At 43.3% G+C, this 57,671-nt stretch carries 43 protein-coding genes and 1 tRNA gene (2 of these 44 running past the window's edge); 40 read left to right on the plus strand and 4 right to left on the minus strand.

Features of this window, described 5'->3' with window-relative positions; translation table 11 throughout:
* The 18 genes from WC676_01880 to WC676_01965 form a co-directional block, all read left to right on the plus strand.
* Positions 1 to 1,566: the 3' portion of an ATP-binding protein gene (locus WC676_01880; GenBank protein ID MFA5059359.1), read on the plus strand. 207 nt of this gene lie to the left of the window's left edge; only the last 1,566 of its 1,773 coding nucleotides appear in the window; the start codon falls outside the window, past its left edge; the stop codon is at positions 1,564 to 1,566.
* Between the two features lie 148 nt (positions 1,567 to 1,714).
* Positions 1,715 to 1,909 carry a hypothetical protein gene (locus tag WC676_01885; protein MFA5059360.1) on the plus strand — a complete coding sequence of 65 codons (195 nt, stop codon included), beginning with the start codon at positions 1,715 to 1,717 and terminating at the stop codon, positions 1,907 to 1,909.
* A 44-nt stretch (positions 1,910 to 1,953) separates the two neighbouring features.
* On the plus strand, positions 1,954 to 3,279 hold the full coding sequence (locus WC676_01890) for a putative porin (GenBank protein MFA5059361.1): 1,326 nt from the start codon (positions 1,954 to 1,956) through the stop codon (positions 3,277 to 3,279).
* A gap of 38 nt (positions 3,280 to 3,317) precedes the next feature.
* Positions 3,318 to 4,229 carry a PstS family phosphate ABC transporter substrate-binding protein gene (locus WC676_01895; GenBank protein ID MFA5059362.1) on the plus strand — a complete coding sequence of 304 codons (912 nt, stop codon included), beginning with the start codon at positions 3,318 to 3,320 and terminating at the stop codon, positions 4,227 to 4,229.
* 38 nt (positions 4,230 to 4,267) lie between these two features.
* Positions 4,268 to 5,164: a phosphate ABC transporter permease subunit PstC gene (pstC, locus tag WC676_01900; protein MFA5059363.1), complete on the plus strand. Its 897-nt coding sequence runs from the start codon at positions 4,268 to 4,270 to the stop codon at positions 5,162 to 5,164.
* Positions 5,157 to 6,059 carry a phosphate ABC transporter permease PstA gene (gene pstA / locus WC676_01905; GenBank protein MFA5059364.1) on the plus strand — a complete coding sequence of 301 codons (903 nt, stop codon included), beginning with the start codon at positions 5,157 to 5,159 and terminating at the stop codon, positions 6,057 to 6,059. The genes pstC and pstA overlap by 8 nt, the downstream gene beginning before the upstream one ends.
* A 3-nt stretch (positions 6,060 to 6,062) precedes the next feature.
* Positions 6,063 to 6,821, plus strand: coding sequence for a phosphate ABC transporter ATP-binding protein PstB (pstB, locus tag WC676_01910; protein MFA5059365.1), 759 nt, complete (start codon positions 6,063 to 6,065; stop codon positions 6,819 to 6,821).
* Positions 6,822 to 6,861: 40 nt separating this feature from the next.
* A complete protein-coding gene (gene phoU / locus WC676_01915; GenBank protein MFA5059366.1) occupies positions 6,862 to 7,536 on the plus strand; it encodes a phosphate signaling complex protein PhoU in 675 nt (224 codons plus the stop codon).
* A gap of 242 nt (positions 7,537 to 7,778) precedes the next feature.
* The gene (locus WC676_01920; GenBank protein MFA5059367.1) at positions 7,779 to 7,979 is read left to right on the plus strand and encodes a cold-shock protein; all 201 of its coding nucleotides are present in this window, start codon (positions 7,779 to 7,781) and stop codon (positions 7,977 to 7,979) included.
* 217 nt (positions 7,980 to 8,196) lie between these two features.
* Positions 8,197 to 9,675 (plus strand): toxin-antitoxin system YwqK family antitoxin, encoded by a 1,479-nt coding sequence (locus WC676_01925; protein ID MFA5059368.1) that lies wholly within the window; start codon positions 8,197 to 8,199, stop codon positions 9,673 to 9,675.
* A gap of 123 nt (positions 9,676 to 9,798) precedes the next feature.
* A complete protein-coding gene (locus tag WC676_01930) occupies positions 9,799 to 10,263 on the plus strand; it encodes a hypothetical protein (protein MFA5059369.1) in 465 nt (154 codons plus the stop codon).
* A 294-nt stretch (positions 10,264 to 10,557) separates the two neighbouring features.
* Positions 10,558 to 19,410: a 3-phosphoserine/phosphohydroxythreonine transaminase gene (gene serC / locus WC676_01935; protein ID MFA5059370.1), complete on the plus strand. Its 8,853-nt coding sequence runs from the start codon at positions 10,558 to 10,560 to the stop codon at positions 19,408 to 19,410.
* A gap of 122 nt (positions 19,411 to 19,532) precedes the next feature.
* Positions 19,533 to 20,069, plus strand: a complete 537-nt coding sequence (locus WC676_01940) for a peptidoglycan-binding protein (protein ID MFA5059371.1) — start codon at positions 19,533 to 19,535, stop codon at positions 20,067 to 20,069.
* 132 nt (positions 20,070 to 20,201) lie between these two features.
* The gene (gene sucC, locus WC676_01945) at positions 20,202 to 21,335 is read left to right on the plus strand and encodes an ADP-forming succinate--CoA ligase subunit beta (GenBank protein ID MFA5059372.1); all 1,134 of its coding nucleotides are present in this window, start codon (positions 20,202 to 20,204) and stop codon (positions 21,333 to 21,335) included.
* On the plus strand, positions 21,332 to 22,201 hold the full coding sequence (gene sucD / locus WC676_01950) for a succinate--CoA ligase subunit alpha (protein ID MFA5059373.1): 870 nt from the start codon (positions 21,332 to 21,334) through the stop codon (positions 22,199 to 22,201). Before sucC ends, sucD begins: the two co-directional genes overlap by 4 nt.
* Before the next feature lie 140 nt (positions 22,202 to 22,341).
* Positions 22,342 to 22,830 carry a hypothetical protein gene (locus tag WC676_01955; protein MFA5059374.1) on the plus strand — a complete coding sequence of 163 codons (489 nt, stop codon included), beginning with the start codon at positions 22,342 to 22,344 and terminating at the stop codon, positions 22,828 to 22,830.
* A gap of 107 nt (positions 22,831 to 22,937) precedes the next feature.
* Positions 22,938 to 24,035 carry an AAA family ATPase gene (locus tag WC676_01960; protein MFA5059375.1) on the plus strand — a complete coding sequence of 366 codons (1,098 nt, stop codon included), beginning with the start codon at positions 22,938 to 22,940 and terminating at the stop codon, positions 24,033 to 24,035.
* A gap of 2 nt (positions 24,036 to 24,037) precedes the next feature.
* Positions 24,038 to 25,237, plus strand: coding sequence for a thiolase family protein (locus tag WC676_01965; GenBank protein ID MFA5059376.1), 1,200 nt, complete (start codon positions 24,038 to 24,040; stop codon positions 25,235 to 25,237).
* A 4-nt stretch (positions 25,238 to 25,241) separates the two neighbouring features.
* Here WC676_01965 and WC676_01970 read toward each other — a convergent pair whose 3' ends face one another.
* On the minus strand, positions 25,242 to 26,921 hold the full coding sequence (locus WC676_01970; GenBank protein MFA5059377.1) for a carbon starvation CstA family protein: 1,680 nt from the start codon (positions 26,919 to 26,921) through the stop codon (positions 25,242 to 25,244).
* A gap of 175 nt (positions 26,922 to 27,096) precedes the next feature.
* On the opposite strand from WC676_01970, the gene WC676_01975 reads away from it, so the two are divergent.
* The 22 genes from WC676_01975 to WC676_02080 all read left to right on the plus strand — a co-directional run bounded on the left by WC676_01975 (position 27,097) and on the right by WC676_02080 (position 55,142).
* Complete coding sequence (locus tag WC676_01975) at positions 27,097 to 28,326, plus strand: GAF domain-containing protein (protein ID MFA5059378.1); 1,230 nt, start codon at positions 27,097 to 27,099, stop codon at positions 28,324 to 28,326.
* A 302-nt stretch (positions 28,327 to 28,628) separates the two neighbouring features.
* Positions 28,629 to 29,864 carry an ammonium transporter gene (locus WC676_01980; protein MFA5059379.1) on the plus strand — a complete coding sequence of 412 codons (1,236 nt, stop codon included), beginning with the start codon at positions 28,629 to 28,631 and terminating at the stop codon, positions 29,862 to 29,864.
* A gap of 82 nt (positions 29,865 to 29,946) precedes the next feature.
* Complete coding sequence (locus WC676_01985) at positions 29,947 to 30,288, plus strand: P-II family nitrogen regulator (protein ID MFA5059380.1); 342 nt, start codon at positions 29,947 to 29,949, stop codon at positions 30,286 to 30,288.
* Between the two features lie 244 nt (positions 30,289 to 30,532).
* Positions 30,533 to 32,641 (plus strand): glutamine synthetase III, encoded by a 2,109-nt coding sequence (locus WC676_01990; GenBank protein ID MFA5059381.1) that lies wholly within the window; start codon positions 30,533 to 30,535, stop codon positions 32,639 to 32,641.
* Positions 32,642 to 32,737: 96 nt separating this feature from the next.
* Positions 32,738 to 33,427: a type 1 glutamine amidotransferase gene (locus tag WC676_01995; protein ID MFA5059382.1), complete on the plus strand. Its 690-nt coding sequence runs from the start codon at positions 32,738 to 32,740 to the stop codon at positions 33,425 to 33,427.
* A 139-nt stretch (positions 33,428 to 33,566) separates the two neighbouring features.
* A complete protein-coding gene (locus WC676_02000) occupies positions 33,567 to 35,183 on the plus strand; it encodes an NAD+ synthase (GenBank protein MFA5059383.1) in 1,617 nt (538 codons plus the stop codon).
* Positions 35,184 to 35,300: 117 nt separating this feature from the next.
* Positions 35,301 to 35,519, plus strand: coding sequence for a helix-turn-helix domain-containing protein (locus tag WC676_02005; GenBank protein ID MFA5059384.1), 219 nt, complete (start codon positions 35,301 to 35,303; stop codon positions 35,517 to 35,519).
* Positions 35,516 to 40,054, plus strand: a complete 4,539-nt coding sequence (gene gltB, locus WC676_02010; protein ID MFA5059385.1) for a glutamate synthase large subunit — start codon at positions 35,516 to 35,518, stop codon at positions 40,052 to 40,054. The genes WC676_02005 and gltB overlap by 4 nt, the downstream gene beginning before the upstream one ends.
* A 92-nt stretch (positions 40,055 to 40,146) precedes the next feature.
* The gene (locus tag WC676_02015; protein MFA5059386.1) at positions 40,147 to 41,586 is read left to right on the plus strand and encodes a glutamate synthase subunit beta; all 1,440 of its coding nucleotides are present in this window, start codon (positions 40,147 to 40,149) and stop codon (positions 41,584 to 41,586) included.
* Positions 41,587 to 41,824: 238 nt separating this feature from the next.
* A complete protein-coding gene (locus WC676_02020; protein MFA5059387.1) occupies positions 41,825 to 43,465 on the plus strand; it encodes a glutamate synthase-related protein in 1,641 nt (546 codons plus the stop codon).
* A gap of 164 nt (positions 43,466 to 43,629) precedes the next feature.
* The gene (locus WC676_02025) at positions 43,630 to 43,824 is read left to right on the plus strand and encodes a hypothetical protein (GenBank protein ID MFA5059388.1); all 195 of its coding nucleotides are present in this window, start codon (positions 43,630 to 43,632) and stop codon (positions 43,822 to 43,824) included.
* Between the two features lie 7 nt (positions 43,825 to 43,831).
* Complete coding sequence (locus WC676_02030; protein MFA5059389.1) at positions 43,832 to 44,293, plus strand: phage holin family protein; 462 nt, start codon at positions 43,832 to 43,834, stop codon at positions 44,291 to 44,293.
* Complete coding sequence (locus WC676_02035) at positions 44,259 to 44,717, plus strand: ureidoglycolate lyase (protein ID MFA5059390.1); 459 nt, start codon at positions 44,259 to 44,261, stop codon at positions 44,715 to 44,717. The genes WC676_02030 and WC676_02035 overlap by 35 nt, the downstream gene beginning before the upstream one ends.
* 142 nt (positions 44,718 to 44,859) lie before the next feature.
* Complete coding sequence (locus tag WC676_02040; GenBank protein MFA5059391.1) at positions 44,860 to 45,165, plus strand: hypothetical protein; 306 nt, start codon at positions 44,860 to 44,862, stop codon at positions 45,163 to 45,165.
* A 215-nt stretch (positions 45,166 to 45,380) separates the two neighbouring features.
* Complete coding sequence (gene carA / locus WC676_02045; GenBank protein MFA5059392.1) at positions 45,381 to 46,487, plus strand: glutamine-hydrolyzing carbamoyl-phosphate synthase small subunit; 1,107 nt, start codon at positions 45,381 to 45,383, stop codon at positions 46,485 to 46,487.
* Positions 46,488 to 46,490: 3 nt separating this feature from the next.
* On the plus strand, positions 46,491 to 49,763 hold the full coding sequence (gene carB, locus WC676_02050; protein MFA5059393.1) for a carbamoyl-phosphate synthase large subunit: 3,273 nt from the start codon (positions 46,491 to 46,493) through the stop codon (positions 49,761 to 49,763).
* Positions 49,748 to 51,130 carry an amidophosphoribosyltransferase gene (purF, locus tag WC676_02055; protein MFA5059394.1) on the plus strand — a complete coding sequence of 461 codons (1,383 nt, stop codon included), beginning with the start codon at positions 49,748 to 49,750 and terminating at the stop codon, positions 51,128 to 51,130. The genes carB and purF overlap by 16 nt, the downstream gene beginning before the upstream one ends.
* Before the next feature lie 3 nt (positions 51,131 to 51,133).
* Positions 51,134 to 52,792 (plus strand): CTP synthase, encoded by a 1,659-nt coding sequence (locus WC676_02060; GenBank protein ID MFA5059395.1) that lies wholly within the window; start codon positions 51,134 to 51,136, stop codon positions 52,790 to 52,792.
* Positions 52,793 to 52,928: 136 nt separating this feature from the next.
* A tRNA-Leu gene (locus tag WC676_02065) sits at positions 52,929 to 53,010 on the plus strand.
* Between the two features lie 215 nt (positions 53,011 to 53,225).
* Positions 53,226 to 54,149, plus strand: coding sequence for a hypothetical protein (locus WC676_02070; GenBank protein MFA5059396.1), 924 nt, complete (start codon positions 53,226 to 53,228; stop codon positions 54,147 to 54,149).
* 17 nt (positions 54,150 to 54,166) lie between these two features.
* The gene (locus WC676_02075) at positions 54,167 to 54,874 is read left to right on the plus strand and encodes a ribulose-phosphate 3-epimerase (protein MFA5059397.1); all 708 of its coding nucleotides are present in this window, start codon (positions 54,167 to 54,169) and stop codon (positions 54,872 to 54,874) included.
* An 85-nt stretch (positions 54,875 to 54,959) separates the two neighbouring features.
* Positions 54,960 to 55,142: a hypothetical protein gene (locus tag WC676_02080; protein MFA5059398.1), complete on the plus strand. Its 183-nt coding sequence runs from the start codon at positions 54,960 to 54,962 to the stop codon at positions 55,140 to 55,142.
* Here the strand turns inward: WC676_02080 and WC676_02085 are convergent.
* The 3 genes in view from WC676_02085 to WC676_02095 are tightly spaced (at most 10 nt apart) and all read right to left on the minus strand, a layout consistent with a single transcriptional unit that may run on beyond the window.
* Positions 55,139 to 56,068, minus strand: coding sequence for a response regulator (locus tag WC676_02085; protein ID MFA5059399.1), 930 nt, complete (start codon positions 56,066 to 56,068; stop codon positions 55,139 to 55,141). The genes WC676_02080 and WC676_02085 overlap by 4 nt on opposite strands.
* A 10-nt stretch (positions 56,069 to 56,078) precedes the next feature.
* Positions 56,079 to 57,605: an ATP-binding protein gene (locus WC676_02090; GenBank protein ID MFA5059400.1), complete on the minus strand. Its 1,527-nt coding sequence runs from the start codon at positions 57,603 to 57,605 to the stop codon at positions 56,079 to 56,081.
* Positions 57,592 to 57,671: the 3' portion of an FIST N-terminal domain-containing protein gene (locus WC676_02095; protein ID MFA5059401.1), read on the minus strand. It continues 1,141 nt past the right edge of the window; the window shows 80 of its 1,221 coding nt (coding positions 1,142-1,221); the start codon falls outside the window, past its right edge — the gene reads right to left on this strand; the stop codon is at positions 57,592 to 57,594. Before WC676_02095 ends, WC676_02090 begins: the two co-directional genes overlap by 14 nt.

Genomic DNA, 57,671 nt, shown 5'->3' on the forward strand with positions numbered 1-57,671 from the left:
GTTTTAGCCGATCGAATAGGCAAGGAACTTAATTTAAGAGTCACCATTACTCTTAGAGACGGCACTGTGGTCGGTGATTCCAACCTAAGCGGCGATGAGTTTCAAACGGTTGAAAATCATATCAACCGTCCGGAAATCCAAGAGGCATTGACAAAAGGCCTTGGTATGGACCGGCGCTACAGCATGACGGTAAAGAAATATCTTTTGTACATAGCTATGCCGTTTGAGAAAGAAAAAATATCCGGTGTTCTTAGGCTTGCTATGCCTTTGTCGCATGTTGAATTTCTGGAATCCAGCGTGAAAAAGATCATTGTTATCTCTCTTGTCTTGGTATTTGTTTTTAGCCTCGGATTTACTTTTCTGACATCCTTCTTTATTTCTAAACCTTTGGTTGAAATGGCCGGTATTGCCCGGGCTATGGCCCGAGGAGATTTCTCTCGGAAACCATCCGTCTATTCTCAAGATGAGATCGGAGAGCTGTCAAAGGCTTTAACGCACATGTCGGGTGAAATTAAAGAAAAAATAGAGATCATTGAACAGGAAAAGATAAAGCTCGATGCGGTTTTATCCAGCATGTTCGAAGGGATCATGGTGGTTGATGAAAAGGGCAAGATCCTTATGATCAATCCTTCGCTTCAAAAACTTTTTTTTATTGATGCCAGCCCTGAGCATAAAAAACCTCTGGAAGTCATTCGCCATCGCGGAGTTCAAGAAACGGTGGATCAGATCCTTTCTTCGCAAAGCCCAATGATCAGCAAAGAGATCATCATTGAGCAACCGGAAGAGATCGTCTTTAAGATCAACGCGGCGGCCATCATCAGAAATCATCAACTGCAAGGGGCGGTTTTAGTTTTTCACGACCTGACCGAGCTGCGCCGCTTAGAGAAGATCAGGCAGGATTTTGTCGCCAATGTTTCTCACGAACTACGCACGCCCGTTGCCAGCATCAAAGGTTATGCCGAAACGCTTTTATCGGGCGCTTTAGATGATCAAGAAAACCGCAAAGAGTTCGTCCACATCATTCATCAAGACAGTATTCGCTTGGCCAATCTTATTAACGACCTTCTGGACCTTTCCGGTATAGAATCAGGAAAAATGAATATGGTCTTTCTTTCCGTTGATATCCATCCGACCGTTAAGCTTTGCCTTAATGTATTAGAGAAGGCTATCAAGGCAAAGAATATTTCCGTACAAATCAATATCGCGAGTAGTTTACCCAAAGCCAAGGCGGATGAACAAAGACTTTCTCAAGTTTTCTTGAATCTTTTAGACAATGCCGTTAAATATACGCCCCAAGACGGATCCATCCAGGTTAATGCTCAAGCTCAAGCAGGGCATATTCGCGTGGATATTATTGATAATGGCATTGGCATTGCCGAAAACGATCTTCCCCGTATCTTCGAACGGTTTTATCGCACCGACAAGGCGCGTTCCAGGGAACTTGGCGGTACCGGCTTAGGCTTGTCCATTGTTAAACATATCGTTTTGGCTCACGGCGGAGAAGTTTTTGTCCAATCTATGCCGGGGCAAGGTTCCACATTTAGCTTCACCATTCCGCAAGCGTAATCTCCCACCAAAACCCTTCCAAATCTTCTTTTTGAAGTTCACACAAAGTTCACATCCCCTTCATTTTCTTGGCACATCTCTTTTCTATACTTGAGGCAGTAAAAGGCGTGGAAGTTAATAAAAGATGTTGGGCCTAAGAAAGATAGATATGTTTTTTACACGAGAATTATCGACGATACACAAAGAAATGATCGCCAACCAGTTACGTTTTCAATTGAGCAAGATCAACAAGGTCTTATACGTTCTTGAGGAAGATGAAGCGATGGATGTGGAATGCGTCAACGGAGAAATTAAAGAGATCGAGATCAATTTGCGGCGTATCAGAAAAACATTTCTTGATTAAGAACAAAAGTAAAAAGAAACAGTTAACGAAAGGAGAAGGGTAGGATGAGACGAGTGATCAGTATTTTTATTTTAGGTGTTTTCTTGTTAGGGAACGCATCGCCAAGTTTTGCGGGGGCAACATCGGTTGATGCTTTGATCCGTAAATTAGTGGACAAAAAAATCTTAAGCAAAGAGGAAGCATTAGAGCTAAAAAGCGAGATTGCGGCCGACGAAAAAATGGTACGCGCGGAAGGTTTGAAAACCGATCTGCCGTCTTGGGTTAAAGATATGAAGCTCAAAGGGGATTTGCGCGTGCGTTATCAAAATGAACGGCGCGATTCGACTCAAAGCCGCAATAGAGGAAGAATCCGTATGCGCTTAGGGCTAGAAACAAAAGCCAATGATAAAGTTCAGCTTGGTGTTGGGATCGCGACAGGTTCCGGTGATCCTCGCTCCACTAATGAGACGAGTGAAAATTCTTTTGAGAAAATGGATCTTCGCCTCGATTATGCTTACGCTAAATATATGCCGACCACATGGGCGTCTATCACCGGTGGTAAAATGTTGAGCCCGTTCTGGACTCCAAAAGATTTGCTGGTCGACAGCGATATTTCTTATGACGGCGGTTCTGTAAATCTGACATCAAAAAAGTTTCTCAACGATCAGGTAGATTTCTTTCTTAATACAGGCTTTTTTATTATGGATGAAGGTAATGGGGCGAGTACTTTAACAACAGAAAACTTCGATCCCTATTTATATGTTATCCAACCCGGCCTTAATATCAAGCCAACGGCAAATACAAAGCTTAAATTAGCTGCGACCTATTTTGGAATAGATAATATTAGAGGACAACGGCGTTTACAATATTCCGCCAGTACAAATACGACCAGGGCCTGTACGGACGCTTCCGGCGCGGCACAAAGCTGTTATGCTCATGACTTTGAACCGGTCAGCGGAGGTATGGAGTTTACGATTGATAGCCCATTTGGGAATAATGGATTTTTTAATGATATAGGATTTGACCAGATCGCTTTTCTGGGCGAATACGTAAAAAATGTGGCTGATATGGTTGATGAGCATAATGATGGTTATTTATTGGGAGCTAGAATTGGCGCTAAAAAAGTTTCTGGCCCTAGGCAATGGCAATTAGGTTATAATTTCCGTCGCTTAGAAAGAAACGCGTTTTTGGACAATTTACCGGATTCTGACTTTTACGGTGGTGGAACGCATGTCCAAGGCCATGAAGTAGAATTTGCTTATGGTTTATCAAAGAATGTCAGCCTTAATCTTGATTATTACCGCGCGGCGCCTATTGGCGGAGAAGAAATCGATACGCGCCAAGCAAAAGTTGAGAATATCATTCAGGCCGATCTTAACTTTAAATTCTAAAATAGAAAATTTATTTATAAAAACATAAGGGAGGAAATATGAAAAACGTTTTAAAGATATTCTTATTATCTGTTGTGAGCTTCTTAAGTTGCCAAGCATTTGTTTTGGCCGCGGAGCCTATTAAAGCGGACGGTTCTAGCACAGTTTTCCCTATTACCGAAGCAGTCGCCGAAGAATTTGGTAAAAAAGGCGGTGCTAAAGCCATGGTGGGAATTTCGGGAACCGGAGGCGGATTTAAACGATTTTGCCGCGGTGAAACTGATATCAGCAATGCCTCGCGTCCTATCAAATCAAAAGAAGTGGATGCTTGTAAAGAAGGCGGAGTTTCCTATATTGAATTGGAAGTCGCCTATGACGGGTTAGCCGTTGTTGTTAATCCTCAAAATAATTGGGTTGATTACTTAACAGTGGCTGAACTTAAAACGATTTGGGAAACCTCAGCTCAGGGTATTGTTACGCGTTGGAGCCAAGTGCGTTCTAGTTTTCCGGACGAAGAAATACAGCTTTTTGGCCCCGGGACTGATTCAGGGACCTTTGATTATTTCACAGAAGTGATTAACGGAAAATCCGGCGCCAGCCGCGGCGATTATACGGCCAGCGAAGACGATAATGTCTTAGTGGAAGGCGTTGCCAACAGCAAAGGCGGTTTAGGGTATTTTGGTGTTGCCTATTATGAAGCCAATAAAGATAAGATCAAGGTTGTTCCGGTCAAAGGGCCGAGTAATTCCAGCGGAGTTGTTCCCACAAAAGAAACTGTTTTAGACGGAACGTATGCGCCGCTATCGAGGCCGATATTTATTTATGTGAACAAAGATTCTTTAGCGAAAAAACCAGCGGTCAAAGCATTTGTTGAATTTTATCTGCAAAATGCTTCCGTTTTGTCCGAGGAGGTCGGGTATATTCCTTTGGCACAGAGTAAATATGACGCGGATCTTATGAAAATAAAATAATCCTTTTCTTTTTTAGGTTTATTTTTTAAACTGGATGCATGTTGTTTAAGAAAAAAGTTAGTAAATTCAAGGAAGCTCTGGTCGAGAGGCTGCTATTTTGTTGCAGCCTCTTGTCCGTGTTAACGACCGCCGGGATTATTTATGTCCTTCTTTCGGAATCCATCGGGTTTTTTAAAGAAGTTTCTCTTTTTAAATTTCTTACCGACACCCAATGGACACCGCTTTTTGTTGATAAGCACTTTGGAATTCTCTCATTATTATGCGGAACGATCGTGACAACCGTCATCGCGATCGCTGTTGCCGTTCCTTTAGGGCTGATAAGTGCGGTTTACTTAAGCGAATATGCCTCACAAAAATCCAGAGTCATCATTAAGCCTATCTTGGAGATATTGGCGGCTGTTCCAACGGTTGTTTATGGATATTTCGCGCTTTTATTTGTAACACCGCTTTTACGAAAATTAATTCCCGGATTACCGGGATTTAATGCTCTTTCTGCCGGGCTTGTTATGGGGATCATGATCATTCCGCTGGTTTCTTCGCTCAGTGAAGACGCCATGCATGCGGTTCCTACGGGACTGCGCGAAGGCGCGTATGCGCTAGGATCGCATAAGATCCAAGTAGCATTTAAGATCGTTTTTCCTGCGGCGCTTTCGGGGATCAGCGCGGCGGTTATTTTAGCGATGTCGCGCGCTATTGGGGAAACCATGATCGTGGCGATTGCCGCCGGTCAGCAGCCCAGGCTAACACTTAATCCGTTGGTCCCTATTGAAACGATCACGGCGTATATCGTTCAGGTGAGTTTGGGTGATACGCCGCACGGGACTTTGGAATACAGGACGATCTTTGTTTGCGGGATGACACTTTTTCTTCTGACATTTTTCTTAAATGTGATCAGTTTTAAATTACGACGACGTTTTCAGGAAGTTTATGAATAAAAAACAGTTTGATAAAAAAGTTGATGCCAGCTTTAGCACGGTCGGGTTGATGGCGACTTTTTTTGGCTTGATCGTTTTAGCGGTTCTTGTTATCGATGTTTTTATGGACGGCTACAAGCGTTTGAGCTGGGATTTTTTTATGAATTATCCGTCGCGCAAACCTGAACAAGCCGGAATTCTTTCAGCTTGGGTAGGGACTCTTTGGATCATGGTCACTACCGCTCTTTTGGCGATTCCCTTAGGGGTTGGGTCTGGGATTTATTTGGAAGAATATGCCCGGCGTAACCGCTGGACAGATTTTATTGAGATCAATATTGCGAATTTAGCAGGCGTTCCCTCGGTTATTTACGGCATTTTAGGCCTAGGCCTTTTTGTGCGCATGATGCATTTAGACCGTAGTGTTTTAGCCGGGGGGCTTATTTTGGCCTTGCTTGTTTTACCGGTTATTATTTTATCAACACGTGAGGCCTTACGCAGTGTTCCTCATTCTATCAGAGAAGCTTCTTATGCCTTAGGAGCTACCAAATGGCAAACGGTGCGTTTTCAAGTTCTTCCGGCCGGATTTGGCAGTATTTTAACCGGAATTATTTTAGCGATGTCGCGCGCCATCGGAGAAACAGCGCCTCTGATCACCATAGGCGCCCTGACGTATATTCCATTTTTACCGTCGCCTCCGGTTTCTTTTTCAAAAGATCTTCCGTTTGTCAATGTGACGCTCAAAGGGTTCTTTGAGCCTTTTACGGTTTTACCGATCCAGATCTTTAATTGGGTTTCTCGTCCGCAAAAAGGATTTCTTATTAATGCCGCGGCGGGAATTATTGTTTTGCTGGCGATCACGCTGGCTATGAACGGATTCGCTATTTACCTTCGTTATAAAAATCAGAAAAGGTGGTAAGTTATGTCGTCGATCGTTTTGCAAGTTAAAAATTTGGATTCTTATTACGGAAAGAAACAAGTTTTAAAAGATATTACGTTAGATATCCAGGAAAGATCCGTAACGGCCCTTATGGGGCCTTCGGGCTGCGGGAAAAGCACACTCATTCGCTGTTTTAACCGCATGAATGACCTGGTTTCTAAGTTCCATCTGAAAGGAAAGATCCTTTATAAAGGAGATGATCTTTATTCAAAAGATATTGATGTAACCGACCTAAGGCGAGAGATCGGCATGGTTTTTCAAAAACCTAATCCATTTCCGAAAAGTATTTTTGAGAATATTGTTTATGGGATGAAGATCCAGGGAGTTAGCGATCAAGAGTACATTCATTCTACCGTCGAAGAAGTTTTAAAGAAAGCCGCTTTGTGGGACGAGGTGAGCGACCGGCTGCATGAATCGGCGCTGTCACTTTCCGGCGGACAACAACAAAGGCTCTGCATCGCTCGGGCTTTAGCCGTTAAGCCGAAGGTCATTTTATTTGATGAGCCATGTTCGGCGCTTGACCCTATTGCCACGGCAAAGATTGAAGAACTGATCGCGGAATTAAAAAAGAGCTACACCATCGTTGTGGTCACGCATAATACCGCTCAGGCGGCGCGTATTTCTGATTTTACGGCCTTTTTATACTTAGGGGAATTGATCGAATACGGTATTACCGATAAAATGTTTACCGCGCCCGATAATAAACGCACCGAAGAATATTTAACCGGGAAATTTGGTTAAGTTGATAAAATAGCAGTTGTCATTTACGAAAGGGAAACCGATGCAAAGACATTTCGATGAAGAATTAGCCGATCTCAAGCAAGATATTTTAAAGATGGGAACGATGGTCGAAGAGGCTATTTTCCAATCTGTGGAATCGCTCAAACAATTAAGCGTCGAGAATGCCAAGCGTGTTATCGCGGATGATCAATTGGTGGATGAATTAGAATTAAAAATAGAACAAAGATGCCTTGATCTCTTGGCTTTGCGCCAGCCAATGGCCTCCGACTTAAGATTTATTACCATGGCCATGAAGATCACCAATGAGCTTGAGCGCATGGCGGATCTGGCGGTTGATATTGCTCAAAGAGTTTTAGGATTAACGGATAAACCTCTTTTGAAGCCGTTAGTGGATATCCCTAAGTTAACAAAGATCGCCCAAAATATGACCCGGGATGTTATTAACGCATTCATTAATAAAGATATTGAGCTGGCCAAGCAAGTTATTTTTACCGATCCCGAAGCCGACAAGCTGCGTAATTTTGTTCAGGAAGAATTGATCAATGATTTTATGGCCAAAGACCCGGAAACGGCAACTAGGGCTGTTCCGCTTTTATTGATCGCGCGCCACTTGGAGCGTATTTGTGATCACGCGACGAATATCGCCGAGGATGTCATCTATATCACATCAGCGAAAGTCGTAAAACATCATCCCGAAGAATTGCAAGGGCATTGATTTTTTGAAGCGGGCTAATTCAAGCGGAAAAAACCGAATACGACGAGGCGAAGCGCAATAAATAAAATAATTATTTGACAAAAAGGGCTAATTTAGTCATACTTTCGTTAGGTGAGCAATAGTAGCAATAAGTCAAGACCGAAGAACATTTATCCGCAAGATAGAAAATAATTCGTCTTGCGGTTTTTGTTTTGCAGACACCGGCTTATTGAAATCAACAAACAAGAAGGAGGAACAGACCAATGGCTAAAGGTACAGTCAAATGGTTCAATAACCAAAAGGGTTATGGGTTTATCACGCCTGAATCAGGCAACGATGTCTTCGTGCATCACAGTGCTATTCAGGGAGAGGGTTACAAATCTCTCAATGAAGGTCAAAAAGTTGAATTCGAAATTCAAAACGGACCTAAAGGCGAACAAGCCGTTAATGTGGTGAAGCTGTAATATATTGAAAAGTTAAAGGCTCCTTTGCTCCGCCTTTAGGCGGAGCAAAGGAGCCTTTTTCTTTTTCCCGCCAAAGTTCTCTCTCAATATTCTTAAGAAATACGAAAATTCTCTTGTTTCGCCTCTGAGACGACACTAAAATGATTTTATAGAATAGAAAAGCAGCGTTTTTATCTGAAAAATATTTTAGGATATTAAAACATAATTGCCCGCGGCTATGACAAGAACCTTAAAGATCTTTCTTCTTTTTATTTTTGCATCATCCGGTTTCTGTCCCTTACTGTATGCTCAAGGGCAAGACAGCCTTTATCTTCGCGCGCCTAAGATCAGCCAAGAAACAAAAACCGTAAAACAAAATTCCATCCAGAAAACTGATTCCGCCAATCCGCTTCAACCCGTTGAAACAAAAGAATATTATGATTCCGGAGAATTAAAAGCGAGTTATCTGTATCAAAACGGCAAGAAAAACGGCCCGGCCAAAACGTATTTTAAAAACGGCACTGTTAATGATGAAGTCATTTATAAAAATGATAAACTCAACGGCAGTGCCCGCAAGTATTATGAAAACGGTATTCTTCATCAAGAGGCGTTTTTTAAAAATGGGGTCCTGGAAGGAAAAGGAAAGATTTATGACAGCAAAGGCCAATTAGCGGAAGAATATGTTTATAAAAAAGGAAAGCCAATTATTCCTCGAGGGAAACAAGAAGTTAAAAAAAGTGAGCCGCCAAAAGTAGTCGAAAAGAAAGAGCAGGAAAGATCCGATATGGATTCGGGCCTTTCCCCTGAAGAAGAAACAGCGCTTGTCTTACGCGCTCCTCGGTCCGGAACGCAAAGTGAGCCGGAATTCTTTTATTTGCGTTCACCGGGATGGGCGGGAGCCCCGGGGTCAGAAAGCAAAAAAGAAGAAGAAACGGTGAAGAAAGAAGAAGCTTCGCCGTGGGAATTTGAAGCCGGATATGAAACCTCGCAAATCGTTTATAAAGAACCAACCGTTATGCGCCAATCCGGCTATATGCAGGGAGTATTTTTTTCTGTGACGCATCGCCCCAAATATCTTCAGATCAAAAGCTTGACGTATGAACCGTGGCTTAATATGTTCCGCTATGATTTTCGTTACGCGTTCGGCGAAATGTATTACAAGGGCCGGCTTTCCAACGGAACGCCTTATAATGTCGACGATATTCCGGATTATATGATAGAAACACGTCTGGTGGCTGGACATGAATTTGAGGAATTTGACCCAGCTAAATTAGCTTTATACTTTGGCTTGGGATATCGCTATCTTAATGATGATATGTCGATCGATCCTGCCGGCTATGAGCGTGAGTCGAATTATGTTTATATCCCGGTTGGTGTAGAGTATATGAAGCCTACAAAAGACGATTGGTGGTACGGAGGAATGTTGGAATTTGACGGCCTTGTCGGCGGATGGCAGATCAGCCATGTCAGCAATGTGAACCCCGGTTACGGTGACTTAACAAATAATCAAACAAAGGGGTTTGGGGGAAAATTTTCTCTTCGTCTGCAAAAAAAGGCTCAAGACCTGGATTTTCTTCTAGAACCTTATTATCGATATTGGTATATGGCTGATTCTGAATTAACACCCTGGCTTTTAAACGGCGTTTCGATCGGTTCCGGCCTGGAGCCTCGCAATCATTCCAATGAATACGGCGTAAGGTTCATTGCCCGCTTTTAATTTCCACCCTATTTCTTAAAATAAACTCCCGTTGTTGACAAAGGCACCATTTCTTATAGAATACCTTTAATTTACCCTAGGTCTCAACAGGGTAAAAATGATACGAACAAAGGAGGTGAAAATATGAAAAAGACGATTTATATGATCCTAGCATTATGTCTCGTTGCCTCATTTGCTTTTGCGCAAGAAGAAGCGGTTATGGACGCTGATGTGAATGCGGTTGTGGCCGATCAACCTGTTGTTGACGAGGCGATGGCGGTAGACGAAGCAGTTGAAGAGGCGATGCCGACAGATGAGGGAGTTGTTGTCCTTCAGGGTTATGTTTTGGACAATATGTGCGCCCAGGCTCATCAGAACGACTTAGCCGAATTTGCACCGACACATCCGAAAACCTGTGCTTTAGAACCTGATTGCGCGGCTTCCGGATTTTCTATCTATGCGGATGGTAAGCTTTCTAAGTTTGACAAAGAAAGTTCAGCCAAAATAGAAGAATTCTTGAAAGCGGAAGGCAATGAATCCAAGGTGGAAGTGACAGCCAAAGACGTCAACGGTGAATTAAGCCTCATATCCATTACCAACCAGTTATAATTCATCTTTTTTGATCAGAAATTAGAATAAGGGGCGGTTTTTCCTATAGGAAAAACCGCCCCTCCGTTTTTCCGCTCATTTTTTCTTAAGAAAACTTTTTAAAAGACTTTAAGATCTTTAAATTCTAGCCCCCGCTTTGCGTTTTCTCCCATCGGCAAAAAAAACTTGACATTCTAATAAGGTGTGGTATTTTTGTAAAGCTTTAGTCTAGAAAACCGCTTTCTTTATAATGTCAAATTACCTAACCCATTCTAAATCTAGTACTTTTAACCCTCAAAAAAACATGGAGGATGCATGCTTAGTTATATAGAACGCAGAAAAGACAATATGTCTTTTAGGCTTATTTCTTTCTTTGTCTTGATCACTTTTGTCGCCAGCCTTGTTACTCCGCCCATGGGCTACGCACAAAGTTTTAATATCAACTTACCCGTTCCGGGAACCATGCTTCTTCCCAGTCCTGTCTTTACGCCGCCTTTACTTCGTGGCATTGAAATTGACCCTGAAAATCCGCTTCATTTTGGTTTTATTATGCACGGCGGCGACCAAAAGGTTAAAGGCGAAGAGCTGAAAAAAGAAGCTATGCAATCCATCAAGTACTTTTTAGCCGCCCTCACCATTCCAGAAAAAGACCTCTGGGTCAACCTTTCTCCATACGAAAAAGGGCGCATTGTTCCCGAAAAATTAGGTTTAACCGACTTAGGCCGCGACCTTTTAGGCCAAGATTATCTTTTAAAACAACTGGCCGCGTCTCTTATATATCCCGAAAACGATCTAGGCAAGAAATTCTGGGATAAAGTCTACAAAAAAGCTTTCGATCTGTATGGCACAACAGAAATCCCCATCAATACTTTCAACAAAGTCTGGATCGTTCCTGAGAAGGCAACTGTTCTTGAAACCAACGGCATGGCCATTGTCGCCGACAGCCATTTAAAGGTTTTGTTGGAAGAAGATTATCTGGCGGTTAAAAACAATCTTTCCAACACCGAAAAAGGTACGGATATTTTAGAAGCCGCCAAAGTGAAAGAATTAAGCCGCGTAACCTCACCGGTTGTGCGCGAAGTCATCATTCCGGCTATTGAAGAAGAAGTCAATGAAGGAAAAAACTTTGCTTTGTTGCGCCAAATCACCAATGCCGTTATTTTGGCCACTTGGTACAAAAAAGCTTTAAAAGAAAGTTTATTAGGCAAAATCTATGTGGATAAAAGCAAGGTTTTAGGAATTAACCTTGAAGATACATCCGCTAAAGAAAAGATTTACGAGCAATATTTAGCCGCCTTCAAGCAAGGCGTCTACAACTATATTAAAGAAGACTATGACCCCAATACTCAAGAAACCATTGAACGCAAATATATTTCCGGTGGGTACGGGACGGAATTAAATGGTATTCCTCTCTCTCAAAGGGTTGAGATTGCCGAAACAGTCTCCCAACTGCCCGCTGATGCCAGAAACGATGTGGCAAAACTTGTTTCCGAGCCAACCACTGTTACAAATTTTGATACTAATTTAACCGAACCTAATGAACCTCCTTCTCCTCTATCCAACAAAAAAGATGCAGGTATGGTCAGAAGCCTTTTGTCTGCCGTTACAGATTTTATGAATCAAAAAAGATTTGAACGTATTCGCCGTACTTGGTCAGCAAAAGATATTGCGGATCTATTGGGACGAGAAGTAGCTGTCGCAGAACCAAAATTTTCTAATTATTTAGCGGATAAGTTATTTGCAGCAATGAAAATAGCCCAAGATAATAAATCGTTTATCGCGACCGGTGGTGTTATGGATGGCCCATCGGCAGCGGCGATGGCGGAAGCCGGACATACGGCGCTTTATTTCAGCGGCTGGCAAGCTTCCAATCATTGGGGAGGGCCGGATTTAGCCAAGTACCCTTATGACGTTATTGCCAAGAATATAAAAGAAATCTATAAGTTCTTAGTAAATAAGGATCAAGATCAGCAAATTCGTATGCGTGCGATGTCAAATAAATTAGAAACACTTATGTCGAGGGTGTTCACAACTATACACGAAAAAGACAGTCTTGAAATAGAACAACAGAAAGATAAGTGGGTTGAAGAATTTATTAGTATTATTAAAAGCGATGACGCGATCTTTATCAACGATCTTCGCTATAATCCTAAACTTATTTCTGAGTACGCGGAAGCTCTTATTACTGATGCGATCGCTCAAAAAGGAAAATTAGATCAAAAGATGAGGGATGGTATCCGCGATGGTATGTTTGGTTTCTTAAGCACGCACCTGGTAGATTATCTTATCCCTATTTTTGCCGATGGTGATACCGGACATCAAGCCGTTAAAGAAATGGTCAAGCTTTATGTTGAGGCTGGTGCTGCGGCTATTCACTTAGAAGATCAGGCGCATGGCTTAAAGAAATGTGGGCACATGGCAGGAAAAGTTTTGGTATCAACCCGTGAGCATCTCATGAGATTGCTTAATGCCAGGCAACAGGCCGATGAATTGTTCTCTAGAATTATGATCATTGCCCGTACCGACGCCGAAGCTGCCAATCTTTTAGCAACCAACGAAGACCCCGTTGACCATTATTTTATTACCGGAACGACCAACCAAAATCTTCCTTCTTTGTCCTATGTGATCCGCCTAGCTCGTCGAGAAGTGGCCGAATTTGATAAGAGAGCAAAAAATGATGATCTTATCGCTGAAATCCGAAAACTTATTCCCGGGATCAAGGACGGAGAATTGGAAGACATCCTTTCGCCTAAAACTCCGGAGCAATTGGTAGATGAATTATCTCAGAAATCTCCGGATATTGCTGCTGCCATACAAAAGGTATGGGCTTTACGCGGAGAAGTTAACGGCCAACGATTAGAGCCAAACGATGAATTGTTTACCGAGCACGATAATTTTCCGATGACAGCTGGCTGGCTTTGGGATAATGCGGAATCGATTAGATTTAATGAAAACGATCTTATTAAGCTCAGCACAATTCTTAAGGCTCAAGACGGAAGCACAATGACCGTTGAAGAAGTTTTAAATCGTAAGCCCGCTAAAATTGCCGATGAAGTCAAAGCCATGGAAGCCTTAACCGAAACATGGGGCCAAAAAGCCGGCTTAAAGACGTATGGTGAAGCAGTCGTTGAATCTTTAAGTCAAAGTACGATTGAGAACAAGGAACAACTTATTGCGCAATGGAAAGAAGCAACAGATCCTCTTAAAAATACCCTTTCCCATGATCAATTAAAAGCTTTGGCTAAGAAATTCGGCGTTGAAATTAATTGGGATGCCGAAAAAGCCAGAACCTACGAAGGCTATTATCAATTGAACAAAAAATTGGGGGCAACGTTTGCCGCGGTCAGACAAAGGATCTTTGCTACCATTGCCGATAGTAGCTGGATGGAACAGGAAAAACCCGACGTCAAACAAGCAAAAATTTTTGTAGATAATGTTAATGCCGATCCGAAGGCAAAAGGCGTTCTTTTTTCCATTAATCTTTCACCTTCTTTTAATTGGCTTAATCCGGATAACTGGAAATCGTCATTAACCGCGCAACAAATCGCCAATGTCAAAAAAGCCATGCAGTTTGGTAATTTTGATTGGAGCAATTGGGAGACATGGCGTGAATATCGTCCGGATGTTATGGCTATGCTTGACGCCATTATGGAATTTAGCAGTGAAATGGGCAAGGCAGGTTTTAGTTTCCAATTTGTGACGATCTTTCAAGATCATATCAGCACACTGGCGATGTTTCAGGCTGGAAAAAGGCTTAAAGAATCCGGTGCCGGCGGTTTTGTTATGGTCGGGCAAGCTGAAGAGCAAAAACACCGTTCTCGTTTCTTAGAACATCAAGCGGCGGCCGGTGTCAAACGCGTTGGCGCTCAGGATAATTTAGTCGCGCGCGGTTCATCGGCAACGGGTGCGACCGGTAAGGGCGATACCATGGCGCAGTTTCAACCAGCTACTCCAAAAGCCGACAAAGGCCATGTGGTGACATTAACACCTCCGGAACAAGACAGATTGAACAAGCTTTCGGTTACATTTCCGGTTGACTTAGTCAATAAAACAGCCGCGCAATTGACGGCTTTAGGATTACGCGGTGCCTTAAAGCGTGTTAATGATATTTTAAAGAAAGAAGGCGTTGACGCCGAACAAAAGCTTCTATCGCTTAATCTTCTTTTTTCTGATCTTTATCAAAGAACAGGTAAGGAAGAAATTGAAGCGGTTGTAGCGATGTTAGCCCAAAGACAAATTTCACCAAACGCGTCAGAAATTCTCACCAAAGAAGAATTATCCAAGATCAGCCGCGCTATTAAAGATACCGCCGATGCCATGGCTAAACGCATCTTCCAGAAAATTTCGGAAGACGAAGGCATTATTTTAATGGTACGGGTGAGTGAAGGTTTTGGGCGCGATGAAGTCGCGGAAAGTTTTAAATCCAATGAAGTTATTGTGCCTTTGAATCTTAAAGGAGAGATCAATCGTATCTATGATGCGGTTGTGACTGGAAGCGATGTTTATCGCTCTGAAACCGACCAAAAAGTATATCCGATCGTTAATGCTGTTATCGATGTGATCGAAGGAACAAATATGTTCGTGACTAATTCTAACGATCATACGACATCCAGCATCAAGGATTCCGAATCGGGTTCTACCAGCGTGATCGTGACCGGGCCAGGCGTTGCCAGTTTAGGCAATGCGCCCGACGGTTACGTGGGACAATTTGAAACCAATTTGGGCGACAAGGCCGATGAATTCAAACAAATTAAAGTCAGTGTCAAGGGCCAAGACTACGCGCTTTATGATCCCGAGCTTTATGCGGTGGCTCCGGAAATGGTCATTGAATACTTGAAATTTCTAGCTCGCAGCCGCAATCAATTGTTAAGCGATTTACAAGAAGAAATTGTGGTCATGGATCGTGTCCGCGAAGAAAAACTATTGCAGGCCTTGAAAAGCGCCAAAGAAACGTTCAATATTCAAGGTTTGAAAGTTACTACCATCAAGGATGGAACGGTGGCTCACGGCCTTAAGGCTTCTATGACGCCGGAAATGTTTAAACAAGCGACAGGGCAAGAGTATGGTGTTCATAAAACCATGATCACCATTGGCGGTTCGGCGGAAGGGTTTATGAATTTAGCCATCGCCGGTGGATTAAAGGCAAGCGGTGCTGTCGGAGCTTTACGCATTTATAGCGGTAAGATGAATAAAGACGACGATGGAGTGGAAGTTGATGACCACTCACTGCGTTATAGTTTTTGGTCTGATGAGATTGAAGATATTGTCATGTTGCGCGATGATGCTCAAGATGTTTTGGGTGGAGAGAAATTATTTACTCAAGCGGATGTTCAAGGTAGCGTGATGGGAGCTTTTTCGTTTATCAGCACCAACGGTGTTTTTGGCATAGAAGGCGCTACGTCTTCGGAAGAAGGAACAAGCGTCAAAACACTTATTATCAATGCGCTTGGGTCAACCCCGACTATTTCTATTACACAAACTGAAGTCACTCCCGCCGACCTCGCGATCTTCAGCGATAAAAAAGACGCGGGGCATGTGGTGATGCTGGAAACCGGAGACAAAACAGCCTTGGTTAGCCGTATTGATCCGGAATTAGGCAATGTTTTTGAAGCGTATGGAGACATTTTAACGCCGCAAGTGGTTCAGGTTTTAGAAAAAATTGCTCCACTAAGCGAAGAATTATCTGTTTTACGAGAGATCCGTGAAACACGTTATGTGGATCGCCAAATTAATCGTAAGAAAATCGATTTCTTATCCGAAACAAATTCCGATGGATCAGATGCCGTTATTCCGGGAACAAATATTACGGTTAAAGATGCCAGAGCGGGAAAATTTGAAGGCGCTCCTATTCCGGCTGACCTACAGCGTCAATGGATCCAGCTAACCGGCCCCGCCGCTAAATCTCCGCAGGACAAGATCGGATTTTCAAAAGAACAATGGACTGAGGCTGATTTGCGCAATGTTGCCCATGCTCTTTTAAGCGGAGCGGACGGCATGATGTTCGACGGCGAAGATGCCTTAGGGCAATTGGGCACGATGTCTTTGGACAATATTCGCGCTTTAACTTTGGCTTACAAGAAAGACCCGGTTTTCCTAAAAATAGCCGAAGAGGTTGCTAATGAATATATCAAAGCCGGAAAAAGGGATGCGAGTTGGAATTGGAGAGAACTGATCGATAATAATTTCACAACCCGCATTTATCGTGTTCGCGGATTGCATTTAGATGACCGGCATACGCAGTTTAAGAGTTCTCAGGGGAATTTTAAATCTGTGGCGGGCACCATTATGGATATGGCAGCTTATCTGGTCAATGCTGGCCCTATTTTAATGGAACAAGGCTCAACACCGACGCTTTATTTGCCCAAGCTTCAAACAGCTCAAGAAGCCGCTTTTATGGCTAAGATCATTGATGCCATTGAAGACCAAATGGGTTGGCAGCGCGGGACAGTTAAGGTTTTTGTATTGATCGAACAGCTGGAAGAAACATTTCAGTTGATGGAAATGCGCGCCGCTTTGGGCAAACATTTTGTCGGGTTCAATACCGGCCGTTGGGACTATATTGCCGATGTTGTTAAACAAAATATGTTTGACCAGGAATGGGTTCCGCCCAACTTTAAAGAAATGGTGATGACATATCCTTTTATGTATAACTACGAAAGTCGGGTTGTCCGCGCGGTGAATACGCCGGATGTTAACGGAGATTCTGTTCTTTGGATCGGTGGTATGGAGCCGCAGATTCCGGTTGTCAAAGGAACGATCTCCAAAACAGATAGAGAAGCCGCTATCGAAAACGCTATGATGATCGCCCAGAATGCTAAATTACGTGAATTAAAACGCGGTGCCAGCGGTACCTGGGTGGCTCATCCGGGCATGGTAGGGCGCTTAAGAAGTGTTTATGAGAAAAATCTTTTTGAAGCGACAGGAAAAGTGAATCAGTTAGGTTTAAAAGAAAATCTTCAAGGAGAAACAATCGATGGATTACAGTACACTCCGCAAGCGGCTGCTCAATTAACCGAGCTTAAAGAAGGCGCTCGTACTATTGCTGAACTTCGCTTTTTAGTAAGTGTTGCCATGCAATATGCGAATGCTTACTTAACCGGCCGAGCCGCGGCCGCCTTAAAAGGCGCGGACCTTTTCTCCAATCCTTTAGCCTTATTTATTATGGAAGACATGGCTACCGGTGAAGGGCGCAGCAAACTCACCAAAAAGTGGATGGAAGCCAATGCCGTTATTACGGAGATTACCGATGACGATCGTCAAACTTTAGGATTAAAAGAAGGTGATCATTTTACGCCTGAACTTATTCAAAAAGTTGTTGAACAGGAATATCAGAAATTACAAAACGCTCCGGATGATATCGTGTTTGCCTCTTCTAAGAAAGTTGAGCTTCCAATAGCCAGAGTAGTTGTTGAGAAATTTCTTTTTGGCAATGCCGGAAAGCTTTCCGCTCTTCCCTGGCTCATTGACTTGGTCAACGCGGCTTTGGGTGAAACGGATCTGGTTAAGGCAACGCAAAAAGTTGATGAATATATTGAGGCTTATGTTGGATCAGACGGTTTAGTTCGTTTGACGGAAAATCCTGATTTCAAAGTTTTAGAGGCTGACGTAGCAGCCGAAGAAGATGCGGTACCTGTTGTGGCAGAATCAGCACAACCTGAACGGGATGTTTATAGTTTTAGCCCCGGGCCGGCACAGCTTCCAACGGCCGTTATGATGAAAAAACAAGAAGATACCGGTGATTTTCAAGGAACAGGTGTTGATCTTTCTGAGCGTACCTATCGCATTGAGGAATATTTAGCGATCCATCAGGAAGCTATGGATAATTTACGAAAATTATTGGGCGTTCCGGAAAATTATGAAATTCTGCTTCAGGGCCGAAGCGCGTCGGATATGTACGGAACGGTTCCTTTAAATCTTTTAGGAATAAAGGGAAAAGCTTTGTATGTCAATACCGATCTCTGGACAACCCGCGCTATTGCCGACGCCAAAGAAGTGGCAAGAGCGATGGTTTTAGCCCGAGCAGACCGTAAGTTAACGGAAGATGAAATTACTGCGCAAGTGAATGAAGCGGTTTCGGTCATTGCTACTTCAGAAGATCAGAACTTAAACTATTTGCCGAAGTTGAATGATGAGATGTTCGAAGGCAAAGCGGGTGAAGTCAGCTATGTTTATTTAGGATTGAATAATACAACTCGCGGGACCCGCTGGGCGGCTTTGCCGGACACCAAAGGAATTCCACTGGTTTTAGACGCGACATCAGATCTTTTATCGCAGCAGATCAGCCCTGAAGACTGGCAAAAAATAGGTGTTGTTTTTGCCGGGGCACAGAAGAATTTCGGGTTTCCCGGATTTTCTGTAGTGATCGTGCGTAAAAACCTTTTAGGCCAAGCGCTTCCCGGAACTTTTTCTATGATCAATTGGAAAACGCAAGCCGACGCAAGATCGATGTGGAATACGCCCGCGACCGATCACATCTATTTGGCCAATTTGGTGTTCAGAGACTTGATTGCTAAAGGTGGTGTTGCGGCTATCGAAAAGGTGAACCGTCAAAAAGCCAAAATGCTTTATGATTTAATTGATGGCTCGAACGGTTTTTATAATGGAACAGCTATTAATAGAGGAGACCGTTCCATTATGAATATTACCTTTACCTTACCCAGCCAAGAGTTAACGGAAAGATTCGTCGGTGAAGCGGCCTTGGAAGGATTGCTGGACTTGAAAGGATATCCGGCGGTGGGTGGCATTCGTGCCAGCATTTATAACGGTATGCCGATGGAAGGCGTTCAAAAATTAGCTGATTTTATGAATCGTTTTCAAATAAAATATAGCAATGACAATAGTCCAGTTGCTCCCGTCCAGTCAGCAGAAGAAGCTCCGGTGGGCGGTATTAATCTTGATTCGAATTATTTGAATATGCAGATCAAGCGCGATGGGAATGGCGTTCCACTGCCCTTACCGATGCAGCCCATTGAATCGATCAATATCGAAGGGTTTTTGCCGGTCATTATCAATATGGCTCCGATGCCAAATCTGCCGCTTTTATTAGGGGTCAATGATCTGGACAAGGAACAAAAGACCACAAAAACAACACAAGACGATACAACCGCTTCTTTGTTTATCCGTTCCGAAGAGGAAGAAGCGGGGAATTTAGTTTTAGCAGGGAATTAAGCCCTAAAACAGCCGCGGAAATAAAGACGGCGCTTCGGCGAAAAGCCGAAGCGCCGTCTTTGTTTATTCGTCTTTTAGTCCTTGTTTAAAGAACGGTTCTGTAATAAAATCCTAACTAACTTATGCGAAAATCAAATTTCTTCATCGCGGTTATTTTGTCTTCCTGCATTTTTCTTAACGGGTGTGATGCTGTTTATCGCCTCATCCAAAGGGAAGGCGCGGAAGAAAAAGAGATCTTAGGCGAAGTTGTTCCGTTTATCTATAATCCAGTCGTAGAAGAACTGCAAAAACTTCTTAAGCTTCACGGTTATGGGGCCGGAACGGCCGATGGAAAATTCGGAGCTGCCACCCGCAAAATGCTTGCCAAATTCCAAGAAGACCATAATTTAAAAGTAAGCCGTTTTGTCGATAAGGCAACCTGGCAGGAATTAAATGCCTTTAACGATTCAGGGCTTGTTTCCGGCGGAGAAGTGAACATGGCCACCGTTCAAACTGCGTTAAAAAATGCCGGCTTTGGAATTGGAAAGATTGACGGGAAAATGGGTCCCAAAAGCCAAGCGGCTTTACGGGAATTTCAAAGGGCCAATGGTCTTAAACCCGATGGAAAAATAGGCCCAAAGACATTGAATCTTTTCTTAAATTATCTTCCGGTTGAATAGTTTATATTTCAAAAACATAGGGAGCTTGTATAGGCAAGATTTGGATTTACAAAGATATTTGTGCGTGATAGGATGATGCGTCAGTTCAAAAATTAATAGAGTTTTCTAAAGAAGAATTTACGAGTTTTATTGATGAAAATCCACGAGTATCAAGCCCGGCTGTTCTTTCAAAAAGCCGGTATTCCCGTAGTTAACGCTGAAATAACGACCGAATTATCTCAAGCCCAAAGTGTTGCTAAGACACTTGGGTTTCCCGTTGTTCTAAAATCCCAAGTTTTAGTCGGTGGCCGCGGCAAAGCCGGTGGCATTAAGGTTGTTAAAACTCCGCAAGAATTAGAACAAACTTACCTCGCACTTAAGAAATTATCCATCAAAGGTTTTCAAGTCGAAAAGATCCTGGTGGCTCAGGCCATTGATATCAAAAAAGAATTTTATTTGGCTATTACGGTGGATAATACTAAAAACGACGCGGTGATCATCTTTAGCGCGGCGGGCGGCATTGATATTGAAGAAACCGCCAAAACGGCTCCGGAAAAAATTCAAAAATTTTATTTAGAAGGAAAAAAAGAAATTGATCAAGCCCGTTGGCCTTCCTTTATCGAAAAATCTTTTTCTGATAAGCCTTCCCAAGAAAAAGCGACCGCGATCATAAAAGCTTTAGTAGCCTTGTTCTATCAAAATGATTGTTCTTTGGCAGAAATTAATCCCTTAGTGATCGATGCCACGGGAACATGGTACGCGGCCGACGGTAAAATGATCTTCGATGATAATGCGCTTGGCCGTCATCCGGATTTTGCTCAGCTACGCGACCGCCTTTATGAAGACGCGGATGAAATGGAAGCCAAAGAACACGACTTAAGCTTTGTCAAGCTCGACGGAAATGTCGGATGTATCGTTAACGGCGCCGGCCTTGCCATGGCAACAACCGATATTATTAAATTTTTTGGCGGAGAGCCGGCAAACTTCTTAGATGTGGGGGGAAGTTCTAATCCGCAAAAAGTTTTAAACGCTTTAAAGATCATTTTGCGCAACAAAAGTGTCAAAGTTATCTTGATCAATATCTTTGGCGGGATCACCCGTTGTGATGATATTGCCAAAGGAATTTTGGAAGCCAAGAAACAATACACCATTCCTGTTCCCCTAGTGGTTCGCTTAACAGGCACAAACGAAAAAGAAGCTAAAGAACTTTTAGCAAAAGAGAATATTAATATTCATACTTCCATGCGGGAAGCCGTCAAGGAAGTAGTCAGATTGGCAAAAGTATGAGCATCTTGATCAATGAAAATACAAAAGTTTTAGTCCAAGGAATAACCGGCCATGACGGCTCATTCCATACCAAGCAAATGTTGGATTATGGGACGAAAGTTGTAGCGGGGGTAACACCGGGCAAAGGCGGACAAGATGTTTTTGGTATTCCTGTTTTTAATTCGGTCAAAGAAGCCAAAGATAAAACAGGCGCAAACGCGGCCGTTATTTATGTTCCTGCCAAATTTGCTAAAGCAGCGATGTTAGAGGATATTGCCGCCGGAATAGAACTAGTGATTTGCATTACCGAAGGTGTTCCGGTTTTAGATATGATCGAGGTGATGGCGGCTTTAAAAAAGACCAAAATAAAACTTTTAGGGCCTAATTGTCCCGGGCTTATATCTCCCGGAAAAAGCAAAATAGGCATTATGCCGGGGCATATTCATAAACCAGGCAATGTCGGTGTTCTTTCTCGCAGCGGTACTTTAACCTATGAAGTTGTTTATAACCTCACTTTAAATAATATCGGCCAATCCACTTGTGTGGGCCTCGGCGGAGACCCCATTGTGGGTTTAAGATTTCTCGATCTTTTGGAATTATTCATGAATGACGATGATACAAAAGCCATTGTGATCGTTGGTGAAATAGGCGGTGGAGACGAACAAATCGCCGCCGAATATATAAAGAAGAATTCCAAGAAGCCCATTGTCGGGTTTATTGCCGGAAAAACCGCTCCCGCGGGAAAACGTATGGGCCATGCCGGCGCCATTATCGGCTCCGCCGATACGACAGCCGATGCGAAAATCAAGATCCTTCAAAATGCCGGCGTGGAAGTGGCCAATCTTCCCGATGAGATTCCCAGTCTTTTAGCGAAAAAATTAAAATAACTTAAGAAAAAATGTTTTAGGGACAGGCCCCGCTTGCAGTGGGGCCTGTCCCTAAGCTTTATCATCCTGAAATTTAACTAAATTTCTTATGTTAAATGCGATATAATCACTCTGTTATGGAAAACAGAAGCCGATGGTTGATGATTATTTATTGCTTTCTCTTAACTTTACCCCTAGTGAGAGGGATCGGTGTCCTTTTTATTTATGGACCAGGAATGATTAGACTGGAAGGTCCAGATAACTATTTTGAACTTTGGGGATTATTTTCTCAATTTGCTTTTTGTTGCGCGCAAATCCTTATTTTTTTAATTGGCATCGGACTGCTTTTTCGTAAACCATGGACAGAATTTCTTGCTAAATATCTTTATCCTTTTCCAACTATTGCTGCTGTTCCTTTTTTTGCAGGCGGCCTATGTGCGTTAGGTGGTCGGGGCAGTTCAATTGGTTGTATTCTGTTCCTTTCTTGTCTGTCACTTTCATTTTTTTTGGCTCCCGTTCTTTTATATTTTTATTTCCCCTCCTTAAAACGTTTTAATTTATGGTTTAAGGTTCTTGTCTTTATTTTGTGTTTTTCCCCAGTAATAGTGTCTGCGGTTTCGATGATTTGCATACGCGTGGTACACCATTAGCAGGTTCGTAATGAACTTGACGAACATTATATGCGATATAAAAAATCCCTACAGTTACTCCAAAATTAAACTAAATTTCTTATCTAAAACGCGGTATAATAACGCCTATGAAAAGGATCAAAAACGTTTTTCTTTCCGCTATTAACCAAAATGCCGGAAAAACCACTATTTCTTTAGGGCTTTATAAGATCCTCAAAGATAAAGGTTTTAAAGCCGCTTTTATGAAACCGGTCGGGCAAAAGTATGTTGTCGTCAATCATCAACAAGTGGACAAAGATTCCTATTTGATCGGCGAGATATATCATTGCTGGCAGAAATTTAAAGAAATGAGCCCGGTCACCGTCGGAAAAGGATTTACGGAGAAATATATCTTTCATCCCAGAAAAGATGTTTTGCGCCAGCAGATCCTGAAATCTTTTGAAAATTTAAGTTACAAAAAAGATATTATGATCATTGAAGGCACCGGCCATGCCGGGGTGGGATCTGTCTTTGATTTTTCCAATGCCGATGTGGCTCAACTTTTAGGCTCTAAAGTTATTATTGTGAGTGAAGGCGGTATCGGGCGAAGCATTGATGAGATCATGCTCAACAAGGCTTTGTTTGATCTTAAGGGTGTTGAGATTTTAGGCGTTATTGTTAACAAAGTTTTGCCGGATAAATACGATAGAATAAAACACAACGTGGCTCAGGGCCTAAAAAATAAAGGGATCAGGCTTTTGGGGGTTTTGCCGCTGCAGCCTTTATTGAGTTTTCCGACGGTTGAACAAATACGCTACGAACTTAAGTTAAAACTCATTTGTGGAAAAACTTACCTTTCTCGCCGGGTGGAAAATACCATCGTTGCGGCTATGGAACCGCATAATATGATATCCTATTTACGTGATCAAACCCTGATCATTACTTCGGGTGATCGACTGGACAATATTATTGCCGCGGTGAATTCAAAAGCTGTGAAAGGAAGAAAAAAGATCGGGATATCAGGGATGGTGTTAACCGGCGGGCTGTTTCCCGGATGGGAAGTTGTTAATTTACTCAAGCGAAGCAAGATCCCGGTTTTATTGTCCGAAGAGGACACGTACACGACCGCGGCGAAGATCAAAAGTATTACCTGCAAAATAGAAAAAACGGATAAGGACAAAATTGCGGAAGCTACACGTTTAGTAAAGCGTTATGTGGATATTGACCTGATCTTAAAAAATTTATAAATATGACAAAACACTCTATCGATAGCCATTCTCCAAATGAAATTTATATTGTCGAGGCTTTGCGCACCGCGATCGGCGGAACCAACAAGGCATTAAAAGATTTCTCGGCGGTGCAACTGGGCGGATTTGTGATCAAGGAGATCTTACGTCAAAGCAGTGTTCCCGGAGATTTAGTCAATCAAGTCATCTTGGGCAATACAGTTTCTGCTGGTTTGGGACAAAATCCGGCGCGCCACGCGGCTATTTTGGGAAATCTTCCCGATTCAGTCCCGGCATTAACGATAAATCATGTTTGCGGGTCCGGTTTGCAAGCAGTGATCTTGGCTGGGCAAGCCATTATTTGCCAGGAATCAGATCTTGTGATGGCCGGAGGGTTTGAAAGCGCTTCACGATCTCCAAAAATCCTAAAAAAAGACGCGTCGGAAAAAAGAGAAGACAGCGATTTTTCGGACAGTCTTATTCACGACGGGCTTTGGTGCCACATCACCGGTAAACATATGGGTGAGTTGGCGGAATATTTAGCTGAGAAAAATCATATTTCGCGCGAGGAGCAAGATAAATATGCTTATCAAAGCCATCTTAAGGCTTGTGAAGCGCAGGAACTTAATCAACTTGCAAAAGAAATTGTGACGGTGCGCATTAATGAGGATCAAATTTTTACTAAAGATGAGCGCCCTCGGCGCAATATCAGCTTAGAAAGGCTTTCTCAGCTTCCGGCGGCTTTTAAAGACGGGGGAACGGTGACGGCCGGAAATTCTTGCATTCCTTCCGACGGCGCGGCTGTGTTTCTTTTAGCGTCAGCCCAAGCGGTTAAGAAGTTTAAATTAAAACCAAAGGCCCGTGTGATTGCCCATGCCTCCATTGCGGTTGAACCCAAGCTCACCTTTACCGGCTCTATTATTTCCACGGAAGAATGTTTAAAGAAAGCAAAACTTAAAATAAGTGATGTTGACCTTTTTGAAATAAGCGAAGCCTTTGCCGTTCAGGCGATCGTCACCCAGCAAGCGCTTAAAATTCCGGAAGAAAAAATGAATATATTCGGCGGCGACGTGGCCTTAGGCCATCCTCTGGGGGCTGCCGGTGCGCGAATTTTAGTGACACTTGTTCACGCTCTTGAGAACCAGAAAAAGAAAACAGGTTTAGCGACGGTTTGTTTGGGCGGCGGCGGGTCGGTGGCGGTGGTGATAGAGAATTTATCTTAGAAGGTCAAAGCGATTTTCTTTTCTGCAGTAAAACGGTTGTTCCTTCCAACATCAAAAATAATGCCAAGAAAAGTAACAATAATCCTGTGATGCCTACTGGGTCGGTGGAGAATTTTTGTTCTACAAATATTTCCCTAAGCCAAGGCTGAATAATAAGAATAAGAGAAATAACGGCTACCAGTGTCATAAAGATAGACGGGAGAAGCGTAAAGATATAATTTTTTCCTTTCTTGGAAAGCCATACGCTTAATCCGAATAAAACCAAAGCCGCCAAGAGCTGATTACTGGAACCGAATGCCGTCCAAAATATTTTCCATCCTGGAACGATATTTCCTTGCGCGTCCGTTATCTTTTGAGTTAAAAAGATCACCGGTAAAATAAGCGTTACAAACGTTGCCGCGTAAGGGCTAAAACGCCCTTTCCATCCCGTGAGCTCTTGAAAAATGTATCGTCCTAATCTGGTGGCCACATCTAAGGTATCGTAAACAAAAGTGGCGAAGGCTAAAAGCGCGAAATTTAAAGCGAATTGTTTGTCGATGTGAAGGCTGCTTAAAAACGTTGCGATGCCATTGGCGTAAATTTGGCTTGGGTCTTGAAGGCTTTGAGTTTCAGAGACGCTTAAAATAACAACCGTAGAAAGCGCGATGACTGCGACAAAGCTTTCTAAAAGCATACTGCCGTAGCCGACGAGTTTGGCGTCGGTTTCTTTAGCTAGCTGTTTGGAAGTTGTTCCGGAAGCAATGAGGCAGTGAAATCCCGAACACGCTCCGCAGGCGACAGTGGTAAAAAGAATGGGTACTAAGGGCAAGCCCTGCGGGCTTGCCCAACCAGTAAATGCCGGATATTGAATGCTGTAATGTTGGGTAAAACTTCCTACGATAATACCAATAAAGCTTGCTCCGGCGGTAATTGCCAGGAAAAATCCTCCCAAATATCCGCGTGGCTGTAGCAATATCCAAACCGGAATAACCGCGGCGATAAAGCAATACGCGATCAAAGCCATGTTCCAGGTTGTGCGTAAGTCCCATCCAAATAGGGTGTTTAGTTTGAGCGGAAAAATCGGCCCTAGAAAAATACAAACAAAAACAAACGGAAAAAAGATAAGTGTTGAGATTGATAAAGGCAAAGGCCATTTCCTTAAAATAATTCCCATAATAAACGCTAATCCCAAATACATCATGGACGAAGAAGCAATGGCTGGCCCATTCGTTTCTTCGGCGAAAGTGCTGGCCGTAATATCGGTAAAAGCGGCAATGATGTAAACAAGAGAGAACCAAAGGAAAAATAAAAAGAGGATAAAGGCGCGCCGGCTCATTGTTTCTTTGATAACTTCGGCAATCGAACGTCCTTGATGGCGTAAAGAGGCAACTAGTGAAGCCATATCATGAACACCGCCGACAAAAATACCGCCTAAAATGATCCAAAGGAAAGTCGGCAGCCAGCCAAACCAAAGTCCGGCTAAAATTGGGCCCACAATGGGGCCGGCCGCGGCGATCGCGGAGAGATGCTGGCCTAAAAGATAGAATTTTCCGGCTGGAACGAAATCGGTATTGTTTTGAAATGTGACGGCAGGGGTTTGGGCGTTTTTTGCTAAGCTTAACCATCGGCTCAAAAAACGCCCATAAACAAAATATCCCGCTAAAAGGCAGACGATTGATATAAGGATAAGAAATAAGATATTCATAATAATATTGTTTAATATAACGAACTTTTCCGTCGAGCACAATAGGAAAGTAGAAAAATATCTTAAGGGTGATTTTTACGTATTTTTGTCGATAAAAGCTCTTTTAAAAACAATCTTTTTAAAAATATTTTTTATGATAGAATGAAACCCATAATCATTAAAGGAAAAATGTTCTATGCCCGCTGAAAAGAAAACAAAAAAACCTTCAATTAGCCAAGCAGACGAATTAAAACTCTTACGGCGCATTACCGAGATCACCAGCTCTGAATTGGACGTCCACAAAGTCCTTGATGAGGTGGTCCGTTTGGTGACTGAAGCCATTGGCGCGGATTCTGTTTTCATTTATCTGATCGATGAAAAGATAAAAAGTCTCGTTTTAATGGCCTCTAAAACTCCGCACCAGAAAGAGTTAGGAAAGATCAATTTAAAGATCGGAGAAGGAATTGCCGGATGGGTTGCCAAAGAAAATAAATTGGTCGCTATCAAGAAAAACGCCTATCAGGATCCTCGTTTCAAAAGTTTTGATATTTTACCGGAAGACCGCTATGAGGCGCTTCTATCGGTTCCCATTATCTATAAGGGAAAGACCATTGGCGTTATCAATGTTCAGCATCGAAAACCGCATGATTATTTTTTAGGTACGACAAGCTTAATTGAGATCATTGCCAAACAAGTCGGCGGGGTTATCGAAAATGCTCTCCTCTTTGAACAAACTAAACAAAAAGCCAGCCAATTTGACAGCCTTGCCAAGGTGAGCCGAACGATCACCTCCGAACATTATTTGGATGAGATCTTAAACTTGATCGTGGTTGTGACGGCGGAAATGCTCAATTCTAAAATATGTTCCATTATGTTATTGGATAGCAAAGGCGAAGAATTGGCTATTAAAGCTACTCAAAGCCTCAGTGAAGAATATAAAAAGAAACCCAATATTAAAGTCAATAATAGCTTAAGTGGTGAAGTCATTAAATCTAAAAAACCGATGTTCTTTGACGATGTCCGCAGTGAAGAAAAATATGTTTATCGTGATCTGGCGGCCAAAGAGAATTTAACATCCATGATCTCGGTGCCGATGATCGTCAAAGATAAAGCCATCGGCATCATCAATGTGTATACCAAAACTCCGCACCAATTCACCCAGGAAGAAATTGATTGTTTGCAAATGATCGCAAATCAAGCGGCTATTGCCGTCGAGAATACAAAATTGATGGAAGAATCTCTCAAGGCCAAAGAAGCCTTGGAAACGCGCAAACTGATCGAGCGCGCCAAAGGGATTTTAATGCGGATGAATAATTTAGGTGAAGAAGCCGCGCATCGATTGATCCATAAAAAGAGCATGGATTCTTGCCGCTCGATGAAAGAAATTGCGGAGTCGATCATTCTGGTTTCGGAGTTCAAGAATTAAAATTAAGAGTACCTCAAAAAAAGTTCTTGACAAAATCATCAGGCAATCATATACTTCCATTGTAATTAAGTAGGGCAACGAAGTCCTCTTAAGATCGATGCTGGTCTTAAGAGTTTTTTTATGTGGGCAAAGACGTCCGACAGGTAAGTTTACTCGTCGGATTATTTTTTTAAAATGGGCATTGAGGCCCTCTTAAAAACCAGCGCTGGTTTTCAAGAGGGCCTTTTTCTTTATCGAGACAACGACGTCTTTTTTAGGCCACTGGCGGTTAATAGCAGTAAAAACAATTCAAGGAGGATGAAATGGAAATGATCAATGCAGGTGATACAGCGTGGGTTTTGATTTCTTCTGCGCTAGTTATGTTAATGACACCCGGCCTAGCCTTTTTTTATGGCGGTATGGTCCGGCGCAAAAATGTTTTGAGTATTTTAATGCAGTGCTGTGTTATTTTAGGTTTGATCAGCGTGCAGTGGGTTTTGTTCGGCTATAGCCTTTCTTTTGCTCCGGGAAAAGGATTTTGGGGCGGTTTTGCATGGGCGGGGCTTAACGGTGTTGGTTTGGAACCGTATGCGGATTATGCCGCCACCATTCCTCACCAAGCTTTTATGATCTTTCAAGCAATGTTTGCCATCATCACGCCAGCTCTTATTATCGGTGCTTTTGCCGAGCGGATGAAGTTCTCGGCGTTTCTCATCTTCATCTTATTGTGGGCTACCTTAGTATATGATCCTATTTGCCATTGGGTTTGGGGCATCGGCGGATGGTTGAGAACCATGGGCGCATTGGATTTTGCAGGCGGAACCGTTGTTCATATTAGCGCCGGTATTGCCGCTTTAGCAACAGCCTTAGCTATTGGAAAACGAAAAGACTTAAACGGCCATGTTCCAGCGCCGCATAATCTTCCCTTTGTTGTTTTGGGAACCGGTTTACTGTGGTTTGGATGGTTTGGGTTTAACGCGGGCAGTGCTTTGGCGGCTAATGGTTTAGCGGTGAATGCTTTTGTGGTCACTAATACGGCTGCTGCTGCTGCGGGTTTAAGCTGGGCCTTAATTGAATGGATCCGCGTCGGAAAACCAACTATTTTTGGTTTTTGTTCTGGCGTTGTTGCCGGACTCGTTGCCATCACACCGGCAGCCGGATTTGTTAATGTTATCTCGGCCATCATCATCGGCTTATTGGTGAGCGTATTTTGCTATACAGCCGTGGCGATTATCAAACCGAAATTGGGATACGATGATTCTCTAGACGCCTTCGGTGTTCACTGCGTTGGCGGGATCTGGGGAGCCTTAGCAACGGGTTTATTTGCCACTAAGTCTATCAATGCGGCTGGGGCAGACGGGTTATTTTATGGTAACCCAGCCCAGTTTGTCATTCAGCTAAAAGCTGTTTTAATAACCGTTGTCTATAGCTTTGTGGTGAGTTTCGTGATCTACAAGGTTGTGGACTTGGTCGTTGGTATGCGCGTTAAAGAAGAAGACGAAAATGTCGGTCTTGATCTTACACAGCATCACGAACGGGCTTATACGGTTTTAGAATAAATGACGGTGTGCTTTGCGCCGCAAAAATTGCGGCGCAAAGCACAGTTATTCCATAAATTGCGCACTCATTAAGGAGAAAACTATGAAACTTGTCGTTGCAATTATACAACCACACAAATTAGAGTCGGTTAAAAAAGCCTTATACGCGGCCGATATTAATTTGATCACGGTTACTGAAGTTTTAGGCCACGGTCAGCAAAAAGGCGTCACCGAAGTTTACCGTGGTTCTAAAGAGACGGGAAATCTTTTACGAAAGATCCGTATCGAGATCGCCGTCAATGATAACTTTGTCGAACCGACGGTCAAAGCCATCATTAAGGGCGCTAAGTCGGGAAAGATAGGCGATGGAAAGATCTTTGTTACGTCATTAGAGCGCTGTATCCGTATTAGAACGGAAGAAGAAGGCTCTAAGGCCATCGGGTAAGTATTTTTAAACCGCTTGGTTTTTCAGAAATCAGGCGGCAAGGGGCGAGGTTAATTCTATTGACGCTGTGCGAAAAGGTTGGTAAGATTTTAGCCTATTATTTCGCCGGCGTTAATAGATTTAACTTTTTAACGATCACAAGGATTTTGTCAAAAGGAGGCCGGTTATTATGGGAAAATCAACAAGGCTCCAGGAGATTCAGGCTTTAGCGAATCTTAACGGAGGAAATTCGTTGGAGGAAAAAATGATTAATGAATTATCTGAAGTAAAGAGTAACCATTCCGTCGCCGATCTTTACGGCAAAGATGTTTTTAGTCTTAAGGTGATGTGTAATTGTTTGTCAGAAAAGGCTTTTAAATCAATTAGTGCAACCATGAAAGAAGGCGGCCGCCTTGACCCTACTATTGCCGATGAAGTTGCTGAGGCAATGAAAAATTGGGCTGTTTCAAAAGGGGCAACACATTTTACGCATTGGTTTCAGCCTTTGACCGGCACTACCGCCGAAAAACATGATGCCTTTATTGATCCAGATGGAGAAGGCGGAACTGTTCTGAAATTTTCTGGCAAAGAGTTGATCCAAGGTGAGCCCGACGCATCAAGCTTTCCCTCAGGTGGTTTACGCGCCACATTTGAAGCCCGCGGTTATACAGGCTGGGATCCAACGTCCCCCGCCTTTATTAAAAAAGGGCCGGAAGGTGCCACACTTTGTATTCCAACTTTTTATATCGGCTACCATGGCGAAGCGTTAGACAAAAAAACACCTCTCCTTCGTTCCATGACAGCTCTTTCAAAACAAGTTTGTCGTCTGGCGAATTTGTTTGGCATTGAGATTAAAGGGAAACGTGCTTATTGCACGCTTGGCCCCGAACAGGAATATTTTCTAATCGATAAAAATCATTATGAAGCTCGTATTGATTTAGTTCAGACCGGCCGCACACTTTTTGGTTCCAAACCGGCCAAACATCAACAACAAGAAGATCATTATTTTGGCGCCGTTAAACCGCGCGTGATGGCTTTCATGGAAGACTTGGACCGCACATTATGGGGTTTAGGTATTCCTTCCAAAACACGCCACAACGAAGTTGCTCCCGCGCAATATGAAATGGCTCCGATCTTTGAAGATCTTAACGTCGGCGTTGATCACAATATGATTGCGATGGAAGTGATGCGCCAACTGGCTGACAAACACGGCTTGGTTTGTTTGTTGCACGAAAAACCTTTTGCCGGTATTAATGGCTCTGGAAAACATAATAACTGGTCTATTGTTGGCCCCGATGGAAAGAATTGGCTCTATCCTGGTAAAACACCGCACGATAATGCAAAATTTTTAACCCTGCTCTGTGCGGTTATTAAAGCTGTCGATACGTATGCTGATCTTTTGCGCGTCACGGTTGCTTCTGCCGGTAACGATCATCGTCTGGGTGCTAACGAAGCGCCGCCGGCGATTGTTTCAATTTTCTTAGGCGATCAATTGACGGATATCATTGAGCAGATCGAAAAGGGCGGCGCCAAAACATCCAAACAAGGAAGCGCTATTAACATCGGCGTTGATTCTATGCCAAACCTTGCCAAAGATACAACGGATCGTAATCGTACATCACCTTTTGCATTTACGGGTGCGAAATTCGAATTCCGCGCGGTTGGTTCCAATATGAACCCTTCCGCCGCCAACATGGTTTTAAATACCATTGTGGCCGAAGCAATTAGTGATATCTGCAATGAACTCGAAACAGCCAAAAAATCCGGTAAGGATTTTAACGCTTCTTTGCAAAAAATTCTGCAAAGCATTATCAAAAATCACAAACGTGTTCTCTATAATGGCGATAACTATGTTCCGGAATGGCATGCTGAAGCTAAAAAACGCGGGCTGCCGAATTTCAAATCGACCCCGGAAGCTCTGGAAGCCATCAAACTCAAAAAGAACATCGCGGTTTTGGTGAAGCATGGCGTTTTGAGCGAAAAAGAACTTGCGTCGCGTTATGAAATTAACAAACACGCTTATGCAACGGTGATTGACCTCGAGGGAAATTGCGCGCTTTCAATGGCCCGTACGCAATTAATTCCTGCGGCGGTTGAATATCAAAAAGAGCTCTCCGAAACGATTAAGACCGTCGGAGCAAGCGGCAAAACCACATCCCAGAAAAAGGTTTTAAAAACCATTTCCGGGTTGATTGACGAAGCCTTTGCAACTTGCGATACGTTGGAAGCGGCAATTCATAAACATGATTCTGCCAAAACCAACGCGGCGATGGTTGAGCTTCGTGAATCCATTGATGCGCTGGAAGGTTTTGTCCCGAGCAATATCTGGCCGGTACCGTCCTACGCAGAAATGCTTCTGATGAATGCGCTTTAATTAGCGCTTTACGCAGTTATTAAAAGCGAAGGGAAAAGGGGCGCGAACCGCGCCCCTTTTCCCTAGTCAATATTTACAATAGGTAGTATAATCCTTATGATTTTGATCATTAAACATATTGCTGTGGAAGGGCCGGGGACCATTGCGTCGTTCTTTCAAAAGAAGAAAACACTAAAAACAATTGAGCTTAGCGCTGGCGATCCGTTACCTCGCGACCTAAAAGGCGTTGAGGCCGTGATCGTCATGGGCGGCCCGATGAATGTTGACGAAGAAGACAAATATCCGTTTCTTAGAGATGAAAATATTTTTATCCAGAACGTCTTAAAGAAAGAAATTCCGTATTTGGGTATTTGTTTGGGAAGTCAGCTTTTAGCCAAGGCCTCCGGAGCGAAAGTTGCCAAGTCACCGGTAGAAGAGATTGGCTGGTTTAAGGTTTCTTTAGAGAAAGATCCGATCTTTGAGAATTTAGAAAACAATATTGATGTTTTTCAGTGGCATGGGGATACATTCGATATTCCCAAGAGTGGAAAACTTTTAGCGACGGCCACCGGATGCCATCATCAAGCGCTAAAAGTAGGAACAAATGCTTACGGACTTCAATTTCATGTTGAAGTAACGGGCAGGATCATTGATAGCTGGATAAAAGCACATTTTAAAGGCGACACGCGAAAACAAAAATCAGAAGAAATGATAAGCACTTATTTAAAACTCAAAAGTGCTTTTAATAGAAATGCAGAAACTGTGTACCAGAATTTTGAAAAGATTATTGAGCAAAGTAAGCAGTAAGTAAAATTTTTTTAAATGAATCTGCCTAAAGATTAGGCAAATTCTTCTGCCTCTTTATATTCTTTCTTGACTCGCAGAAGAATTTGCCTCGCTGTCACATTCTGGAAGAATGTAGCGGGGCATAATTAAGAAGAGTCCCATGATACGCATCGCCTTAGCGCAAATCAATCCTACCGTCGGTGATCTTAAGGGAAATGCCTTAAAGATCATTGATTTTATCCGAAAGGCTCAAGCAGCTAACGCGGATATTGTCGCCTTTCCGGAATTAGCCGTTTGCGGTTATCCGCCGGAAGATCTGCTTTTAAAAGAACATTTCATCAGCGAAAATATCAAAACTCTTAAAGACATCGCTGCCCATGCAAAAAAAATTTCCGTGATCGTTGGTTTTGTAGATAGGGATAAAAAGAAGAATATTTATAATGCCGCGGCTTTACTTTCCGATAGGCGCATCAAAGGAATTTATCATAAAGAACAGCTTCCCAATTACGGTGTTTTTGACGAAAAAAGATATTTTACGGCAGGCACAAAAAATCCTATTTTTAGCGTTAAGGGAATAAAATTTGCCGTCAATATTTGTGAGGATATTTGGCTTGAAACGGGGCCGCATAAAACTCAAGTTAAAAAAGGCGCTAAATTTCTTATCAATATCTCTTCATCACCGTATCACGCGGGAAAACTGCACGAGCGCCAGGCGCTTTTAAAAACCAGAGCCAATCAGGTGAAAGCGCCCATTTTTTATGTGAATATCGTTGGAGGGCAGGACGAACTTGTCTTTGACGGCGCTAGCATGATCTTTGATAAAAAAGGAAAAACCATTGCCGCCGGAAAACAATTTGAAGAGGATATGATCTTTGCGGATATTCCTTTGGACGCGCAAACTAAAAATAAATCACCACGGCCATTAGGGGAAATCGAAGAAATTTATAAAGCGCTAACTTTAGGTACGCGTGATTATATCCGTAAAAACGGATTTAAAAAGGTAACCATTGGTTTAAGCGGAGGCATTGATTCCGCGCTGGTCGCGGCGATTGCCGTTGATGCTGTTGGTCAAGAAAATGTCACGGCTGTTTCCATGCCGTCGCAGTATTCGTCTTTAGAAACGATCAGTGACGCGCGTAAAATAGCCAAAAATCTGGGAATAAGATTCTTAGAAATTCCCATCATGAAGGTTTTTTCTGTCTTTTTAGAAACATTGGATCATGAATTTAAGGGACAAGCCAAAGACATTACCGAAGAAAACCTTCAAGCGCGCATTCGCGGCAATATTTTAATGGCTTTCTCTAATAAATTCGGCTGGCTGGTTTTAACGACGGGCAATAAAAGCGAAATTGCCACGGGGTATTGCACGCTTTACGGCGATATGGCGGGAGGTTTCGCGGTCATTAAAGATGTTCCTAAAACAACCGTGTACAAATTAGCCAAGTATCGTAATTCTTTGAATTCCAATGCCGTTATTATGCAAAGCATTATTGACCGCGCTCCGACGGCAGAATTGCGGGAAAATCAAAAAGACCAAGATACACTTCCCGAATATGATCTTTTGGATAAAATTTTAAGCGATTATGTGGAAGCGGACAAAAGTTTAAGCGATATCAATAAAAAGATCAATAACGCAAAAGTCATTAAAGATGTGATGCGTTTAGTGGACCGAAGCGAGTATAAACGCCGCCAGGCTCCGCCGGGTGTTAAGATTACGCCAAGAGCTTTTGGCCGGGATCGGCGATTTCCTATCGTCAATCAATACCGTGAGTTTTAAGCATATTTCTTAAACTCCGACGAGAGAAGAGATTTTTAGGCAGTTTATCCGACGAAAAAAATGTGATTTTCAGTTGAACAATCGCGAAAAATAGATACAATTGGAGAGATTATTCTTATGACAACGGATACCATTAATCAATATTTCTCAACGGTGCAAAGCGGACAGATCTACCGTTGCGTTATCGAAACGACCGAAAAAATGCTGATCGAAAAAGCGTTGGCACAATCATCCGGTAATCAACTGATCGCGGCCAGGATCTTGGGGCTCAACCGTAATACATTACGTACCAAAATAAAAAAGCTTAAAATTGATTTTCGGGGATTCAAACTATGAAAGCACAAGGCCTTTACGATCCTTTTTTTGAACACGACAGCTGCGGGGTAGGGTTTGTCGTGAATATGAAAGGAAAAAAATCTCATAAGATCATCCAAGATGCTCTTCAGATATTGGAGAATTTAGGGCATCGCGGAGCTTGCGGCTGTGATCCTAAAACCGGGGACGGGGCGGGTATCAACATTCAAATTTCCGACGCTTTCTTTCGAAAAGAATGTTCCAAAAATCACATCACCCTTCCTAAAGAAGGCGATTATGCCGTCGGGATGCATTTTATGCCCACCAATTCTACCGAACGGGATACCATCGAAAAATGGATGGGCAACATTATCCGCGATGAAGGGCAGAAATTTTTAGGCTGGAGAGGGGTTCCTCACGACGGTTCTGTTATTGGGGAAGTGGCGCGCTCAGGCAAACCGGAATTCAGACAGCTTTTTATCGGCCGCGGCGCGGATACGCCTGCCGAACGATTTGATATTAAATTGCATGTTATCCGAAAAAGGCTTTATCAAAAGATCAGACAATCCGAGCTTGCCCAAAAAGGCTATTACTACCTTTGCAGTTTGTCGACGAAAACCATCGTCTACAAAGGCCAGCTGATGGCAAATCAGTTAAAGCAATTTTTCCCTGACTTAAATGATCCCGCCATGGTCTCTGCGTTAGCCATGGTCCATTCGCGTTACAGCACTAATACGTTTCCGTCATGGGCCTTGGCTCATCCGTACCGTTTTATCTGTCACAACGGCGAAATTAATACATTGCGCGGTAACATTAACTGGATGCATGCGCGTGAACATCAATTTTCTTCTAAGCTTTTAGGAAGTGACCTGCAGAAAATATTTCCGATCGTTATTCCTCTGCGTAGTGATAGCGCCACGTTTGATAATGCGCTAGAAATGCTGGTCTTAGCCGGACGCTCTTTGCCGCATGCCGTTATGATGATGATCCCCGAGGCATGGAGCGGACATGAGTCTATGGATGAGGAAAAAAAAGCTTTTTATGAGTATCATTCCTGTTTGATGGAACCCTGGGACGGGCCGGCATCGATTGCTTTTACCGACGGGCGTTACATCGGCGCTGTTTTGGATAGAAATGGGCTTCGTCCTTCCAGATATTTAGTCACCAAGGATGATGTTGTTATTATGGCTTCCGAAACGGGCGTGTTGCCTATTGCTCCGGAAAATGTTTCCAGAAAAGGGCGTTTGCAACCGGGAAAAATGTTCCTTATTGATACTCAAGAAGGCCGCATCATTGACGATAAGGAACTCAAACATTTCTATGCTACCCGAAAACCTTACGGTCAATGGCTTAAAGAAAATTTAATTCATCTTAAAGAATTGCCGGAACCAAAAAAAGTTTTTGGCCTTGATGAAAAAACGCTGGTGGAGCGCCAGAAGGTGTTCGGTTATACATTGGAAGATTTGAAAATGATCTTGCCTCCTATGGTGACCAACGGCGAAGAAGCGACGGGTTCTATGGGCGCGGATAATCCCTTGGCGGTTCTCTCAGACCGGTCTCAGCCTTTATTTAATTATTTTAAACAACTCTTTGCGCAGGTCACTAATCCGCCGATCGATGCTATCCGCGAAGAGATCGTCATGTCCGAAGATGTCTTTTTGGGCGCCGAAGGAAATCTTCTGGAAGAAACTTCCGAACATTGCCGACGGCTTAAATTATCACATCCGGTCGTGACCAATAGAGAGTTGGAAAAAATCCGTCAGGTCCACAAGCCCGGGCTTAAAGCGACGACATTGCCGATCCTTTTTAAATCTGGTGATGGGACCGGCGGCCTTGAAAAATCCTTAAGCGAACTTTTTTCTGCTGCTGATGCGGCCATCAAAAAAGGTTTTACGATCCTTATCTTGTCCGATCGTGGTGTTAATCGTGACAATGTTCCCATACCGTCTTTGCTGGCGTGCTCTGGGCTTCATCATCACTTAGTCCGTCAAGGAACGCGCACCAAGGTTAGCTTGGTTCTGGAAACCGGTGAGGCGCACGAGATGCACCATTTTGCGGTTTTGATCGGCTACGGCGCTAATGCCATCAATCCTTATCTTGTTTTAGAAACGATCGCAAGCGAGATTAAAAAAGGTGTTTTACCATCTGATCTATCTTATGACCGGGCCGCCAAGAATTTTATTAAAAGTACGCGTAAAGGATTGTTCAAGATCATTTCCAAGATGGGTATTTCTACCATTCAATCTTATTGCGGGGCGCAGATCTTTGAGGCGGTGGGTTTAGGGCAGGAATTGATCGATAAATATTTTACCGCCACACCTTCACGGATCGGCGGCATTGACATCAAGATCATCGCCGAAGAAATGTTGCGCCGCCACGCCCAAGCCTATCCGGCTTTAGGCGATATGGAAAAGATCCTTGATCCCGGCGGAGATTATCAGTGGCGTCAAGACGGTGAATATCATCAATATAATCCGGAAACAATTCCTTTATTGCAATTTGCGGTTCGAAGCGGCCGGTATGAAACTTATAAACAATATGCCAAGATCATCAATGACCGAAATAAGAATTTAGCCAATATTCGCGGGCTTTTGAAATTTAAAAAAGGAAACCCTATTCCCTTATCGGAAGTGGAACCGGCTTCTGAAATTGTAAAACGTTTTGCGACAGGTGCTATGTCGTATGGTTCTATTTCTAAAGAAACGCATGAGACGCTGGCCATTGCCATGAACCGTTTAGGCGGATTTTCCAATACGGGAGAAGGCGGCGAAGATGCCGAACGTTTTAAACCCGATGCCAACGGAGATTTGCGCCGAAGCCGCATTAAACAAGTTGCGCAAGGCCGGTTCGGCGTTACCATTGAATATTTAGTGAACGGCGATCAGTTGCAGATCAAAATGGCGCAAGGCGCTAAACCCGGTGAGGGCGGACAACTTCCTGGACATAAAGTGAGCGAAGAGATCGCCCGCACCCGCTACACAATGCCCGGCGTGCAGCTCATTTCTCCGCCGCCGCATCATGATATTTATTCTATTGAAGATTTGGCGCAACTGATCCATGATCTGAAAAATGCAAACTCAAAAGCTGATATTAGCGTCAAGCTTGTCTCTGAAGTTGGCGTGGGAACAGTGGCGGCCGGTGTGGCCAAGGGTAAATCCGACCATGTTCTTATCAGTGGTTATGAGGGCGGAACGGGAGCGAGCCCGCAGACGTCTATTAAACATGCCGGGCTTCCTATGGAATTAGGCATTGCCGAAACCCAGCAAGTTTTAGTCATGAATGATCTGCGCGGGCGTATCCGCGTTCAGACCGACGGCCAGCTTAAAACCGGCCGTGATGTGGCGGTGGTTGCTATGTTGGGTGCTGATGAATTTGGTTTTTCAACATTGGCACTCATTTCTTTAGGGTGCGTTATGCTTCGCAAATGCCATTTGAATACATGTTCCGTCGGTATCGCGACTCAAGATCCGGAACTTCGAAAGAATTTTACCGGAAAGCCTGAATACGTGACCAATCTCTTTACCTTCATTGCCGAAGAATGCCGTGAGATCATGGCTGAGCTCGGGTTTAGAAAGTTCGATGATATGGTTGGGTGCGTGGACATGTTGGAAACTAAAGAAGCCATCGATCATTGGAAAGCCAAAGGCCTCGATCTAACCTATGTGCTGCACAAGCCCGATGTGCCGGCGCATGTGGCGATTCGTCATACCAGCCGGCAAGATCATGATTTAGCGGGTGCTTTAGACCATGAGCTTATTAAACTTTGCAAAGACGCTATCGAACATAAAAAAGCGGTGAAATTAGAAATACCGATCAAAAATGTCAATCGTACCGTCGGGACGATGCTGTCCAGTGAAATCGCGCGGCGTTATAATCTGGCAGGGCTTGCGGATGATACGATCAAAATTAAATTTACCGGTTCCGCCGGACAAAGTTTCGGCGCCTTTTTGGCTCATGGCGTTACGCTGACTTTGGAAGGTGACTCCAATGATTATATCGGAAAGGGTTTATCCGGTGGAAAGATCATTGTTTATCCGTCCAAATCCGCCACGTTTATTCCGGAAGAAAATATTTTAGTCGGCAATGTGGTTTTGTATGGCGCGGTGATGGGTGAGGCTTATTTTCGCGGGCTGGCCGGAGAACGGTTTGCGGTTCGAAACAGCGGTGCGTGGGCTGTGGTGGAAGGCATGGGCGATCATGGATGTGAATATATGACCGGCGGACGTGTGGTGGTTTTAGGCCCGACGGGGCGAAATTTTGCCGCCGGGATGAGCGGAGGCATCGCCTATGTTTGGGATAAAGATAAAACGTTTAGGAATCGTTGTAATTTAAACATGGTGGAGCTTTTTCCGGTCCAGATAGAATCCGATATTGCTGAATTAAAGACATTGATAGAAAATCATGCGCGTTATACGCAAAGCTCGGTTGCTGAATTTGTTTTAAAGAATTGGAATGCAGTTTTGCCGCAATTCGTCAAAGTGTATCCGAACGATTACCGTCGTGTTTTAGAAGAAGCCGCTAAAGTTTTGGAAGTCAAAGAGGAAGATTTGGAAAAAGAAGTAATGTCGGATATGTAAAAGGGGAAGTATTTCGCCCCCATAGTTTTGTTTAAAGAAACAAACAAAACTAAGCATGGGGGTAATGCCAGATATTTAAGAGGGAAAGCATTATGGGTGATATAAAAGGTTTTATGAAATATAATCGGCAGGATTTTGATAAACAGCCTGCGGCTGAGCGCGTAAAGCATTGGAAGGAATTTACGGCTTCTCCTTCTGACGAAGATTTGCGCAAACAAGGCGGGCGCTGCATGGATTGTGGTATTCCGTTTTGTCAACAAGGCTGTCCGATTGGAAACATTATTCCCGATTGGAATGATCTGGTCTATCGTGACCGCTGGTTAGAGGCCATCGAGCGGCTTCATAAAACGAATAATTTCCCGGAATTTACCGGCCGCGTCTGTCCGGCACCTTGCGAAAATTCTTGTACTTTGGCGATCAATCGCCCTCCTGTCACCATTAAGAATATTGAACTTTCCATTATTGAAAAAGCGTATGAAAAAGGCTGGGTGAGGCCGCAACCGCCGAAATTCCGTACCGGAAAAAAAGTAGCAGTGATCGGCTCCGGCCCGGCGGGCTTAGCTTGCGCGGATCAACTTAACAAATCCGGACACAGTGTTACGGTCTATGAAAAAAATGAATATTTAGGCGGGCTTTTAGCGCTGGGCATTCCGGATTTTAAATTAGAAAAATGGGTCATAGACCGCCGAACTAACCGCATGCGTGATGAAGGTGTTGTTTTCAAAACAAAAGTCAACGTGGGGAAAGATATTAGCAGTAAAGAACTTGCTAAGAAATATGATGCGGTTGTTCTCTGCGGCGGCGCAGAAGCACCGCGCGACTTGCAGGTTGCGGGCCGTGAACTTCAAGGCGTTTATCAAGCGATGGAATATTTGCCTCAGCAAAACCGTATCAATCGCGGACAGAGCATTGACTCTAAAACGAAAATTAACGCGCAAGGTAAAAAGGTCATTGTCTTAGGCGGCGGTGATACCGGTTCAGATTGCGTCGGGACCGCTAATCGGCAAGGAGCTCTCTCGGTCAAACAATTTGAACTTCTTCCCGAACCGCCCAAAGAGCGCGGCGCCAATAATCCTTGGCCGCAATGGGCGCTGATCAAAAGAAAATCGACGTCACACGAAGAGGGTGTTGAGCAGGATTATTGCATTATGACCAAACGTTTATCGGGTGAAGGCGGAAAGTTAAAGAAGCTTCATGCTGTGCGCCTGGAATTTGGAGCCAAAGATCCAAAAACCGGACGCGCCGAGATGAAGGAAGTTTTGGGGTCAGAATTTACGGTTGATGCCGATCTTATTTTTCTGGCCATGGGATTTTTAGGCCCTGTTAAGTCGGGGATGATCGAAGAATTGGGCGTTGCGTTAGATGAGCGTGGTAATGTTAAAACCAATGAACATAAGATGACTTCTGTTCCGGGTGTTTTTGCCGCCGGAGATATGCGCCGAGGCCAATCGCTGGTCGTTTGGGCGATTAATGAAGGCCGCAGTGCCGCCGTCGGCGTTGACAGCTGGCTTTTAGCTCAAAAGAAGAAATAATAGAAAAGAAAAAGATTTTTAGAAGGCCCATCCGCCAAAATGTTTGGCGGATGGGCCTTATTATTTTCTGAACGGTTGACAAAAAATAATCGCAAGAGTATATTGCCCTTTATTGGGGCAATGACGTCCCGGTAAGTTTTCTCTATTTATAGGGCAATGAAGTTCTATAAATTGTTTTGGTTTGGATAAAGGACAAAGAAGTTCTTTAGAAACAGCTCAATGATGAGGAGGATGTTCCATGCTTGAATGGCCTAAGACTAACGATGCGATCGGGGCAGTTAATCGTGGTGATCCGGCGGAATCCGGTTTGTGTACATTGTGCCGCGCGGATTGCAAGGGCAGATGTGAAACATGGCTTTCCAGTTTAAGAGGCAGAAGTCTTCTTTACCCCCGCGATTTTGGTGTTATTACCGCAGGAAGCAGAAATACATCTCACGTTGGCGTATCTTATAGTTCGCTAAGAATTCAAGGTTACAATTACGGAGCCCACGGCCTTCCCAAAGGTTTGTCGAATTCGGCAGACGATTGTATCTTCCCCAATGTTGACGTAGGAACAAAATTTGGCAGGGAAATCGAAACCAAGGTCCGTGTTCCTATTATGACGGGCGCTTTAGGTTCTACCTTTATTGCCGCGAAATATTGGGATTCCTTTGCTATCGGTGCGGCTTTAGTAGGGATGCCGATCGTTGTCGGAGAAAATGTAGTTGGTGTAGACAAAGAATCAGAGATCAAAAAAGGAAAGATCATTAAAGCTCCGGAATTAGACAGGCGAATTGAAACCTATCTAAAGTTCTTTGATGGATTTGGCGCTATCATTGTTCAGATGAACGTGGAAGATACTCGTAACGGTGTTGCCGAATATCTGATGAAAGAATATGGTGATAAAGTTATTATCGAGCTTAAATGGGGCCAAGGCGCAAAGGATATCGGCGGAGAGATCCAAGTCAGTAATCTTGATTATGCCATCTTCTTAAAGAAGCGCGGCTATATTGTTGATCCCGATCCGACGGATCCGACGGTGCAAAAAGCTTTTGAGGAACGGGCGATCAAGACATTCGCACGTCATAGCCGTTTGGGAGGCACGGATGCCGCCAATCCGGAAGAAGTCCGTGAACAATTTATGAAGGAAGTGGAGTATTTACGTAAGATCGGCTACAAAAGAATTACATTAAAGACAGGTTCTTATGGGATGGAAGCACTAGCCATGGCCATCAAATACGCGTCGGAAGCCGAACTTGATCTATTGACCATTGATGGATCCGGTGGCGGAACAGGGATGAGCCCGTGGAATATGATGGAGACTTGGGGTGTTCCGTCACTTTTACTTCATGCGAAGGCTCATGAATACGCGTCTGTTTTAGCCAGTAAAGGACATAAGGTTGTGGATATGGCTTTTGCCGGAGGCTTAGCGCGAGAAGATCATATTTTTAAAGCGCTGGCTTTAGGCGCGCCGTTTACGAAGCTGGTGTGTATGGGCCGCGCGGTGATGATCCCGGGATTTTTGGGGTCGAATATCGAAGGCGTTATTAATCCGGACCGAAAAGAAAAAGTGCACGGCAATTGGAGTGATCTGCCGGCAAATGTCACGCATTTTGGGGCTTCTCCGGAAGAGATCTTTTCCGGATATCATGATGTGCGCAAAAAAGTAGGGGCAAGCCATATGAAGGACATTCCTTATGGGGCGGTTGCCATGTGGACTTTGGTGGATAAGTTAACGGCTGGTTTACAACAACTTCTCGCCGGTGTGCGTAAATTCTCGGTCACACAGATCTCCCGAGATGATCTTTTAGCGGCTAATCGAGAGACAGCCCAAGAAACAGGAATTCCTTTTATTACCGAAGCGCTTGATGAAAGTGCTAAGAAAATATTAGGAGAGTAAAGCTGTTAAGAAAAGAGGTTAAAGAAAGGCGCCCCGCCAAAAATTGGCGGGGCGCCTTTTTGATTTTTTAACAATTTTAACAAAGAGAATATGTTTTATCTTGCCGTAAACAGGCGCGGGCTGTAAAATAACGGCAAGCTTAAAAACCTAAAGGAGATTCTTTGATGACAAAGATCACGGATTTGATCGAGTGGGATTATCTCGGCGCTAAACATAGTATTTATGTGAAACATTTCTTCGATGATGATCGACGCAAAGGAGCGACGATCATTTTTGAAGACCTGACAAGGGATACAGTGACTGAGATCGTTATTCCTTCCAGGGTATTTCCTAAATTTCTAAGGGCTATTAATGGTTAAGGAAAGCATGCCTCTTTTCATCCAATGGATCATTAACGTTTTTGGGTTGATGGTCGTTGTTTGGGTTGTTCCCGGGATCCAATCCCAGCATTGGCTGATCACGGTGATCGCGGCTTTGGTCCTGGGAGTCTTTAATATCGGCTTAAAACCGGTGATCCTTTTATTGACCTTGCCGATCAATTTTTCAACGCTGGGCATCTTCACGCTTTTTATTAACGGATTTATGCTTTATCTTGTTTCCAGATTAATTGACGGATTTTCTATCGCTAATTTCTCAAGTGCTTTTTGGGGAGCGCTGTTGCTGAGCATGATCAGCTTTTTGTTGAACCTTTTTGTGAATCCATCCCATCAATTCAAGTTCTATTTTTACGGAAATAAAAATATGCGCAGTTCACCTCATGATGATGTGATCGATGTGGAAGCGACGACGAAAGATGACGACGACAAACAGCGAATCAATTTCGATTAAAGCAAAAAAGATAACCGCGGATAACTTTCGGCCCTATGGCCGGGTTATTTTCTATCCCGGAAAGGCAAAAAAAAGCAAAAAAGTTAATTTATTTCGCATTGTTGTCAAAGAACCGGTTTATCGTGGCTGGAGGATCGCCTACCTTATTTTGCGCGATAAAATGATCAAGCGTTTAGAACAGCACCCGCATTCTTTTGAAAGCTTCGAACCTGTTACCGGCCAAACACTTCTTTATGTGGCCAGAAAACCACGTAAAAACCATATCAAATGTTTTTATTTGGATCGTCCCATCATCTTAAAGAAAGGTATTTGGCATGGGGTTGTAACACTTTCTAAGGAATCTGAAATAAAACTTACCGAAAATGCGAGCGTGCGCTGTGTTTATGCGCCTTTAGGGTGTTTGTTGGGGCCTTCGAAAAGATAAAGTGATCTTTTTAAATTTTAGGGTTATTTTTAAGAAAGTGGCACGCTGATTATACTTGACTAACCGTTTTCAATGGATATAATGATGCTGTCTTAAAAAACGAATAACGACAATTTAGTTTTACAACAACAAGGAGGGGGAAATGAAAAAAGTTGTTATTGGATTGGTTGCGTTGTTCGCGCTTGTATTTTTTGCATCGCCAAGTTTCGCGCTTTTAAGGAGAGATATACAGATCGCGCGCGGTGAAGTTGTCAGTACGGATATCATGAACAGTCAAGTGACCATCAAAGACGGTGCCGGTGTTTTATCAACGTTCAATGTAGACGCTGGAACAGTCAGATCGCTTATGAAGGGGCAGCGTATCAATATTATTCACAAGGCCGGCAGTAAAACAGCTCAAAATGTTTCTATCCAAGGTGCTGGCCGAGCCGGAAAAAAAGGATATTAGAGCGCTTAGGTTTTTAGTTTTGTAAGTTTCAAGCACTAAAAGATCCTCTACAGTCGATATGATGTTGTAGAGGATTTTTTAGGGAGTTTTTCCAAAAGAAATCTTTTTAAGAAGTACGGCAGCAGCGATCTTTCGTTTGACAGAGTAAGTTTATCTAATATATCGAAGGGCAGATTTTTCCCCATCGCATCAACGATTACGGCCTTTAGGATCAGATGAAAAAAGCCATCCTATACCTTGAAGACGCAAAAACCTTTGAGGGCCGCTCTCTCCTCACGACAGGTGAATTCGCAGGTGAAGTTGTCTTTAATACCTCCCTTTGCGGCTATCAAGAAGTTTTGACCGATCCATCCTATGCCGGCCAGATCGTGGTGATGACTTATCCTTTGATCGGAAATTATGGCATCAATTTGGACGATATGGAGTCCAAAAAGATCTGGGTCAAAGGATTTATTGTCAAAGAATTCTGCCGCACTCCGTCCAATTTCCGCGCGACCAAATCACTCATTGATTATTTGAATGAAAATAATATCATGGCTGTTGAAGGCATTGATACGCGTGCCCTAACGCGTCATTTGCGCCTATTCGGAGCCATGAAGGCGATGATCTCAACCGAAGATTTTGATAAAAAAAGTTTAAGTAAGAAATTAAAAGCTGTTCCGTCCATGGAGGGCAGTGATTGGGTGCGAGAAGTTTCGTCAAAAGAAAAATATATTTGGGAACCCGGGAAAAATTACCGCTTTCGTGTCGCGGCTATTGATTGCGGAATAAAATTCAATATTTTGCGCATCTTGGCAAACTTAGGATGTGAGACCCATGTTTTTCCGGCGACCGCTTCCGCTCAAGAGATAAGATCAATTAATCCCGACGGAATTTTCCTTTCCAACGGCCCCGGCGATCCGGCCGCGCTGCCATATATCATCAAAACCGTTCAGGAACTCATTGGCGTAGCGCCGATTTTTGGGATTTGCTTAGGGCATCAGATCTTAGGGTTGGCCCTAAAAGGGACAACGTATAAACTTAAATTCGGCCATCACGGTGCCAATCATCCCGTGAAAGACCTGAACTTAAATAAGATCGGTATTACATCGCAGAATCACGGATTTTGCGTAGACATTAACAGCCTTCCTAAAGAAGATGTTGAAATTACCCATATCAATCTTAACGATAATACTTTAGAGGGATTGCAGCATAAGAAATATCCGCTATTTTCCGTGCAATATCATCCTGAAGCCGCTCCGGGCCCGCATGATGCTCAATATTTGTTTGAAAAATTTATCGGTTTAATGAATGAACATAAAAATAAGAAAGTTCCTGTGTAATTTATGCCGCGCCGTAGTGATATAAAAAAGATTTTGCTCATTGGTTCAGGCCCCATTATTATCGGCCAAGCGTGCGAATTTGATTATTCGGGAACGCAAGCCTGTAAGGCGCTTCGGGAAGAAGGTTATGAAATTGTTCTGGTCAATTCCAACCCGGCCACCATTATGACGGATCCGGAAATTGCCGATCACACCTATATTGAGCCTTTAACAGCAGATTTTCTAGAACAGATCATCAAAAAAGAACGTCCCGATGCTGTTTTACCGACGCTGGGCGGACAAACCGGACTTAATTTAGCCGTTCAGCTTTATAAACGCGGTGTTTTTGAACAATACAATGTCAAGATGATCGGCGCCAATTATGAAGTTATTCAAAAGGCGGAAGACCGGGAATGTTTTAAGAAAGCCGTTCTTGAAGTCGGTTTAGATGTTCCCAAAAGCTGTTTTGCCCACACGCTGGAAGAAGCCAAAAAAGCGGTTGAGACAATCGGATTTCCTCTGATCGTTCGCCCTAGCTATACCTTAGGCGGGACCGGCGGCGGCATTGTGCATGATATGGATGAACTGGAGCGCGTTGCTTCCTTAGGTTTAGAATCCAGCATGATCGGCGAAGTTTTGATCGAAGAATCCATCGAAGGATGGAAAGAATATGAGCTGGAAGTTATGCGTGATTACAAAGACAATGTGGTCATTGTCTGCTCCATTGAAAATTTAGATCCGATGGGAATCCATACGGGTGATAGCATTACTGTGGCACCGGCGCAAACTTTGACCGATCGGGAATATCAGGAAATGCGTGATGCCTCTATTCGCTTGATCCGGGAAATTGGCGTCGAGACGGGTGGTTCCAATATTCAATTCGCGGTTAATCCCCAAACCGGGCGTATGGTTGTTATCGAAGTTAATCCAAGAGTGTCGCGCTCATCGGCCTTGGCCAGTAAAGCAACGGGATTTCCTATCGCGAAATTTGCCGCGAAATTAGCAGTTGGGTATTCTTTGGATGAAATTCGAAATGATATCACCAAAGAAACGCCTGCCTCGTTTGAACCGACCATTGATTATTGCGTTGTCAAAATTCCTCGGTTTACCTTTGAGAAATTTCCGGAAGCTAAAGATATTTTAGGTGTTTCCATGAAATCCGTCGGGGAAACGATGGCCATTGGGCGCACCTTTAAAGAAGCGTTGCAAAAAGGATTGCGCGGCCTGGAGATCGGCCATATCGGTTTGGACAATAAAATGGATTACCGCAACATTCCCGATGAGAAGATCGAATTAAAATTACGCCAACCGAATGCCTCGCGCATTTTTTATATTAAATATGCTCTGCAAAAAGGGATAAGCCAGAAAACGATTCATGAGTGGACCAAGATCGATCCTTGGTTTATCGCGCATATTGCCGAGATCTTGGAATTTGAAAATACGCTCATCGAAACTTTCCAGAAAGAAAAGAATATTTCTGTGGAATTGTTACGACGGGCTAAAGAATTCGGGTTTAGTGATGCGCAGTTGGCGCAGATCATGGCCACCGATGAGCTAAAGGTGCGCCAACTGCGCAAGAAACTTGGGATAAAAGCGACCTTTAAATCGGTCGATACCTGTGCGGCAGAATTTGAAGCCTATACGCCGTATTATTATTCCACTTATGAAACAGAAGACGAAGCGGTTATCCAAGATGAAAAGCTCAATAAACTAAGCAAAGAAAAACGCAAAAAGATCATGATCTTAGGCGGCGGGCCTAATCGCATTGGACAAGGCATTGAGTTCGATTATTGCTGCTGCCATGCTTCGTTCGCTTTAAAAGAATTAGGTTATGAAACCATTATGGTCAATTCCAATCCCGAAACGGTTTCTACCGATTATGATACTTCCGACCGGTTATATTTTGAACCGCTCACCTTTGAAGATGTCATGAACATTGTGGATGTGGAAAAGCCAGATGGCATGATCGTACAATTCGGGGGACAAACACCGCTTAATTTAGCGCGCCGTTTACATAAAGCTGGAGTTCCCATTATCGGGACCAGTGTTGAGTCTATTGATCTGGCCGAAGACCGCAAGAAATTTTCGCAATTTATCGAGAAAATCGGATTGTCTCAACCCGCCAATGGTTCGGCAACGTCTGCCGAAAAGGCTATTGAGGTGGCATCTCGTATCGGCTATCCTGTTTTAGCCAGGCCTTCTTACGTTTTAGGCGGCCGGGCCATGCGCATTGTTTATGATAAAGAATCTTTATTGTCATTCATTGAAGAAGCAAAAGAAGTTTCTCAGGGGCATCCCATTCTCATTGATAAATTTATTGAAGACGCCATTGAAGTGGACGTTGACGGTATCTGCGACGGAGAAAAAACATTTGTCGCCGGAATTATGGAACATATTGAAAATGCCGGAATTCATTCGGGGGATTCAGCCTGCGTTTTACCGCCGCATACTTTAAGCGAAGAGATCATTGCCGATATTAAGAAGTTTACTTGTTCCATCGCTCAAGGGTTAAAAGTGGTGGGGCTTTTAAATATTCAATTTGCCATCAAAGGAGAAACAATTTTCGTTTTGGAAGTTAATCCTAGGGCGTCGCGCACGGTTCCTTTTGTCAGCAAGGCCACAGGAACTCCGTTGGCAAAAATAGCCGCTCAAATCATGACCGGAAGAAAGGTGGACGACTTTAAATTTATTGATCCGCAAAGCTTGCTTCATGTCTCGGTCAAAGAATCGGTACTGCCGTTTTCGCGGTTTTCAGGTGTTGATATTGTTTTAGGGCCGGAAATGAAATCCACCGGGGAAGTGATGGGTATTGATATGACATTTGGCGCGGCCTTTGCCAAATCTCAGATCTGTGCCAACCAAGCACTGCCCAAAAAAGGAAAGATCTTCATCAGCGTCAATGACCAGGATAAACGTCACATCGTTTTTCTAGCAAAAAAGCTATTCGACCTAGGATTTAAACTGGTGGCAACCAAGGGAACGGTCAAAGTCTTACGTTCCAGCGGTGTGGACGTGGAAATGGTCGATAAATTTGGGGAAGGCAAAAACAATCTGTTGACATTAATTAAAAAAGGTGAGATAAATTTGATAATCAACACTCCTTCCGGTAAAAAAAGTCAATCGGATATGCGCGCTATTCGCGCAGCGGCAATTCTTTATAATATCCCGTGCATTACAACGCTTCAAGGGGCATGGGCGGCAGTGAATGGTATTGAGTCAAGTTTGCAAACAGATTTTTGCGTTCAATCCTTACAAGAATATTACAACCGAAGGAATGAGCAATGTGCGGTATCGTAGGGGTTGCTAATCATAAACAAGCGGCAAAACTTGCCTTTTTAGGTTTGTACGCTCTGCAACATCGCGGCGAAGAAGCCTGTGGCATTGCCAGCTACGATGGCAAGAAAGTCCACCTCAGTAAAGCCTTAGGATTAGTCGCCGACCGGTTCAGCGAAGACATCCTCAAAGGCCTTAAAGGTAAAGTGGCTATCGGCCACTCCCGGTATTCAACGACCGGCTCCAGCAATACGAAAAATATCCAGCCATTTTTAGTCACTCATAAAAATAAACCCGTTGCGATCTCTCACAACGGGAATCTAACCAATACTCAAACCCTTTATAAGAAACTCGAAGAAGAAGGCTCTATTTTTCAGACCACGATGGATTCGGAGATCATTATCCATCTTTTGGCTAAAACAAAAAATGGAGACCTGAAAAGCTGGTTTACGGCCGTATTTACGCAATTAGAAGGGGCTTATTCGGCTGTTTTTCTCGTCGGAGATTGTTTGGTCGGCGTGCGCGATCCGCAAGGCTTTAGGCCTTTATGTCTAGGAAAAGTGGATGATGCTTATGTTTTAGCCAGCGAAACATGCGCCTTGGATTTGATTAAGGCAGAATTTATCCGCGAGATCGAACCCGGAGAAATGGTCTTTATTAAAAATGGACAAATTGAGTCGCATTTCTTGCCGATGGTTGCCGGAAAAAACAAATCTTATTGTATTTTTGAGAATATCTATTTTGCCCGCCCGGACAGCAATATTTTTAATGACAATGTTTATGAAGTACGTAAGCGTTTAGGGATGCAGTTAGCTAAAGAAAGCCCGGTTGCGGGCGCTGATTTTGTGATGGCTATTCCGGATTCAGGTAACTATGCCGCGGTAGGATATTCACAACAATTAAATATTCCCTTAGAGATCGGGATGATCCGCCATCATTATATTGGGCGTACCTTTATTCAGCCGTCGCAGTTTTTGCGTGATTTTAAAGTGCGGGTGAAGCTTAATCCTATCAATCATATTTTAAAAGATAAAAAGATCATTGTGGTGGAAGATTCTATTGTGCGCGGGACCACCAGCCGCAGCCGTATTGAAGAATTACGTAAAGCCGGCGCTAAAGAGATCCATATGCGCATCAGCTGTCCGCCGATCAGGTTTCCTTGTTTCTTTGGCATCGATTTTCCTAACCGAAAAGAGTTGATCGCCGCCAATAAAACGGTCAAAGAGGTTGCTGATTTTATTCGGGTCGATTCGCTGGAATATTTAAGCCTAGAGGGCATGTTAAGCGTTATGAAAGATTCAAAGAATTTTTGCCACGCGTGTTTTTCCGGAAAATATCCGGCTCCGATACCTAAAAACAAAAGCAAATATTTATTAGAAGGGGCATTGTAAAAAATGAGTAAATTCATTTTTGTCACGGGTGGTGTTGTTTCTAGTTTAGGCAAAGGCATTGCGGCGGCCTCCATTGGAAAACTCCTTGAGGCGCGCGGGCTTAAGGTAACTCTGATCAAGTGTGATCCTTATATCAATGTGGATCCCGGCACCATGAACCCTTATCAGCACGGGGAAGTTTATGTTACTCAGGACGGCGCTGAAACAGACCTAGATCTAGGCCATTATGAGCGCTTCACTAACGCCCATCTTACCCAGGATAATAATATTACGACGGGAAAGATCTATTATTCGGTCATTACCAAAGAACGCCGCGGTGATTATTTAGGCAAAACCGTCCAGATCATTCCGCATATTACCGATGAAATAAAAAAATGCATTAGAACGGTTTCGCATGAACGCGATGTTGATGTTACCATTGTTGAGATCGGCGGAACGGTTGGCGATATTGAAAGTTTGCCTTTTCTGGAAGCCATTCGTCAACTGCGCTGGGAATTGGGGATGTATTACGCGATCAATATTCATGTAACGCTTTTGCCGTTCATAAAGTCTGCCGGGGAACAAAAAACAAAACCGACGCAACACAGCGTCGGGAGGCTTCGAGAAATTGGTATTATTCCCGATATCTTGTTGTGCCGCACGGAGCGGACTATTCCCAAAGAACAAAAAGAAAAAATAGCCCTTTTTTGCAATGTGGAACGGGAAGCCGTTATTGAGGGGGTAGATGTAAAACATATTTACGAAGTTCCGCTGGCGCTGCGCAAAGAAAATTTAGATGACCTTATTTTAAAGAAATTAAATATTAAAAGTGAAGAGCGTGACTTAAAAGAGTGGCGGGAAATTGTTATTAAACGCGTCAAAACTCCTACCAAGGAAGTTAATATTTCGGTTGTCGGCAAATATATTGCCTTACCGGATGCCTATAAATCAATTTATGAAGCGTTAGTTCATGGGGGTATTTATAATGACACAAGAGTTGTCATCAATAAAGTTGACTCAGAAGAGTTGACCGAGCATAACGCTCAAAAGAAATTAGGCGGGTCGGACGGCATTCTTATTCCCGGCGGATTTGGGACCAGGGGGATCGAAGGAAAGATCCGGGCTGTGGAATATGCCCGTGTTAATAAGATCCCTTATTTTGGGATCTGTCTAGGTATGCAGGTGGCGACCATCGAATTTGCCCGTCATATTTGTGGACTTAAGGATGCTAACTCGACGGAATTCCATAAAGAAACGAAATATCCGGTCATTAGCCTTTTGGAAGAGCAAGCCCATGTCAAGAATATGGGTGCCACCATGCGCTTAGGCTCGTATCCATGTAAATTAATGAAACATACGTTAAGCGCTCAAGCCTATAAGAAAGAGAATATTACGGAACGGCATCGTCATCGTTATGAACTTAATAATCAATATCGGAAAATGTTCGAAAAAAAAGGCATGATCTTTGCCGGGTTAAATACGCGTAAAGATTTAGTGGAAATTGTTGAGCTTAAAAATCATCCGTGGTTTGTCGGCTGCCAGTTTCATCCGGAATTTCAGTCGAAGCCTGACCGGGCACATCCTTTGTTTGCACATTTTATTGCCGCGTCATTAGAAAAACGGTCCCAGTCGAACCGTAAACTGAAGAATACGGAAGAATCGATCTCTGAAGGGCAGCAGTAAAAAAGATTTGGAGCAATTTCGCGCCCCGCGACAGCGGGGCGCTCAAGCTTGTTCTTTTAAGAAATCAAGAATGGTTTTCGCGTCCCCTAACGGGGACTTTCAAACCTTTTCTAGAGTAGCATTATGGTAGGTTTTCGCGCGGGTGGCGGAATTGGTATACGCGCACGTTTGAGGGGCGTGTGGGGCAACCCGTGAGAGTTCAAGTCTCTCCCCGCGCATTGATTTGCGGCTTAGAGTTCTCCCGACGTTATCTAGAATTTCTTATTAAGGTCGTCGGGACCCCGACTACAATAAAAGATGTTAAGAAAACGTCGGGGAAGTCTCTCCCCGCGCATTGATTTTCTTAAAGACGATCCTCTCAAGGCAAAACATATCGTCTCTTTTATATTCTGAATGTTTCTGCTTCTGTTCTATCCTCAAAGGAGGGCGCCTCATGCCTGATAATAAAAAAAATTTAGGCCAGCTTTTAAGTAGCAGCTTGCCGCTTACAGTCGCGAGCCTGGGACGTCTTTTTGTTATTTTCCTTTTGACGGCCGTAACACTTCTAGTGATCTTTGCGGTATTTTGGATCTTGGCGTTGGTTTTAATGCGCGCCGATAATCCTCAGTCATCTAGTGCTCTTCGAGAAGCCATGCGTAATCCCCAGATCATTGTTTTAGGTATTTTCTGTATTTTGGGATGGGTGATGTTAGCTTTTTTAAGCGGAATAGCAGCAATCAAGATCATTCAATCTGTTGATGAGCAAATACCGATAGGTCCTATCACGGCTATTCAAGAAGCGGCAGGGATTTTTAGCGCTTATTTGTGGGCTAGCATTTTAGTTTTTATCAGATTATTGTTTTGGTTCTTTCCTTTTTTGATCACGATCGGTTATGCGGTGATGCAAGCCCTTCGCTCTTTAAATCGTAATTCTCTCGACCCTAGTCCTTTTATGGGGATCATAGAAAACCTTCCGATCGGGGTGAAGGTTGCCTTTGGCATTGCAACGGTAACAATGACGATCGCCGGCATTGTTTTTATGACTCTTTATGCTTATTCGGCCCTATCAGTTGTTTTAGATCAAAAAAGAGGGATTGAGGCGCTAGCGTATAGTAAGAAAATGATCAAGCCGAATTTCTGGCGATTTACCGGATATTGGGCGCTTCTTGTTATCTTGTTTCTGATCATCACTGCCATCGGAGAATTCATGGGGAAATTGATCTTGCTCCAGATGCCGTCTACGCTCATCAGTGCTTTGCTAAAGTTGTTTTCACATCTTTTTAGCTTTTTAACGAGCTCTTATTTTGTAAGTTTTTCTTATCTGTTATACCGAGAATTTCAGAAAGAAAAAAGTTCTGTTGTTGAAGAAGCCAAATAATGCAAGGAATAAAGATAATGCCTAAACCTATTCAAGTCAGCGCCAGCATCCTTTGTGCCAACTTTGCCAAACTTGGCGATGAGATCAAGCGCTGTGAAGACGCCGGGGTAGATGCTTTGCATGTGGATGTGATGGATGGACATTTCGTTCCTAACATCACGATCGGCCCTTTGATCGTTGAAACCATTCGCCCTTTAACCAAGCTTCCTATTGAATCACATCTCATGATCGAAAATCCGTCGATGTATATCGATGATTTTTTAAACGCGGGAAGCGATATTATCTCAATTCAGGTTGAATGTTACGGGCCTTTAAAAGAGGCATCAAAGGGTTTGGGAAAATTCCCCAAGGAAATCGAATCGCTCAATGAAGACTTGATCCGCAAAGACATTGTGAAGATAAGAACAAAGGGTAAAAAAGTGTTTTTGGTGATCAATCCGGGAACACCTCTTTGCATTGAGAACCTTTTAAAAGATATCGATGGTGTTTTGTTGATGTCGGTCAATCCGGGATTTGCCAAGCAGAAATTTATGCCGGTAGCGCTTCCCAAGGCAGAAGCTTTACGCAAAGTATTCTCAAAAGATATCGCCATCGACGGCGGTATAAACGCCGAAACAGCTCCTTTAGCGGTTAAGGCGGGGGTCAATATCTTGGCGACAGCCAGCTATCTTTTCGGAGCGAAAGACCCGAAAGTGGCGGTCAAGTATCTTAAATCTCTAAAATAGATCTTTAATTTGTAGTTTCGTAAACACTGGCCGGAAATTGAATTCCTCAGATGGGTATGTTATGATTTGAGTGAGGAGTATGACGATGATGACAGCCGGAAAAATATCTCAAAAAGCACAAACCGCCATTGAATATCTCTTGATCTTTGCTTTAGTGGCGGTTATTGTTTTTGTGGGATTTAAAACGATCTTGCCGCGTACACAACAATCTGCCAATGTTTTCTTCAATAAGGTCACCGACGGTATTATGGGTGAACCGCCGCCTTAATTCTTCCTTTTATTTCTAACGTAAACACTGCCTTCAAGGCTTTTGGCGTATTTTTTTAATTCTGCTCCGATCTCACCGATCTGAGCAATGTGGGTTATTTTTTGGCTGGCACTGCTGACGATACCGACGGAGATAGATAAAAGGCCTATTCTCACCTCATTATTTTGCCGGTCCTTGGCTAGAATAAATCCATTTTTTCTATCTTCTTCATTGTAAAAGGTGGGAGAAATTTTATCAAATTCTTCGATGATCTTTTGGCAAATGGCATCTGTTTTTTCATCATCCGCGACAAAAACAAAATCATCACCTCCGACATGCCCTAAGAAGGCATCCATGCCGCCCTTTTCTCGAACCGCTTTAATAAGAACGCGGGCCGTTTCTCTAATAACACTGTCTCCGTGCTCAAACCCGTATTTATCATTATAGGCTTTAAATTTGTCTAGATCGGCGTATCCGACGGCAAAATTGGTATTACTGTCAATGCGTTTTTGAAACTCTTCCATGATGGAAACATTTCCCGGAAGATGCGATAGAGGATTGGCGTCCAAGCTTCGCTCGGTGCGCCGTAATAGCATATGGATGCGCGCTAAGAGTTCTTCCGGCTCAAAGGGTTTGACCATATAATCATCGGCTCCGGCGTTAATACCGCCAACTTTATCTTTCACTTCGCCTTTTCCGGTGAGCATGATGATAGGGATATGCTGCATGAGAATATCTTTTTTTAAACTCTGGCAGAATTGAAACCCGTCCATTATTGGCATTTTATAATCACAGATGACCAAGTTGGGAGATTTAGCGCGCGCCAGATCTAAGCCCTCTTGGCCGTTTTGGGCCTGAAAAACTTCATAGCGCTCGGATAAAGTGAGTTTGAGAACGTCTAGAATATCCGGATCATCGTCAACCGTTAAAATTCTTGCTTTTCCCATATGTTCTCTCTTAAGTGTTTTTGATCGGTAAGGTAAAATAAAATGTTGTTCCTTGGCTGGGTTTGCTGTTGAGCCATATTTTCCCGCCATGCGCTTCTACAATATTCTTAACCAACGTGAGGCCCAAGCCGGATCCTTTAACGTTTTGGTTGATCTCATTATCAACACGGTAAAATTCATCAAATAATCGCGGGGCATCAGCTTCTTTAATGCCAATGCCGGTATCGGTGATCTCAAAAAGAACTTCATTGTTTTGACGTGTTCCTCGCAGCGTTATAGAGCCATTGACTGGCGTGAATTTAACGGCATTACCTAATAAATTGATAAAGACCCTTTCGATCTGACTTCCATCAATCAAGAGGATCGGGATCTGATCGGCGAGATTAACGGAAAATTGAATATTCTTTTCTTTCATTTGGGGGGCTAATAGATCTCGAATATTCTCAACTAAGGTAGCAATGTTATGTTTGTCAAAAGTCATTTGAACGCGTCCGGCTTCAATACGGGAAATGTCCAAAAGGTCATTGATAAAACGTACTAAATTATCTGAATGTTTGTTGATCTTTTCCAAGCGTTCTTTAACTTCTTGCGGAATATCGCCTAGTTTTCCGGCAAGCAAAATGGACGCATAGCCTTTGATGGATGTAAGCGGTGTACGCAGTTCGTGCGAAACAGCCGAAATGAACTCTGATTTCATTTTGCTGATGCGTTTGACCTCTTCTAAAGCTAACTCCAGTTCTCGGGTCCGGTCTTGAATGTTAGATTCCAGGTCTTGGCGAGAGTTATAAACTTGCTCAAAAAGTTGGGCATTTTCTAAAGATTGGCCGACCTGATTGGCTAGGATCGACAAGAGCTCCTCGTCGCCCTGGGTAATGGCGGCATCTAAAGAGGCATTACCGACAAAAAGAATGCCGACCATTCCGTCTTGAGACAGGATGGGACTTAAGATGAAATGCTCAACATCAAAGATCTGGATGATCTTCTCTTTTTTTTGTTTCGGCGCGTTAAACGAAGAGAAGATGCGCCCTTCTTTAAGGATATTTTGCGCGGAATGATCTTCGCTTAAACGTAATATTTTTTGGACGGATTCTTTTGAGAAACCTGTTTCAATACGGCATTGGAACTTTTTCTCATTATCTAAGGCCAAGATCATGCATTTTTCAAAACCTAATTCATTGACTAAAGATTTGTTTAATCGGTTAAAGATCTCGTTGGCATCTAAGGTGGTGCTAATGAGCCTGGAAGTTCTCTGCAGGGCGTCTAAGCTGGATAATCTTTTATCGAGTTCTTCTTGGGCTTTGTTGAGTTCAAGATCTGTGCGGACGATCAATTTAGCCTGCTCGTCAAGATCGTTAAAAGAGCGATTTAATTTTTCGAAAGACTTTTTAAGCTCTCGTGTTTGTTCAAGTTTTCGTAAGAGGATAGCGGCCAAAACGACGACAGCGCTAAGGCTGATGACTCCGGCAACGATCAACAAAAGATCAAGGGGGGATTTGGTAAACAGTGTTTTAAATATTTCCATATTAGGCGATGGCAAAAATGGTTATTGTTCCGTTTTGCAGCTGAGAGCCTTCATTGCTTTGTTCAGATTTCAGTAAAGAGA

The organism is Candidatus Omnitrophota bacterium, from assembly GCA_041649175.1.
GTDB lineage: Bacteria > Omnitrophota > Gorgyraeia > Zapsychrales > JBAZNR01 > JBAZNR01.

What these genes read in the sequence shown, in the direction of transcription:
- WC676_01885 (MFA5059360.1), top strand. Translation starts at nt 1,715, where the DNA reads ATGTTTTTTACACGAGAATTATCGACGATACACAAAGAAATGATCGCC.
- WC676_01890 (MFA5059361.1), top strand. Translation starts at nt 1,954, where the DNA reads ATGAGACGAGTGATCAGTATTTTTATTTTAGGTGTTTTCTTGTTAGGG.
- WC676_01895 (MFA5059362.1), top strand. Translation starts at nt 3,318, where the DNA reads ATGAAAAACGTTTTAAAGATATTCTTATTATCTGTTGTGAGCTTCTTA.
- pstC (MFA5059363.1), top strand. Translation starts at nt 4,268, where the DNA reads ATGTTGTTTAAGAAAAAAGTTAGTAAATTCAAGGAAGCTCTGGTCGAG.
- pstA (MFA5059364.1), top strand. Translation starts at nt 5,157, where the DNA reads ATGAATAAAAAACAGTTTGATAAAAAAGTTGATGCCAGCTTTAGCACG.
- pstB (MFA5059365.1), top strand. Translation starts at nt 6,063, where the DNA reads ATGTCGTCGATCGTTTTGCAAGTTAAAAATTTGGATTCTTATTACGGA.
- phoU (MFA5059366.1), top strand. Translation starts at nt 6,862, where the DNA reads ATGCAAAGACATTTCGATGAAGAATTAGCCGATCTCAAGCAAGATATT.
- WC676_01920 (MFA5059367.1), top strand. Translation starts at nt 7,779, where the DNA reads ATGGCTAAAGGTACAGTCAAATGGTTCAATAACCAAAAGGGTTATGGG.
- WC676_01925 (MFA5059368.1), top strand. Translation starts at nt 8,197, where the DNA reads ATGACAAGAACCTTAAAGATCTTTCTTCTTTTTATTTTTGCATCATCC.
- WC676_01930 (MFA5059369.1), top strand. Translation starts at nt 9,799, where the DNA reads ATGAAAAAGACGATTTATATGATCCTAGCATTATGTCTCGTTGCCTCA.
- serC (MFA5059370.1), top strand. Translation starts at nt 10,558, where the DNA reads ATGCTTAGTTATATAGAACGCAGAAAAGACAATATGTCTTTTAGGCTT.
- WC676_01940 (MFA5059371.1), top strand. Translation starts at nt 19,533, where the DNA reads ATGCGAAAATCAAATTTCTTCATCGCGGTTATTTTGTCTTCCTGCATT.
- sucC (MFA5059372.1), top strand. Translation starts at nt 20,202, where the DNA reads ATGAAAATCCACGAGTATCAAGCCCGGCTGTTCTTTCAAAAAGCCGGT.
- sucD (MFA5059373.1), top strand. Translation starts at nt 21,332, where the DNA reads ATGAGCATCTTGATCAATGAAAATACAAAAGTTTTAGTCCAAGGAATA.
- WC676_01955 (MFA5059374.1), top strand. Translation starts at nt 22,342, where the DNA reads ATGATTATTTATTGCTTTCTCTTAACTTTACCCCTAGTGAGAGGGATC.
- WC676_01960 (MFA5059375.1), top strand. Translation starts at nt 22,938, where the DNA reads ATGAAAAGGATCAAAAACGTTTTTCTTTCCGCTATTAACCAAAATGCC.
- WC676_01965 (MFA5059376.1), top strand. Translation starts at nt 24,038, where the DNA reads ATGACAAAACACTCTATCGATAGCCATTCTCCAAATGAAATTTATATT.
- WC676_01970 (MFA5059377.1), bottom strand. Translation starts at nt 26,921, where the DNA reads ATGAATATCTTATTTCTTATCCTTATATCAATCGTCTGCCTTTTAGCG.
- WC676_01975 (MFA5059378.1), top strand. Translation starts at nt 27,097, where the DNA reads ATGCCCGCTGAAAAGAAAACAAAAAAACCTTCAATTAGCCAAGCAGAC.
- WC676_01980 (MFA5059379.1), top strand. Translation starts at nt 28,629, where the DNA reads ATGGAAATGATCAATGCAGGTGATACAGCGTGGGTTTTGATTTCTTCT.
- WC676_01985 (MFA5059380.1), top strand. Translation starts at nt 29,947, where the DNA reads ATGAAACTTGTCGTTGCAATTATACAACCACACAAATTAGAGTCGGTT.
- WC676_01990 (MFA5059381.1), top strand. Translation starts at nt 30,533, where the DNA reads ATGATTAATGAATTATCTGAAGTAAAGAGTAACCATTCCGTCGCCGAT.
- WC676_01995 (MFA5059382.1), top strand. Translation starts at nt 32,738, where the DNA reads ATGATTTTGATCATTAAACATATTGCTGTGGAAGGGCCGGGGACCATT.
- WC676_02000 (MFA5059383.1), top strand. Translation starts at nt 33,567, where the DNA reads ATGATACGCATCGCCTTAGCGCAAATCAATCCTACCGTCGGTGATCTT.
- WC676_02005 (MFA5059384.1), top strand. Translation starts at nt 35,301, where the DNA reads ATGACAACGGATACCATTAATCAATATTTCTCAACGGTGCAAAGCGGA.
- gltB (MFA5059385.1), top strand. Translation starts at nt 35,516, where the DNA reads ATGAAAGCACAAGGCCTTTACGATCCTTTTTTTGAACACGACAGCTGC.
- WC676_02015 (MFA5059386.1), top strand. Translation starts at nt 40,147, where the DNA reads ATGGGTGATATAAAAGGTTTTATGAAATATAATCGGCAGGATTTTGAT.
- WC676_02020 (MFA5059387.1), top strand. Translation starts at nt 41,825, where the DNA reads ATGCTTGAATGGCCTAAGACTAACGATGCGATCGGGGCAGTTAATCGT.
- WC676_02025 (MFA5059388.1), top strand. Translation starts at nt 43,630, where the DNA reads ATGACAAAGATCACGGATTTGATCGAGTGGGATTATCTCGGCGCTAAA.
- WC676_02030 (MFA5059389.1), top strand. Translation starts at nt 43,832, where the DNA reads ATGCCTCTTTTCATCCAATGGATCATTAACGTTTTTGGGTTGATGGTC.
- WC676_02035 (MFA5059390.1), top strand. Translation starts at nt 44,259, where the DNA reads ATGACGACGACAAACAGCGAATCAATTTCGATTAAAGCAAAAAAGATA.
- WC676_02040 (MFA5059391.1), top strand. Translation starts at nt 44,860, where the DNA reads ATGAAAAAAGTTGTTATTGGATTGGTTGCGTTGTTCGCGCTTGTATTT.
- carA (MFA5059392.1), top strand. Translation starts at nt 45,381, where the DNA reads ATGAAAAAAGCCATCCTATACCTTGAAGACGCAAAAACCTTTGAGGGC.
- carB (MFA5059393.1), top strand. Translation starts at nt 46,491, where the DNA reads ATGCCGCGCCGTAGTGATATAAAAAAGATTTTGCTCATTGGTTCAGGC.
- purF (MFA5059394.1), top strand. Translation starts at nt 49,748, where the DNA reads ATGTGCGGTATCGTAGGGGTTGCTAATCATAAACAAGCGGCAAAACTT.
- WC676_02060 (MFA5059395.1), top strand. Translation starts at nt 51,134, where the DNA reads ATGAGTAAATTCATTTTTGTCACGGGTGGTGTTGTTTCTAGTTTAGGC.
- WC676_02070 (MFA5059396.1), top strand. Translation starts at nt 53,226, where the DNA reads ATGCCTGATAATAAAAAAAATTTAGGCCAGCTTTTAAGTAGCAGCTTG.
- WC676_02075 (MFA5059397.1), top strand. Translation starts at nt 54,167, where the DNA reads ATGCCTAAACCTATTCAAGTCAGCGCCAGCATCCTTTGTGCCAACTTT.
- WC676_02080 (MFA5059398.1), top strand. Translation starts at nt 54,960, where the DNA reads ATGATGACAGCCGGAAAAATATCTCAAAAAGCACAAACCGCCATTGAA.
- WC676_02085 (MFA5059399.1), bottom strand. Translation starts at nt 56,068, where the DNA reads ATGGGAAAAGCAAGAATTTTAACGGTTGACGATGATCCGGATATTCTA.